Annotated in this window: 52 protein-coding genes (2 of these 52 running past the window's edge); 27 read left to right on the forward strand and 25 right to left on the reverse strand. The window is 62.6% G+C overall.

Annotation, left to right across the window (positions count from 1 at the left end; translation table 11 throughout):
* The 6 genes from J9885_RS08345 to J9885_RS08370 form a co-directional block, all read right to left on the reverse strand.
* Positions 1-150, reverse strand: the 5' portion of a protein-coding gene (locus tag J9885_RS08345) for a DUF2835 family protein (protein ID WP_210548776.1). Its footprint begins 72 nt before the window's first position; 150 of the gene's 222 nt are visible here — the first part of the coding sequence; the start codon lies at positions 148-150; its stop codon lies beyond the left edge, outside the window.
* 73 nt (positions 151-223) lie between these two features.
* The gene (pepN, locus tag J9885_RS08350) at positions 224-2,848 is read right to left on the reverse strand and encodes an aminopeptidase N (protein WP_210548777.1); all 2,625 of its coding nucleotides are present in this window, start codon (positions 2,846-2,848) and stop codon (positions 224-226) included.
* 136 nt (positions 2,849-2,984) lie between these two features.
* A complete protein-coding gene (gene prc, locus J9885_RS08355) occupies positions 2,985-5,000 on the reverse strand; it encodes a carboxy terminal-processing peptidase (RefSeq protein ID WP_210548779.1) in 2,016 nt (671 codons plus the stop codon).
* Between the two features lie 8 nt (positions 5,001-5,008).
* A complete protein-coding gene (gene proQ / locus J9885_RS08360) occupies positions 5,009-5,650 on the reverse strand; it encodes an RNA chaperone ProQ (RefSeq protein ID WP_134694391.1) in 642 nt (213 codons plus the stop codon).
* A 101-nt stretch (positions 5,651-5,751) separates the two neighbouring features.
* Entirely contained in the window at positions 5,752-6,210 is a 459-nt protein-coding gene (locus J9885_RS08365; RefSeq protein WP_043760439.1) for a GAF domain-containing protein, read from the reverse strand.
* A gap of 110 nt (positions 6,211-6,320) precedes the next feature.
* The gene (locus tag J9885_RS08370) at positions 6,321-6,782 is read right to left on the reverse strand and encodes a hypothetical protein (RefSeq protein WP_210548782.1); all 462 of its coding nucleotides are present in this window, start codon (positions 6,780-6,782) and stop codon (positions 6,321-6,323) included.
* A gap of 281 nt (positions 6,783-7,063) precedes the next feature.
* Between J9885_RS08370 and ccoN the strand changes: the two genes are divergently transcribed.
* The 11 genes from ccoN (at position 7,064) to ttcA (ending at position 17,252) form a co-directional block, all read left to right on the forward strand.
* Complete coding sequence (ccoN, locus tag J9885_RS08375) at positions 7,064-8,488, forward strand: cytochrome-c oxidase, cbb3-type subunit I (RefSeq protein ID WP_043760435.1); 1,425 nt, start codon at positions 7,064-7,066, stop codon at positions 8,486-8,488.
* An 18-nt stretch (positions 8,489-8,506) separates the two neighbouring features.
* The gene (ccoO, locus tag J9885_RS08380; protein WP_043760434.1) at positions 8,507-9,121 is read left to right on the forward strand and encodes a cytochrome-c oxidase, cbb3-type subunit II; all 615 of its coding nucleotides are present in this window, start codon (positions 8,507-8,509) and stop codon (positions 9,119-9,121) included.
* Between the two features lie 11 nt (positions 9,122-9,132).
* Complete coding sequence (locus tag J9885_RS08385; protein ID WP_043760432.1) at positions 9,133-9,312, forward strand: CcoQ/FixQ family Cbb3-type cytochrome c oxidase assembly chaperone; 180 nt, start codon at positions 9,133-9,135, stop codon at positions 9,310-9,312.
* Positions 9,312-10,289, forward strand: a complete 978-nt coding sequence (gene ccoP, locus J9885_RS08390; protein WP_043760429.1) for a cytochrome-c oxidase, cbb3-type subunit III — start codon at positions 9,312-9,314, stop codon at positions 10,287-10,289. The genes J9885_RS08385 and ccoP overlap by 1 nt, the downstream gene beginning before the upstream one ends.
* Before the next feature lie 125 nt (positions 10,290-10,414).
* A complete protein-coding gene (locus J9885_RS08395; protein ID WP_210548784.1) occupies positions 10,415-10,903 on the forward strand; it encodes a FixH family protein in 489 nt (162 codons plus the stop codon).
* A gap of 89 nt (positions 10,904-10,992) precedes the next feature.
* Entirely contained in the window at positions 10,993-13,401 is a 2,409-nt protein-coding gene (locus tag J9885_RS08400) for a heavy metal translocating P-type ATPase (protein WP_210548786.1), read from the forward strand.
* Between the two features lie 91 nt (positions 13,402-13,492).
* Positions 13,493-13,693 carry a cbb3-type cytochrome oxidase assembly protein CcoS gene (ccoS, locus tag J9885_RS08405; RefSeq protein ID WP_210548788.1) on the forward strand — a complete coding sequence of 67 codons (201 nt, stop codon included), beginning with the start codon at positions 13,493-13,495 and terminating at the stop codon, positions 13,691-13,693.
* Complete coding sequence (locus tag J9885_RS08410) at positions 13,677-14,363, forward strand: sulfite exporter TauE/SafE family protein (RefSeq protein WP_210548790.1); 687 nt, start codon at positions 13,677-13,679, stop codon at positions 14,361-14,363. The genes ccoS and J9885_RS08410 overlap by 17 nt, the downstream gene beginning before the upstream one ends.
* Positions 14,364-14,431: 68 nt before the next feature.
* Positions 14,432-15,187, forward strand: a complete 756-nt coding sequence (locus tag J9885_RS08415; RefSeq protein ID WP_043760407.1) for an FNR family transcription factor — start codon at positions 14,432-14,434, stop codon at positions 15,185-15,187.
* Between the two features lie 141 nt (positions 15,188-15,328).
* Positions 15,329-16,276, forward strand: coding sequence for a universal stress protein UspE (uspE, locus tag J9885_RS08420; RefSeq protein ID WP_043760404.1), 948 nt, complete (start codon positions 15,329-15,331; stop codon positions 16,274-16,276).
* A 67-nt stretch (positions 16,277-16,343) separates the two neighbouring features.
* Entirely contained in the window at positions 16,344-17,252 is a 909-nt protein-coding gene (gene ttcA / locus J9885_RS08425) for a tRNA 2-thiocytidine(32) synthetase TtcA (protein WP_043760401.1), read from the forward strand.
* Positions 17,253-17,330: 78 nt separating this feature from the next.
* Here ttcA and J9885_RS08430 read toward each other — a convergent pair whose 3' ends face one another.
* A complete protein-coding gene (locus J9885_RS08430) occupies positions 17,331-17,996 on the reverse strand; it encodes a DUF2987 domain-containing protein (protein WP_210548792.1) in 666 nt (221 codons plus the stop codon).
* Between the two features lie 66 nt (positions 17,997-18,062).
* On the reverse strand, positions 18,063-18,818 hold the full coding sequence (locus tag J9885_RS08435; protein WP_210548961.1) for a hypothetical protein: 756 nt from the start codon (positions 18,816-18,818) through the stop codon (positions 18,063-18,065).
* A 258-nt stretch (positions 18,819-19,076) separates the two neighbouring features.
* On the opposite strand from J9885_RS08435, the gene J9885_RS08440 reads away from it, so the two are divergent.
* The 7 genes from J9885_RS08440 (at position 19,077) to J9885_RS08470 (ending at position 25,817) form a co-directional block, all read left to right on the forward strand.
* Positions 19,077-19,694 carry a glutathione S-transferase family protein gene (locus J9885_RS08440; RefSeq protein WP_210548794.1) on the forward strand — a complete coding sequence of 206 codons (618 nt, stop codon included), beginning with the start codon at positions 19,077-19,079 and terminating at the stop codon, positions 19,692-19,694.
* Between the two features lie 244 nt (positions 19,695-19,938).
* Positions 19,939-20,358: a D-ribose pyranase gene (rbsD, locus tag J9885_RS08445; protein WP_043760392.1), complete on the forward strand. Its 420-nt coding sequence runs from the start codon at positions 19,939-19,941 to the stop codon at positions 20,356-20,358.
* A gap of 18 nt (positions 20,359-20,376) precedes the next feature.
* Complete coding sequence (gene rbsA / locus J9885_RS08450) at positions 20,377-21,900, forward strand: ribose ABC transporter ATP-binding protein RbsA (RefSeq protein WP_210548797.1); 1,524 nt, start codon at positions 20,377-20,379, stop codon at positions 21,898-21,900.
* Positions 21,897-22,865 (forward strand): ribose ABC transporter permease, encoded by a 969-nt coding sequence (gene rbsC, locus J9885_RS08455; protein WP_043760387.1) that lies wholly within the window; start codon positions 21,897-21,899, stop codon positions 22,863-22,865. Before rbsA ends, rbsC begins: the two co-directional genes overlap by 4 nt.
* Positions 22,866-22,895: 30 nt before the next feature.
* The gene (gene rbsB / locus J9885_RS08460; protein ID WP_043760385.1) at positions 22,896-23,771 is read left to right on the forward strand and encodes a ribose ABC transporter substrate-binding protein RbsB; all 876 of its coding nucleotides are present in this window, start codon (positions 22,896-22,898) and stop codon (positions 23,769-23,771) included.
* A 94-nt stretch (positions 23,772-23,865) separates the two neighbouring features.
* The gene (rbsK, locus tag J9885_RS08465; protein WP_210548799.1) at positions 23,866-24,798 is read left to right on the forward strand and encodes a ribokinase; all 933 of its coding nucleotides are present in this window, start codon (positions 23,866-23,868) and stop codon (positions 24,796-24,798) included.
* Positions 24,798-25,817 carry a substrate-binding domain-containing protein gene (locus J9885_RS08470; protein ID WP_210548801.1) on the forward strand — a complete coding sequence of 340 codons (1,020 nt, stop codon included), beginning with the start codon at positions 24,798-24,800 and terminating at the stop codon, positions 25,815-25,817. Before rbsK ends, J9885_RS08470 begins: the two co-directional genes overlap by 1 nt.
* A gap of 53 nt (positions 25,818-25,870) precedes the next feature.
* Here the strand turns inward: J9885_RS08470 and J9885_RS08475 are convergent, their stop codons facing one another.
* From J9885_RS08475 to pheS, 9 genes are all read right to left on the reverse strand, one after another.
* Positions 25,871-27,529: a diguanylate cyclase gene (locus tag J9885_RS08475; RefSeq protein WP_349237382.1), complete on the reverse strand. Its 1,659-nt coding sequence runs from the start codon at positions 27,527-27,529 to the stop codon at positions 25,871-25,873.
* Positions 27,526-28,005 (reverse strand): hypothetical protein, encoded by a 480-nt coding sequence (locus tag J9885_RS08480; RefSeq protein ID WP_210548967.1) that lies wholly within the window; start codon positions 28,003-28,005, stop codon positions 27,526-27,528. The genes J9885_RS08475 and J9885_RS08480 overlap by 4 nt, the downstream gene beginning before the upstream one ends.
* A 79-nt stretch (positions 28,006-28,084) precedes the next feature.
* The gene (cobB, locus tag J9885_RS08485; protein WP_043760379.1) at positions 28,085-28,858 is read right to left on the reverse strand and encodes a Sir2 family NAD+-dependent deacetylase; all 774 of its coding nucleotides are present in this window, start codon (positions 28,856-28,858) and stop codon (positions 28,085-28,087) included.
* A gap of 72 nt (positions 28,859-28,930) precedes the next feature.
* A complete protein-coding gene (locus tag J9885_RS08490; protein ID WP_134694424.1) occupies positions 28,931-29,545 on the reverse strand; it encodes a GNAT family N-acetyltransferase in 615 nt (204 codons plus the stop codon).
* 3 nt (positions 29,546-29,548) lie between these two features.
* Entirely contained in the window at positions 29,549-30,799 is a 1,251-nt protein-coding gene (locus J9885_RS08495; protein ID WP_210548803.1) for a response regulator, read from the reverse strand.
* 1 nt (position 30,800) lies between these two features.
* Positions 30,801-34,745: a transporter substrate-binding domain-containing protein gene (locus J9885_RS08500; RefSeq protein WP_246876822.1), complete on the reverse strand. Its 3,945-nt coding sequence runs from the start codon at positions 34,743-34,745 to the stop codon at positions 30,801-30,803.
* 36 nt (positions 34,746-34,781) lie between these two features.
* Positions 34,782-35,078, reverse strand: coding sequence for an integration host factor subunit alpha (gene ihfA, locus J9885_RS08505; protein WP_005300715.1), 297 nt, complete (start codon positions 35,076-35,078; stop codon positions 34,782-34,784).
* A 3-nt stretch (positions 35,079-35,081) separates the two neighbouring features.
* Entirely contained in the window at positions 35,082-37,481 is a 2,400-nt protein-coding gene (gene pheT, locus J9885_RS08510; RefSeq protein WP_210548805.1) for a phenylalanine--tRNA ligase subunit beta, read from the reverse strand.
* Positions 37,482-37,493: 12 nt separating this feature from the next.
* Complete coding sequence (pheS, locus tag J9885_RS08515; protein WP_134694432.1) at positions 37,494-38,477, reverse strand: phenylalanine--tRNA ligase subunit alpha; 984 nt, start codon at positions 38,475-38,477, stop codon at positions 37,494-37,496.
* 641 nt (positions 38,478-39,118) lie between these two features.
* Between pheS and J9885_RS08520 the strand changes: the two genes are divergently transcribed.
* Positions 39,119-39,604, forward strand: a complete 486-nt coding sequence (locus J9885_RS08520; RefSeq protein ID WP_210548807.1) for a hypothetical protein — start codon at positions 39,119-39,121, stop codon at positions 39,602-39,604.
* A gap of 135 nt (positions 39,605-39,739) precedes the next feature.
* On the opposite strand, the gene rplT is transcribed toward J9885_RS08520, so the two are convergent.
* The 4 genes from rplT to thrS all read right to left on the reverse strand — a co-directional run bounded on the left by rplT (position 39,740) and on the right by thrS (position 42,876).
* Positions 39,740-40,096 carry a 50S ribosomal protein L20 gene (rplT, locus tag J9885_RS08525; protein WP_010674800.1) on the reverse strand — a complete coding sequence of 119 codons (357 nt, stop codon included), beginning with the start codon at positions 40,094-40,096 and terminating at the stop codon, positions 39,740-39,742.
* 15 nt (positions 40,097-40,111) lie between these two features.
* Entirely contained in the window at positions 40,112-40,309 is a 198-nt protein-coding gene (gene rpmI / locus J9885_RS08530; RefSeq protein ID WP_005300673.1) for a 50S ribosomal protein L35, read from the reverse strand.
* Positions 40,310-40,395: 86 nt separating this feature from the next.
* Positions 40,396-40,926 (reverse strand): translation initiation factor IF-3, encoded by a 531-nt coding sequence (gene infC / locus J9885_RS08535; protein ID WP_185219337.1) that lies wholly within the window; start codon positions 40,924-40,926, stop codon positions 40,396-40,398.
* A 21-nt stretch (positions 40,927-40,947) separates the two neighbouring features.
* Positions 40,948-42,876, reverse strand: coding sequence for a threonine--tRNA ligase (thrS, locus tag J9885_RS08540; protein ID WP_210548810.1), 1,929 nt, complete (start codon positions 42,874-42,876; stop codon positions 40,948-40,950).
* A 342-nt stretch (positions 42,877-43,218) separates the two neighbouring features.
* Here thrS and J9885_RS08545 point away from each other — a divergent pair, with 342 nt between their 5' ends.
* On the forward strand, positions 43,219-43,431 hold the full coding sequence (locus tag J9885_RS08545; RefSeq protein WP_210548812.1) for a hypothetical protein: 213 nt from the start codon (positions 43,219-43,221) through the stop codon (positions 43,429-43,431).
* A gap of 4 nt (positions 43,432-43,435) precedes the next feature.
* On the opposite strand, the gene J9885_RS08550 is transcribed toward J9885_RS08545, so the two are convergent.
* Positions 43,436-44,026, reverse strand: a complete 591-nt coding sequence (locus J9885_RS08550) for a tetratricopeptide repeat protein (RefSeq protein ID WP_210548814.1) — start codon at positions 44,024-44,026, stop codon at positions 43,436-43,438.
* 169 nt (positions 44,027-44,195) lie between these two features.
* Here J9885_RS08550 and J9885_RS08555 point away from each other — a divergent pair, with 169 nt between their 5' ends.
* Entirely contained in the window at positions 44,196-45,251 is a 1,056-nt protein-coding gene (locus J9885_RS08555; protein ID WP_210548816.1) for a PA0069 family radical SAM protein, read from the forward strand.
* A 381-nt stretch (positions 45,252-45,632) separates the two neighbouring features.
* On the opposite strand, the gene gyrA is transcribed toward J9885_RS08555, so the two are convergent.
* Positions 45,633-48,380, reverse strand: coding sequence for a DNA topoisomerase (ATP-hydrolyzing) subunit A (gene gyrA, locus J9885_RS08560; RefSeq protein ID WP_210548818.1), 2,748 nt, complete (start codon positions 48,378-48,380; stop codon positions 45,633-45,635).
* A 199-nt stretch (positions 48,381-48,579) separates the two neighbouring features.
* On the opposite strand from gyrA, the gene ubiG reads away from it, so the two are divergent.
* The 5 genes from ubiG (at position 48,580) to yfaE (ending at position 54,422) form a co-directional block, all read left to right on the forward strand.
* Positions 48,580-49,296 (forward strand): bifunctional 2-polyprenyl-6-hydroxyphenol methylase/3-demethylubiquinol 3-O-methyltransferase UbiG, encoded by a 717-nt coding sequence (gene ubiG / locus J9885_RS08565; protein ID WP_210548820.1) that lies wholly within the window; start codon positions 48,580-48,582, stop codon positions 49,294-49,296.
* Positions 49,296-49,982, forward strand: coding sequence for an HAD-IA family hydrolase (locus tag J9885_RS08570; protein WP_210548822.1), 687 nt, complete (start codon positions 49,296-49,298; stop codon positions 49,980-49,982). The genes ubiG and J9885_RS08570 overlap by 1 nt, the downstream gene beginning before the upstream one ends.
* A gap of 582 nt (positions 49,983-50,564) precedes the next feature.
* Positions 50,565-52,832: a class 1a ribonucleoside-diphosphate reductase subunit alpha gene (gene nrdA, locus J9885_RS08575; protein ID WP_210548824.1), complete on the forward strand. Its 2,268-nt coding sequence runs from the start codon at positions 50,565-50,567 to the stop codon at positions 52,830-52,832.
* A gap of 79 nt (positions 52,833-52,911) precedes the next feature.
* Positions 52,912-54,045, forward strand: coding sequence for a class Ia ribonucleoside-diphosphate reductase subunit beta (gene nrdB, locus J9885_RS08580; protein ID WP_010674816.1), 1,134 nt, complete (start codon positions 52,912-52,914; stop codon positions 54,043-54,045).
* A gap of 77 nt (positions 54,046-54,122) precedes the next feature.
* Complete coding sequence (gene yfaE / locus J9885_RS08585) at positions 54,123-54,422, forward strand: class I ribonucleotide reductase maintenance protein YfaE (protein ID WP_269429547.1); 300 nt, start codon at positions 54,123-54,125, stop codon at positions 54,420-54,422.
* Between the two features lie 119 nt (positions 54,423-54,541).
* Here yfaE and mltA read toward each other — a convergent pair whose 3' ends face one another.
* Positions 54,542-55,693, reverse strand: coding sequence for a murein transglycosylase A (mltA, locus tag J9885_RS08590; RefSeq protein WP_043760318.1), 1,152 nt, complete (start codon positions 55,691-55,693; stop codon positions 54,542-54,544).
* A 150-nt stretch (positions 55,694-55,843) separates the two neighbouring features.
* Between mltA and J9885_RS08595 the strand changes: the two genes are divergently transcribed.
* Complete coding sequence (locus J9885_RS08595) at positions 55,844-56,095, forward strand: DUF1289 domain-containing protein (RefSeq protein WP_210548826.1); 252 nt, start codon at positions 55,844-55,846, stop codon at positions 56,093-56,095.
* A 73-nt stretch (positions 56,096-56,168) separates the two neighbouring features.
* On the opposite strand, the gene fruA is transcribed toward J9885_RS08595, so the two are convergent.
* Positions 56,169-57,671 carry the 3' portion of a PTS fructose transporter subunit IIBC gene (gene fruA, locus J9885_RS08600; RefSeq protein WP_210548828.1) on the reverse strand. It continues 222 nt past the right edge of the window, so 1,503 of the gene's 1,725 nt are visible here — the last part of the coding sequence; the start codon falls outside the window, past its right edge; it ends in the stop codon at positions 56,169-56,171.

The following is a 57,671-nucleotide window of genomic DNA, read 5'->3' on the forward strand; positions in this document are numbered from 1 at the left end:
GTCCTGTGACACGAAGCCACGGATCTTCTCCAGCCCCAGCTCCAGGGTCAGTCCCTGCTCGGTGCGCACCACCAGCCGCCTGACATGCCCCTGATACATCAGCATGATCTCGTCCCGGCCGAGGGCCAGCCGAAAAGTGTATTGCCTCATTGCTTCTCCCCTCTCTGTATTCCATGTAAAAACGGGCAGGAGAGCCTGACCCCCCTGCCCGCCATCAGGACGCTTACTGGGCCAGCGCCTTGCTCACCTTCTCGAACAGATCCCGTGCCAGCCCGTCCAGATTCGCCAGGCGGGTCAGCTCGGCGCGGACCAGCGCCTTGCGCCCCTCATCGAGCCGCTTGAACTGGATGAGCGGGGTGATTAGGCGGGACGCCACCTGGGGATTGACCTCGTTGAGCTCGATCAGGAGATCGGTCAGGAAGCGGTAGCCGCTGCCATCCACGGCGTGGAACTGCACCTGGTTGCTCATGGCGAAGCTGCCCACCAGCGCCCGCAGCCGGTTCGGGTTGCGGATGCTGAAGGTGGGGTGCGCCATCGCCTGCTTCACCTCAGCCAGCACGTCGGCGGCGGGTTTGCTGCCCACCAGACGCAGCCAGTTGTCCAGCACCAGACCATCGTGCGCCCACTTGCCCTCGAAGTCGGCAAGGAGCTCGGCACGGCACGCCAGCAGGTGGCCGTTGGCGACCTGCAAGGCGGCCAGGGTGTCGGTCATGTTGTCTGCGCTGCTGTACTGCTCCCGCACCAGGGCGTCGGCCTGCACCGGATCCAGGGCCGCCAGGTAGCCGAGCACCACGCCCTTGAGGGCGCGCTTGGCCATGTCCTCATGCACCACCCGGTATGCCGGCAGGCGCAGGCACTCGTAACAGGTCAGCAGCGCAGTACCGAAGCCTTGGGCCAGCGCACGCTGGATGTCGCCGCGCACCCGATGGATGGCGTCAATGTCGGCCACGTCGAACAGCTCGGCCAGGGTCGCCTCTCCCGGCAGCGCCAGGATCTCTGCCTTGAGGGCGGGATCCAGGGTTGCGTCAGCCAGGATGCCCTCAAAGGCCGCCAGCAAGGTTTGGGAGAGCGCGACCTCCTGCCCTTGCTGCACCCGGGCCACGCCGTCGATCACCGCCTTGTTGATCAGCATCTGGGCGGCATCCCAGCGGGCAAACTCGTTACGGGCATGGCGCATCAGGAATGCGAGCGCCTCGTCGCTGTAGTCAAAATGCAGCTTCACCGGCGCGGAGAAGTCCCGCAGCAGGGAGGGCACCGGCTTGACCGGCACTTGATCGAATTCGAACGTCTGCTGTGCTTCCAGCACGTTGAGGACGTTGCCGATGGCCTTGCCCTGGTACTGCAGGGCGATGACGGCACCTTGCTCATCATAGAGCTCGATGTCGAGGGGAATGTGCAGCGGCAGTTTTTGCGGCTGATCCTGGGTCGGCGGGGTGTGCTGGCTCACGTGCAGGCGATAGACGCCGCTTGCGGCGTCGTACTCGTCGGTCACGGTGAGCTCGGGGGTGCCGGACTGGCTGTACCAGCGGCGGAAGCGGCCGAGATCCACGCCGGAGGCATCCTCCATCGCCTGCACGAAGTCGTCACAGGTGGCTGCCGAGCCGTCATGGCGCTCGAAGTAGAGGCGCATGCCCGCCTGGAAGGCGTCTTCGCCCAGCAGGGTGTGCATCATGCGGATCACTTCAGAACCCTTTTCGTAGACGGTCAGGGTGTAGAAGTTGTTCATCTCGATCACCACATCCGGGCGGATGGGGTGCGCCATGGGGCCGGCGTCTTCGGCAAACTGCGGGCCGCGCACGGTGCGCACGTTGTTGATGCGGTTGACCCCGCGGGACCCCAGATCGGAGGAGAACTCCTGATCCCGGAACACCGTCAGCCCCTCTTTGAGGCTTAACTGGAACCAGTCACGGCAGGTGACGCGGTTGCCGGTCCAGTTGTGGAAGTATTCGTGACCGATCACCCGCTCGATGCCGTGGTAATCGCCGTCGGTGGCGGTGGCCGGGTTGGCCAGCACGAACTTGGAGTTGAAGATGTTGAGCCCCTTGTTCTCCATGGCGCCCATGTTGAAGAAGTCCACCGCCACGATCATGTAGATGTCGAGGTCGTACTCGAGGCCGAAGCGCTGCTCGTCCCAGCGCATGGAATTGATGAGGCTCTCCATGGCAAAGCCGGCTCTGTCCAGGTTGCCCTTGTCCACGAAGATCTCGAGGGCCACCTGGCGGCCGCTTTTGGTGACGAAGTGGTTGCGCTCCACGTCGAAATCCCCCGCCACCAGGGCGAAGAGATAGCTCGGCTTGGGGAAGGGATCCTGCCACTGCACGAAGTGGCGGCCACCGTCCAGATCACCGCTCGCCACCTTGTTGCCGTTGGAGAGCAGATAGGGGAACCTGGCCTTGTCGGCGCTGATGCGGGTGCTGTAACGGGCCAGGATATCCGGCCTGTCCATGTAATAGGTGATGCGACGAAAGCCCTCCGCCTCACACTGGGTGCAGTAGGCTTCGCCGGACTTGTAAAGCCCTTCCAGCGCAGTGTTGGCGGCAGGGTTGATGTCGGTGACTATGGTCAGCACGCACTCGGCGGGCAGGTTGAACAGGGTCAGGCTGCCCTCCCCCTGCTCGTACTGGCTGAAAGGAACGCCATCCAGGCTGATGCTGACGAGGTCAAGCCCCTCGCCGTCCAGCACCAGGGGCTCGTTGTGAGCGCCGTTGCGGCGCAGCCGCGAGATGGCGGTGACCCGGGTCAGGGGCTCCTGCAACTGGAAATCGAGGTCGATGCTGTCGCACCAGTAGAAGGGAGCCCGGTAGTCCTGGCGATACTTGGCCGTCATGGCCTGGGAGAGATCGGTCATTATTGTGTGCTTCCACGCTTTGTTATTGACGTGTCAGAGGCTGTCACAAGGCTCGGACAGGGTCAAATAGTTTGCATTCAGGCAAAAGAAAGGGCGACCTGAGTCGCCCTTGTCAATCAGCATGGCGTGGCCATGATCAGCTCTTCTTGCTGAGACTGGCCAGATCCGCCGTGATGTTGGCCGCTTCGACCTGATACTCGTCGGGCGCCTCGAAATCGGCGGGCAGTTCATCCAGGCTCTTCACCGCAGGCTTGCCAAGACGGGTCAGACGTTCGTTGGCTCGCGCCAGCGCCTTCTCGTCCTGCTTGGCCTGTTCGGCCAGCCGCTCGGCTTCGTTCAGGGAGACCGACTTCTTGTCCTTCTCCGCCTGATACTCCTTGATGTCCTGCAGCACGTAGGCGAATTCCGGATCCTTGGTGATCCGCGCCTCGTGTGCCGACTTCAACCTGGGCAGCATGCCGGAGAAATCACCCAGCTTGTCGTAGCTTGCCGAGGCGATCTTGTCCCAGGGCAGGGCGTTGAACTCGCGGCTCTCCCCCGTCTCGTCCGGCGCCACCGCCGTCGGGAAGGCGATGTCAGGCGCCACTCCCTTGTTCTGGGTGCTGCCGCCATCGATGCGGTAGAACTTGGCGATGGTGTACTGGACGTGGCCCAGCGGCTGCTCGTAGAAGTCGTATACCTTGGCCAGGCTGCGATGCTGCTGCACCGTGCCCTTGCCGAACGAGTTCTCGCCGAGGATCAGGGCGCGGCCGTAATCCTGCATGGCGGCAGCGAAGATCTCGGAGGCCGACGCGCTGTAGCGGTCGATCATCACCGACATGGGGCCGCCGTAATAGACGTTGCCGTCGTCGTCACCGTTGACGGTGATGCGACCCATGTGATCACGGATCTGCACGACCGGACCGCTCGCGAAGAACAGGCCGCTCAGGGCGGAGGCTTCCGTCAGGGCACCGCCGCCGTTGCCGCGCAGATCCACGATGAGACCGTCGATCTTCTGCTTGTTGAGGCTGGAGAGCTCCTTGATCACGTCGTCGTGCAGGTTGACGTAGAAGCTCGGGATCTCGAGCACGCCAATTTTCTTGCCTTCGGCGGTGATCACCTTGGACTTGGCGGCCCTGTCTTCCAGGCGCACCTTGTCACGGGTCAGCTCCACCAGCTCGGTCTTGGCGCTGGCGCCCTTGCCGCGCTGGATCTCCAGCTTCACCTTGCTGCCTTTCGGGCCCTTGATGAGCTCGACCACGTCGTCCAGACGCCAGCCGATCACGTCGACGATCTTGCCGTCGTCCTGCCCCACCCCGGTGATCTTGTCATCGGGCTTCAAGTGGTTGGACTTGGCGGCCGGACCGCCGGGCACCAGGGAGCGGATGACGGTGAAGTCATCCTCCGCCTGCAGCACGGCGCCAATCCCTTCCAGTGAGAGGTTCATCTCGGTGTTGAAGCGATCGGCACTGCGCGGCGAGAGATAGCTGGTGTGCGGCTCGATGGCACGGGCGAAGGAGTTCATGAAGAGCTGGAACACGTCCTCGCTCTCGGTCTGGGACATCCGCTTGATAGCGTTGTTATAACGCTTGCCAAGCAGCTCCTTGATCTCGGGCCACTCCTTGCCGCTGAGTTTGAGGCTCAGGGCATCGAACTTGACCCGCTGACGCCACAGCTCGTTGAGCTCGGCTTCATCCTTGGGCCAGGGAGCCCCTTCCCGATCGAAGACGTAATTGTCTTTCTGGGTAAAGTCGAAGGGGGTGTCGAGCAGCTTGAGGGCGTATTCGAACCGCTCGTAACGTCGCTGCTGACTCAGGTTGAACATCTCGTAGGCCGGAGCCAGCCGCCCTCGTTCGAGGTCGGTGTCAAAACCGGTACGGTACTTTTCAAAACGGCTGATGTCAGAGGCCAGAAACAGGTTGCGGCTGTAGTCCAGATTCTCCAGGTACTTGTCAAAGACCACGGAGGAAAAGGCATCGTCCAGCTTGAACTGTTTGTAGTGGGAGCGGGTAAACAGGTTGGCAATTCGCTTGCTGGCCGTAGCATGTTGGCTCTCCTGAGCCAACACAGGCAAATCACTCTCCTTGAGCACCGGCTCGATGGCCTGCGCGAGCCCGGCGAGCGCCAGGCCACAGGCTACGAGGGAAAAACGAATTACGCCATGCTTCAACATGCGTCTCCTTAGAGAACCAGATGCTCGAACTTGACCCGCAACATCATGCCGGTCTGCAATTGAACCTGTACGTCATCCTTGGTCACTTCCTTGATGGTCGCGGGCACCGGGGACTTGCCCAGCACGACGCGCACGCCCTGATCCACTTTCAGGGTAGCGGCATCCACCTTGACCAACGGGGCTTCATCAGCCACCGGGGCGGCCTTGGGCGCGGACTTCGGCTTGTCGGCGCGCGGAGCATCGGCCTTGCGCGGCGCGTTGCGACGCGGCTGCTTGGGCTTGTCTTCCTTCTCCTTGGTGTTGGTGCGACGGCTGGCGAAGACGCGCTCCTTGCTCTCCTTGAGCGCCTGCTTGGCATGTTCGATGTGCTCTTCGGTCAGCAGTTCACCCGGGTTGCCGTCCAGATCGACACGGGCCTGGCCAGCCTTGAGGCCATGCAGGTAACGCCAGCTGGAGGTGTATTGACGCAGAGCAGAGCGCAGCATGGTCTTGGAGACTCTCTCGTCGTCGGCAAGACGCGCAGCCAGATCCTGGAAGATGCCAATCTTGAGCGGCTTGGCCTCTCCTTCTGCGATGAAGCAGGCCGGGAATTTCTCGACCAGGTAGGCGACGATCTCTTTACTGTTCTTCAGCTTTTCAGTGTTTTCCATGTATAACCTTGGCTTTCATATAGACGCACGGGCATGCCCGAACACAACAAAGGCCCCATTATAGAGAGCTTGGGACCTTTTGCGAACCATCTAGCAATGACTTAGAGCATGCTTTCCAAAATTTGCACCGTTTCTTCAAGGCCGATCCGGTCTTGTTCATCAAAGCGGCTAAAAATCGGGCTATCGATATCCAGTACCCCGATGATCTGGCCGGCACGGCGCAGCGGGATCACGATTTCCGAGTTGCTGGCACCGTCACAGGCGATGTGCCCCGCGAACTGGTGCACGTCGTCCACCAACTGGGTCTTGCCCTCGGCGACCGCCGTGCCGCACACCCCGCGCCCGACCGGGATACGCACGCAGGCGGGTTTGCCCTGGAAGGGCCCCAGCACCAGGGTCTCTCCCTGCAACAGGTAAAAGCCGACCCAGTTGATGTCGGTCAGCTCCTGGTTAAGCAGCGCAGAGAGGTTCGCCAGGGTGGCGATCATGTCAGGCTCGCCCTCGAGCAATGCCTGGGCCTGCTGGTTGAGGGTGCGATAAAATGCTTGTTTTTCAATCATGATTAAATGAACTTCACTCCTTGATAATGGATGCAAGGTACCGTCCTGCCTGAAAAATTCAAATCAATTTTCACTTTCCCCCCCTTCCCGGGTCATGACCGGCCGCCCGTTCAGCGGGAAACGCTTAGCGCCAACTGCTGGCGCTGACCACTGTTCCACTCCAGATTGAGCAGCCAGGTCATGGTCGCCGAGGTGCAGGCGCCCACCTGTGCCCTGGCCTGCCAGCCGCCGCTGGCGGCCTCAAACTGCACGGGGATCCGGCCCATGAACATCTCCTTTCCCTCCAGCCAGGCCACCTTCGGCGCGATGGACTGCACGCGACTACCCTGAAGACGCAAGACAAAGTCATGTTCAGGGCGGATCGGCAGGCCGTCGATGCTGGCCGTCAGGGTCGCATCGCCCACTCGCAGCGGACAGGGGCTGTGGGACAGATCACAAATCTGATCATTTGTGCCCCCCGAATTCTCGCTTTGGGGGCCCGAAAACCAGGTCCGATAGGCCATCAGGGAGAGCAAAATGGCAAGCACCATGGTCAAGTGCGCGATTTTGCGTGAAGTGAGTCTCTCTTTCATGAAAAAACAACCCTGTAAGGTACTTTAAAAATGTGATTTTCGTGATCTGGCGCATGGCAAAAACTGGCAGGCACGAGACCCGCTGGAGCCAAATATATCACTGTTTGTACTGTTATTTTACCGACCAGTTCAGTATCATTCTCAATGAATTTTCATTTATCCACCTTTTGCTTTTCCTTTTATTAACAGATGTTAACGGGAGGATTTTGCAAAAACGGGGTGAAAATGGCCCTGAACATCTGGGCAAAAACAAACAACAGCATCGGAAGCGGAATACAACGATGAGCCATACAACAAACCACCCTGAGTACAACTACACCGTTGTGCGCCAGTTCACCGTCATGACGATTGTCTGGGGAATTGTCGGTATGTCGGTTGGTGTACTGATCGCAGCCCAGTTGATCTGGCCTGCCCTCAACTTCGATACCCCCTGGCTGACCTACAGCCGTCTGCGTCCCCTGCACACTAATGCGGTCATCTTCGCATTTGGTTGCAGCGCCCTGATGGCCACCTCCTTCTACGTGGTGCAACGCACCTGTCAGACCCGGCTGTTTGGTGGCCCCCTCGCCTCCTTCGTGTTCTGGGGCTGGCAGGCGATCATCCTCTCTGCCGCCATCTCGCTGCCCCTGGGATACACCACCTCCAAGGAGTATGCCGAGCTGGAGTGGCCGATTGACATCGCCATCGCCGTGGTCTGGGTCAGCTATGCCATCGTCTTCTTCGGCACCCTGGTCAAGCGCACCACCTCCCACATCTATGTGGCGAACTGGTTCTTCGGTGCCTTCATCATCACGGTCGCCGTGCTGCACATCGTCAACAACATGGAAGTACCGCTCTCCGGCATGAAGTCCTACTCCATGTACTCCGGTGCCATGGATGCCATGGTGCAGTGGTGGTATGGCCACAACGCGGTGGGCTTCCTGCTGACGGCGGGCTTCCTCGGCATGATGTACTACTTCGTGCCCAAGCAGGCCGGACGTCCGGTCTACTCCTACCGTCTCTCCATCGTGCACTTCTGGGCGCTGATCTCCCTCTATATTTGGGCCGGTCCGCACCACCTGCACTACACTGCCCTGCCTGACTGGGCACAGTCCCTCGGGATGGTGATGTCCCTCATCCTGTTCGTCCCCTCCTGGGGCGGCATGATCAACGGCATCATGACCCTGTCAGGCGCCTGGCACAAGCTGCGCTATGACCCCATCCTGCGCTTCCTGATCGTCTCCCTCTCCTTCTACGGCATGTCCACCTTCGAAGGCCCCATGATGGCGATCAAGACGGTCAACGCCCTCTCCCACTACACCGACTGGACAATCGGTCACGTCCACTCCGGTGCCCTGGGCTGGGTTGCCATGGTCTCCATCGGCGCCGTGTATCACCTGATCCCGAACCTGTTCGGCCAGGGGCGCATGTACAGCATCAAGCTCATCAACGTCCACTTCTGGCTGGCCACCGTGGGTACCGTGCTCTACATCGTCGCCATGTGGATTTCCGGTGTGATGCAGGGGCTGATGTGGCGTGCGGTCAACGACGACGGCACCCTGACCTACAGCTTCGTGGAGGCGCTGCAGGCGTCCTACCCCTTCTACTTCGTGCGCTTCCTGGGTGGCTGCTTCTTCGTCACCGGCATGCTGCTGATGGCCTACAACGCCTATCGCACCGTCACTGCGCCCAAGGGTTCCCTGGAACCCGTCGCACAGCCAGCCTGATTTGAAGGGGTCTAATGCATGAGCAACAACAACCGTCACGAAATTTTTGAAAAGAGCGTTCCCATGCTGGTGGTCGGCATCATCTTTGCCATCAGCCTCGGGGGCCTGGTCGAGATCACCCCGCTGTTCTTCCAGAAGCAGACCACGGAGCCGGTGGAGGGCCTCAAGCCCTACACCGCCCTGCAGATGGAAGGCCGCGACATCTTCATCCGCGAAGGGTGCAACGTCTGTCACAGCCAGATGATCCGCCCGTTCCGCGCCGAAACCGAGCGCTACGGCCACTACTCGGTCGCCGGCGAGAGCGTGTGGGAGCACCCCTTCCTGTGGGGCTCCAAGCGTACCGGTCCGGATCTGGCCCGCGTCGGCGGCCGCTACTCCGATGACTGGCACCGTGCCCACCTCATCAACCCGCGCGACGTGGTGCCCGAGTCCAACATGCCCGCCTTCCCCTGGCTCGAGACCAACGTGCTGAGCGGCGAGCTGACCGGCAAGAAGCTGGCCCTGTTCCGGGATCACTTCGGCGTGCCCTACACCGACGCCGACATTCAGGGAGCCGGCGAGGCAGTCAAGGGCAAGACGGAACTGGATGCCCTGGTGGCCTATCTGCAATCCCTGGGTCATGCCCTGAAATAAGGAGTCGGAATATGGATTACGGCACCTTCCGCGGTCTGTACACCCTGCTGCTGATGCTCATCATGATCGGCATCATCGTCTGGGCTTACAGCAAGCGCCGCAAGGCCTCCTTCGACGAGGCCGCCAACCTGGTTTTTGCCGATGACGAGCAACCCAGTGCTGATAACAAGAACGCAGGAGCGAAGCAATAATGAGCACTCTGTTTAGCATTTTTGTGACCGTCATAAGCCTTGGCACCATTCTCGGCTGCTTCCTGCTGCTGGCCTGGTGCATGAAGGACAAGATGGGCGCCGAAGAGGGCAAGCCCATGGGCCACACCTTCGACGGCATCGAGGAGATCAACAACCCGTTGCCGAAGTGGTGGTCCTACATGTTCCTCTTCTTCATCGTCACCGGGCTCATCTACCTGCTCGCCTTCCCGGGCCTTGGCAACTTCAAGGGCCTGCTGGGCTGGCAGAGCTCCAACCAGGACGTTCGCTCCCTGGCGGAATCCAAGGCCGCGGCAGCGTCTGCCAAGGCGGAAGGCCGCGCGGTCGAGTACGACCGTGAGCTCGCCAAGGCCGATGAGGTCTACGGCGCCAAGTTCCGCGAGCTGACCTATCAGGCGGACGGCAAGAGCTACAAGGAGATCACCGAGATCGCCAAGGATCCGGAAGCCCTGAAGGTGGGTCAGCGTCTGTTCCTGCAGAACTGCTCCCAGTGCCACGGCTCCGATGCCCGCGGTGGTCGCGGCTTCCCGAACCTGACCGACAGCGAATGGCAATGGGGTGGTCAACCCGACCAGATCAAGACCACCATCATGGGTGGGCGTCAGGGGGTCATGGCCGCCTGGGGCGAGATCCTGGGTCAGGACGGGGTGAAGGAGGTGGCCTCCTACGTGCTGAGCCTCTCCGGCCGCAAGGTTGACCTGGTTGAGGCCAAGAAGGGGGAAGCCCGCTTCGCGGTCTGCGCCGCCTGCCACGGCCCGGATGCCAAGGGCGGCATCGCCGTCGGTGCGCCGGATCTCACCAACAGCACCTGGCTGTATGGCGGTTCCCGTCAGGTGGTCGAGCAGACCATCACCCACGGACGTCACGGCGTGATGCCGGCCTGGAAGGATATCCTGGGAGAAGACAAGGTCCACCTGTTGGCATCCTATGTCTATAGCTTGTCCCACCAGGCGCAGTAAAATAAGCAGTAACATGTGATAAGCACGTGATTACTCAGCAAAAAGCCTCGACTCTTCGAGGCTTTTTGTTATCTTGTGTTGGCTGAATTACCGCCATTTCGTTAACCATTTGTTTCGGTAGCACCATGACTCAACCCTGGTATCGCCAATTCTGGCCCTGGTTCATCATCGCCCTCCCCTGCGCCGCCGTGATCGGCAGCATCGCCACCGCCATCATCGCCAGCCAGGACGGTGTCAACCTGGTGGCGGAAGACTATTACAAGCAAGGCAAGGAGATTAACCAGGATCTCAGCAAGTTCGATCGCGCCGAGGCCCTCGGCATCCGCATCGAGCTGATGGTCAACGACAAGGAGCTGACCCTCAGGCCCCTGTCGGGGGAGATCCCCCCCGGGCAGGCGCTGCGCCTCTCCCTGTTTCACCCGACCCTGGCGGGCCTGGACAGCGAACACCTGCTGACGGCGGATGGCAAGGGCATCTACCGCCTGCTGCTGGACAAACCCGTCACCGGCAAGTGGCATATCCGGGTCGATGCCTTCAATCACGAATGGCGCCTACAAGAGACGGCACAGCTGCCGACCCGGGCCCCCGTCGAACTCGATCCCAGGGGACGTTGAGCCATGGATGAGCGGCTCACGTCGCCCCGGCAGACACGCCTTTCCCCTTACCTTGCCCACGAGGGCAGCACCAGAGAGGGATGATGACCATGACCGGCTGTTTTCACTGTGGTGAACCGGTTCCCACTGGCAGTAGTTTTACTCTCGAGATCAAAGGCATAGTGCAGCCCATGTGCTGTCCTGGCTGCCAGGCCGTGGCACAGACCATTCTCGAATGCGGTCTCGCCAGTTACTACGAGCACCGCACCGCCCCGGGCAGCAAGGGGGAACTGGTTCCCGCCGAACTGGCCGCCCTCACCCACTACGATCTTGCCGAGGTGCAGCAGGAGTTCGTCACCGAGGCGGGGACCCTGCGGGAGATCCAGCTCACCGTGGAAGGGTTGACCTGCGCCGCCTGCGCCTGGCTCATCGAACGCCATCTGATGGGATTCCCCGGCCTGCACTATGTCAACGTCAACACCACCACCCACAGGGCGCGCATCAAGTGGGATCCGGACCGGCTCTCTCTCAGCGACATTCTCAAGGGGTTCGCCAAGATAGGCTATCGCGCCTACCCCTTCCAGACTCACCAGCAGGAGGCGCTCTACGCCCGCGAGGTGCGCAGCTACATGTTCCGCATGGCGCTGGCGGGGCTCGGATCCATGCAGGTGATGATGTGCGCCGTGGCGCTCTACATGGACCTCTTCATCAGCGTGGAAGAGGAGTTCATGATCTATTTCAAGTGGATAAGCCTGCTGCTCTCCACCCCCATCATGATCTACTCGGCCCAGCCCTTTTACGTGGGGGCCTGGCGAAGCCTGAAGCAGGGTCACCTCTCCATGGATGTCTCGGTGTCCCTTGCGCTGATAGGCGCCTTCGTCGCCTCCATCTGGGCCACCGTCTTCAACACCGGCGAGGTCTATTACGACTCCATCACCATGTTCGTCTTCTTCCTGTTGCTGGGGCGCCTGCTCGAGCTGCGGGCCAGGCGCAAGGCATCGGAGTCCAGCTCCAACCTGGCGCGCCTGGTGCCCATCATGGCCACCCGCATCGATGATGACGGCGAACACGAGGTGGCGGCCAAGACCCTGCGGACAGGAGACCGGGTCCGGGTGCTGGCCGGCGCCACCCTGCCCGCCGACGGCATCATCCTCCAGGGCCAGGCCAGCCTCAACGAAGCCATGCTCACCGGCGAGCAACTTCCCCTCTTCAAGCAGGCGGGGGATCCCGTCTTCGCCGGCACCATCAACACGGACGCGCCGCTGGAGATCCGCGTCAGTCACGCCATCGAGGAGTCCCGCCTCGCCCAGATCATGCGGCTGCAGGATCATGCGCTGGACGACAAGCCCGCCATCGCCCAGCTCGCAGACGTACTGTCGCGCCACTTCATTCTGGTGCTCTTGCTCATTGCCGCGGCGGTCTGGACCTTCTGGCACTTTCATGAGCCCGAGCGGGCGTTCTGGGTCACCCTGGCGGTGCTGGTAGCGACCTGCCCCTGCGCCCTCTCGCTGGCCACCCCGACCGCGCTCACCTCGGCCACCGCCCACCTCACCCGCAGCGGCATCCTGCTGCGCCGCGGCCACGTGCTGGACGTGCTCACCCGCGCCAACCGCATCGTGATGGACAAGACGGGCACCCTGACCACGGGCAACATCAGCCTGGTGAGCGTCCAGCCATTGGCCGAGTTCGATGACGCCCGCTGCCTTGCCATTGCCCAGGCCCTGGAAGCCTACTCCGAGCACCCCATCGCCCGCGCGTTTCGCAGCCAGCCGGTGACGGACGGAGTGCTGCTCGCCGCAAGCGACGTCACCCCCGTCATCGGCCACGGCATTCAGGGGCAGATCGAGGGCACTTCGTACCGGGTAGGCAGTGCCCGCTGGCTGGATCTGTCCGATCAAGAGCACGCCGACATGGCATGCCCGCGGGAGGTGCCCGGCGATCTCGTCGTCTATCTTGCCGACGACCACAGGCTGCTCGCCCGCTACACCCTGGCCGACACGGTGCGCGCCGATGCCGGTGCCCTGATCCAGGCTTTCAGGCAAGCCGGCCTGCAGACCACCATGCTGACCGGGGACGGCTCGGCCCAGGCGGACAAACTGGCTCGCGAGCTCGGGGTCGACGAGCTGGTCAAGGGGGTGACCCCGGACGGCAAGCTCGCCTACCTCAAGGCCCGGGAAGCGGCCGGGGATATCAGCATCATGGTGGGTGACGGCATCAACGACGCCCCGGTGCTTGCGGGGGCTCACGCCTCTTTCGCCATGGCGGGGGGCACGGATCTCGCCAAGAACAGTGCCGACGCCATCCTGCTGGCCGACGATCTCTCCCGCCTGCTGGCGGCCCGCGCCCTGGCGCTGCGTACTCGCAAGATCATCAAGGAGAACTTCGCCTGGTCCATCGGCTACAACCTGCTGGTGCTGCCGCTGGCGGCGAGCGGCTGGCTGCCACCCTACCTGGCGGCGGCGGGGATGTCGCTGAGCTCCCTTATCGTGGTCACCAACTCCATGCGACTCAACCGATGAACCGCTCAGACCGCGGTACCTCCCCTTTCTGGCCGCAGACATCCAGCCCCCGCAGGGTGGTCATGACCGTTTTCATCACAGGGCCCTTGCCATGAACATCATCTTCGTCCTCATCCCCATCGCCATCCTGTTCGTCATCATCGCGGGCGTTGTCTTCTTCTGGGCCATTCGCTCCGAGCAGTTCGAGGATCTCGACAGGCAGGGATCCAACATCCTGTTTGACGAGGAGCAGCCCGCCCAGCGGGAGAAGCAATCAGACGAGCACGGCAAAGATCATGACCAGCAACCTTGATCTCCTGGGGGCCCTGCTGGTGGGACTGGCAGGCTCCGGCCACTGCATCGCCATGTGCGGCGGCGTCTCGGCGGCCCTCTCCATGGCCATACCCGCCGACCGGCAGCATTTCTGGGGACGGCTTTGCTACCTGCTCAACTACAACCTCGGGCGGATCCTGAGCTATGTGCTGGCTGGCGCCCTGGTCGGCGGGCTGCTCGCCACCACCAGCGAGCTGGGGGCAGGCAAGCATGCCCTGGCGGGCCTGCGCGTCATTGCGGCCCTGCTGATGATAGCGCTTGGCCTCTATCTCGCAGGCTGGTGGCAGGGCGTACTGCTGCTGGAGCGTATCGGCGCAAAATTCTGGCCACTCATCAAGCCGCTGGCGGGCAGGTTCATCCCCTTCAACAGTGCCCTGCAGGCCCTGCCGTTTGGCATGGTATGGGGCTGGCTCCCCTGCGGCCTGGTCTACTCCATGCTGACCTGGAGCGCGGCCGCAGGCTCTGCCGGCGGCGGGGCGCTCATCATGCTCTTTTTCGGCCTCGGCACCCTGCCAACCCTGTTTGCTCTGGGGGGGCTTGCCGATCGGCTGCGCTACTGGCTGACCCTGCGCAGCCTGCGTCTTGGGGGCGCCCTGCTGCTCATGGCATACGGACTTCATACCCTCTGGATCGGGCTGGCATCCTTTTGAAGCCCTATCCAAAACGGATGAGTTGGTGGTAAACTTGTTTGATATAAATCAATTATTCATATGAGCCTATGATCCCGGACAAGAAACCTGGCAGACGTATTCAGAGCGGTGGCTGTGCAATTCATTGCCAGGATTGCAGCATCAGCCAGCTCTGCATCCCCTTCACCCTGAACGACACCGAGCTCGATCAGCTGGACAGTATCATCGAGCGCAAGAAGCCGATCCAGAAGGGCGAAGAGTTGTTCAAGGCCGGCGACGAGCTGAAGTCGCTCTACGCCATCCGTTCCGGGACCATCAAGTCATATACCATCACCGAACAGGGTGACGAGCAGATCACCGCCTTCCACCTCGCCGGGGATCTGGTCGGTTTCGATGCCATCCACAAGCAGGCACACCCCTCCTTCGCCCAGGCGCTGGAAACCGCCATGGTGTGCGAGATCCCGTTCGACGTGCTCGACGATCTCTCTGGCAAGATGCCCAAACTGCGCCAGCAGATCATGCGTCTGATGAGCAACGAGATCATGGGGGATCAGGAGATGATCCTGCTGCTCTCCAAGAAAAATGCCGAAGAGCGCCTCGCCGCCTTCCTGCACAACCTGTCGGTACGCTTCTCCGAGCGCGGTTTCTCCGCCAAGGAGTTCCGCCTCTCCATGACCCGGGGCGACATCGGCAACTACCTCGGCCTCACCGTCGAGACCATCAGTCGCCTGCTCGGCCGTTTCCAGAAATCCGGCCTCATCAGCGTCAAGGGCAAGTACATCACCGTATTGGACCACACGGCCCTCGGCATCATGGCCGGTGCCACTCGTCCCCCCTGCGGCTGACCTGCTCTCCGCCCACCTGATTCTCAGCCGGATCTGTTCGCCCTGAAATTTGATCCGGCACACCTTCCCGACGCCCCCCTTGGACTAAGCTGTAATGGCTAAAGAGTTGCCATCATTGGCCTTTTTGCCAAGGAGGAGAACATGGTCAAGTACCGAAACATTCTGGTGGTGATCAACCCGGAAGAGGAGCGCCAGATCGCCCTCGAGCGCGCGGTCAAGGTCGCCGAGCTGGAGCAGGGCGCCCAGCTGACCCTGCTCCTGACGATTTACGACTTCTCGTATGAAATGACTGCCATGCTGTCGGCTGACGAGCGGGAAGAGATGCGCCACGGTGTCATCGCCCAGCGGCGGGAGTGGCTCGACGAGATCCTCCAGCCTTACCGAGACAAAGGGGTGGAGTGCGAGGTGAAGGTGCTGTGGCACAATCGTCCCTTCGAGTGCGTCATTCAGGAGGTGCTGGAGCAGCGCCACGATCTGGTGGTCAAGGCGACCCACAAGCACTCCTTCCTGCAAACTTTCATCTTCACCCCGACCGACTGGCACCTGCTTCGCAAGTGCCCCTGCCCCGTCCTGCTGGTGAAGGAGGGTCACTGGCAACGGGGTGGCAGCCTCATCGCCGCCATCAACTGCTCGAGCGATGACAAGGAACAGAAGGTCTTGAACGATCGCATCACCCGCGAGGGGATCGCCATCGCCGAACTGCTCGGTGCCAACCTCTATCTGGTCAACACCTACCCGGGGACCCCGGTCAACGTGGCCATCGAGCTGCCCGAATTCGATCCCAACGCTTACAACGACGCCATTCGCAAGCACCATGAAGATCTGCTGCGGGAACACGCCGATCAGTTCGGCATCAACCACATGTGGACCAAGGTGGCGGAAGGCCTGCCCGAAGAGGTGCTGCCGGACATGGCGGACGAGCTCAAGGCCACCCTGATGATCATGGGTTGCGTCGGTCGTACCGGGCTCTCCGCCGCCCTGCTCGGCAACACGGCGGAACACGTGGTCGACAGGCTCAACTGCGACATCCTCATCCTCAAACCCGACGATTACAGCTGCCCGGTGGATGACAGGCGGCATACTGCATAAGCGTTTCTTGCCCTCCCCCGGGACATGGCTATAATAAGCCGCTTATTTTTGTCCCGGGTTTGAGGCCATGCTAGAAGAGCTTAACGCCAAAGAGAAATACAGTTTCAACAAGCTGCAGAAACGCCTGCGGCGCAACGTGGGCCAGGCCATCGCCGACTTCAACATGATTGAAGAGGGCGACAAGATCATGGTGTGCCTGTCTGGCGGCAAAGACAGCTTTGCCATGCTCGACATCCTGATGAGCCTGAAGGCCAGCGCCCCCATCCATTTCGATCTCGTGGCCGTCAACCTGGATCAGAAACAACCCGGTTTCCCCGAACACGTGCTGCCGGAATACCTGACCTCCCTCGGCATCGACTTCAAGATCGTGGAAGAAGACACCTACTCCATCGTCAAGGAGAAGGTGCCGGAGGGCAAGACCACCTGCGCCCTCTGCTCCCGCCTGCGTCGCGGCATTCTGTATCGTACCGCCCAGGAGCTGGGTTGCACCAAGATCGCCCTCGGCCACCACCGTGACGACATCCTCGAGACCCTGTTCCTCAACATGTTCTACGGTGGCAAGCTGAAATCCATGCCGCCCAAGCTGGTGAGCGACGATGGCAAGAACGTGGTGATCCGACCGCTCGCCTACTGCAAGGAGAAGGACCTGGTGCGCTATGCCGAGGTCAAGGCCTTCCCCATCATCCCCTGCAACCTGTGCGGCTCTCAGGAAAACCTGCAGCGCCAGGCCATCAAGCAGATGATGCAGGAGTGGGATCGCCGCTTCCCCGGTCGTCTCGAGACCATGTTCACCGCCATTCAGGACGTGATCCCGAGCCACCTGCTCGATCACCAGCTGTTTGACTTCAAGAGCATCAACCGCGACTCCGGCATCATCGACGGTGGCGACAAGGCATTCGATCCGCCCGAATTGCCCAAGGCCCCGCTGCTGGACATCGACGAGATGGACATGCTGGACGTGATCGAGGTGCGTTGAGCCCCGTCACCCACAAAAAAGGAGCGCCTGGCGCTCCTTTTTTATTTCGCTACATAAGCAATAAGCGGCTTGTCGCCCTTACCCCTTGTGCAGCCAGGGGGTCAGACGCAGGACTTCTCCCTGCAGTTGCAACTTGCCACCGGCAAACGCTGCCAGCTGGGCGTTGCTGAGAAGCAGCTGCCCTTCCTGCCAGGAGACGGCCTCCTGACGGGCGCCCTCGACCAGGTAGGCCGTCCCTGAAGGCGCCACCAGGGAGAGACGCACCCCCTCCATCTTCGGCAGGAAATACTTGCCGACCATGCCGGCCATCTTGTCGAGCAACTGCTGCATCTGCTGCTGACGCAGGGTGATCTCCGCCAGCGGCATCTCGGGGGTGGCGGGCGCATCGGCCATCACCTGCACCGACATGTCGCAGGCTACGTGCGGCTCGCTGAGCCCGACCACCACGGTCGCCTTGTCGAGGTTGAGATCGTCGTCATAGGGCAGCCGCAGTTCGCTGTCCACCGTGACCTCGGCGGGCACGTCCCTGTCCGGGGTCGAGACCCTGGCCGAGGTGAGCAGGCAACGCTGGCCGTTTTGCTGACTGGTCAGGTAAAAGCCCAGCCTGGCGTGACCGAACTCCCCCTTGGCGAACGTCTTCATCTGGCTGTAGAAGGTGCCGTACGCCAGCTCCAGCGACGGCGCCGCCTGCCCCAGCATGGGAGCCAGCAGCAGCGCGGCCGCCACCCCGTATCGATTCTGCATGTGCCATCCTTTTTCATCGCGCAGCATAGTGCGCCGACCTTGGCGACAACCTGACAACCCTGCCCGTCAGGCGTTGAAGTGATCCGGCCCCTGCCCGCCGGCGTTGTCCGCCACCTCGGTCACCTCCACGGCGACCCCGCACAGATCCCGGTAGAGGATCCCCTTGCAGTTGAAGTAGAGGGGGGCCACCCAGATAAGCCCCAGCCCCATGGGGATGAGCGCCAGGAAGAAGAGCGCCAGCATGACCCCGTGCAGCAGCACTATGCTGGGCCAGCCGCGGGCAAACAGCTTGAGGGAAACCAGAATGGCCTGGGCTGGCGACAGGCCGCGCTCCAGCACCAGGGGGACGGTGAACACCAGCCCCATGCCCACCAGGGCAGAGGGGATGAAGGCCAGCATCACCGGCAGGCCCACCAGTTCGAACAGGGGGCCGAACAGGCTGGTGATGAGGCTGCCGAGCAGGCTCAGGCTGCCCAGACGCAGGAAGTGGCGGAAGAAGTCGAACACCTGGCCGGGCCGGGCACGGACGCCGACCGACTGTTGCAGTCCCAGCATGTCGAGGGAGGAGGTCATGGGAGACATGATCACCGTGATGAGCAGGCTCAGGAGCAGGGCCATGTCCATGTCACCGCCCTCCTGGGCAACATAGGGGGCCAGCAGGGTGTTGCTCAGCAGGATCCAGATTGCCATGACCCCGACGATGGCCAGCGCCAGACCGAAACCGGTGCGCCGGGTCTGTTGCCACGCCTCTTTCAGCACCCATGGCAAGTCCAGACGGTATCCCTGGCTGAGGGACTTTTCGAGGGTACCACCGATCCGCATTCTATTACTCAATTGACTATCCAACATTCACTGACGACTGATCCAAGGTGGCACATTATAGCGGTTTGACCAGGCATGCGTAGCCGTTTTTCCTGTTATCTTCCGTTCAGAAAGCCATTGATACCAGCGGCAAAAACCCTTGATCCCCCCTGCTTGGCCCCCGGTGACGACGGGCGTAGGATGACGGCTGGACCCGGCAGACGCCGCGCCTCTCATCCACGGGATCTTTCCCCTCATCGCTCACACAAGGAGTACGCCATGTCCGAACTGACCCTCTATCTTGCGCCAGGTACCTGCGCCATGGCGGTGCGCATCGCCCTGGTGGAGGCCAACGCCCCGCACCGGGTCCAGCGTCTTGACCTCGCCGCCGGCGAGCAGCGATCCCCCGCCTATCTGGCCATCAACCCCAAGGGCCGGGTGCCGGCGCTGGTGACCGAGCGCGGCGTGCTGACCGAAACGCCGGCGCTGCTGCTCTATGTCGCCCAGCGCTTCCCAGAGGCGCAGCTGGCCCCCCTGGACGATCCCTTCCTGCTGGCCCGCATGCAGGAGGTGCACAGCTTCCTGGCCTCCACCGTCCACGTCGCCCATGCCCACGGGCGCCGGGCCAGCCGCTGGGCCGATGACGAGCAGGCCATCGCCGCCATGCAGGCCAAGATGCCCCGGAACATGCGCGACGGCTTCGCCGAGATAGAGCACCACTACCTGGCCGGCCCCTGGGTGCTGGGGGAGCGTTTCAGCCTGGCCGACATCTATCTGTTCGTGGTCGCAGGCTGGCTGGCGAGCGACGGGGTGGACATCGCCGAGTTTCCCAAGGTGGCAGCCCATCATGGGCGCATGCTGGCACGCCCCACCGTGCAGGAGGCGCTCGCCGTCTGACTCTCTCCTGCAGGCGCCGCGGTTCCTCCCCGGGGCAGCGGTGCCCATGACCAAACGGGTGCTCTTCTGGCACCCGTTTTACGTTTTTCCTGCGCCTCATTGAGATCGTTTTCACATTTTCTTCATCTGTGCCTAGACCCGTTAACGGTTAGCGCCTATCTTTCGCCCCAACGACGCAACCGGTTGCGTAACCGGTTGCCCCGCTCAATATCCGATATGCGGTCACAGACCGCCGAGGTGCTGTATGAAACGAGGCAAGCTGCTCAATGCCCCCCTAAGTGCGCTGGTCGCCCGGATGGGCCACACCGACGAGATCACCGTCTGCGACGCGGGCCTGCCCATCCCGGCCGGCCCCGAGCGCATCGATCTGGCGCTGATGGCGGGTACCCCCAGCCTCACCACTGTGTTGACCGCCCTGCTCACCGACCTGGTGGTGGAGAAGGTGATCATGGCGAGCGAGATCAGGGAGATCAGCCCGGACGCCCACCAGGCTCTGGTGGATCAGATAGAGGCCCACGCCCAGGCACAGGGCAAGCCGATTGCCATCGAATACTGCCTGCACGAGGCGTTCAAGGCCCGCTCCCACCAGAGCAAGGCCATCGTGCGCAGCGGCGAGGTCACCCCCTACGCCAACCTGATCCTCTGCGCCGGCGTGGCGTTCTAAGCCTTGAAGGAATCAGCCATGAGTACAACCCCCTCGCCCATTCTGTCGCTCAGCGGGATCGTCAAGACCTTCCCCGGCGTGCGGGCGCTCGATGAGGCAGGCCTCAAGGTCTACCCGGGCCAGGTGATGGCCCTGCTCGGCGAAAACGGCGCCGGCAAGTCCACCCTGATGAAGGTGCTGACCGGCATCTATCAGGCCGACAGCGGCACCATCAGCTATCGCGGCCAGCCGGTCCACTTCAAGGGACCGCGCGACTCCCAGGATCAGGGGATCAGCATCATCCACCAGGAGCTGAACCTGCTGCCGGAATTGTCAATTGCCGCCAACATCTTCCTCGGCCGCGAGCCGCGCACCCGCTTTGGCAGCATCGACCACAAGCAGCTGCGGGAACGGGCCAGTGGCCTCCTGGCACGCCTCGGGGTCAAGCACGGGCCGGACACCCGGCTCGGGGATCTCTCTATCGGCGAGCAGCAGATGGTGGAGATCGCCAAGGCGCTGTCGTTTGATGCCAGCGTCATCATCATGGACGAACCCACCGATGCCCTGACCGACACCGAGACCGAGCAGCTGTTCAAGGTCATCCGCGAGCTGCGCGAGCAGGGCTGCGGCATCGTCTACATCTCCCACCGCCTGAAGGAGATCTTCGAGATCTGCGATCGGGTCACCGTGCTGCGGGACGGCAAGTGGATTGGCGAGCAGGCGGTGAGCGATCTCGACGAAGACAGGATCATCGAGATGATGGTGGGCCGCCGGCTGGAGGAGCAGTACCCGCGCCTGGTGCGCGAGCTCGGACCGGTCAGCCTGCAGGTAAAAGACCTGGCCGGCCCCGGCGTGCGCGGGGTGAGCTTCTCCGTGCGCCAGGGGGAGATCCTCGGCTTCAGCGGCCTCATGGGCTCCGGGCGCACCGAGCTGATGAAGCTTATCTACGGTGCCAGCCCCGTCAGCAGCGGTGCCATTACCGTGGATGGCCATGCCCTGGCTCCCAGGGGACCGGCCGATGGCCTGGCCGCCGGCATCGCCTACATCTCCGAGGATCGCAAGGGCGACGGCCTGGTGCTGGAGCTCTCGGTGCGCGAAAACATGAGCCTGTGCGCCCTCGGCGAGTTCATCCGCGGCGGCAAGATTGACGGCCAGGCCGAACGCCAGGCGGTGGGCGACTACGTACGCCTGTTCAACATCAAGACCCCGAGCCAGGACCAGCTCATCAAGCTGCTCTCGGGCGGCAACCAGCAGAAGGTAGCCATCGCCAAGGGCCTGCTGACAAGGCCCAAGGTCCTCATCCTGGACGAGCCGACCCGCGGCGTGGACGTGGGGGCCAAGAAGGAGATCTACCAGCTCATCAACCAGTTCAAGATGGAGGGGATGAGCATCATCCTGGTCTCCTCCGAGATGCCGGAAGTGCTCGGCATGAGTGACCGCATCCTGGTGATGCACGAAGGGCGCATCAGCGCAGAGTTCAATACCCGGGACGCCAATCAGGAGAAACTGATGGCGGCCGCCGTCGGTAAACAGTGGCAAGCAGAGCAAGAGGCAGCACAATGACAACCCAAACCCTTCCCCGCCGCGGCATCATGAGCAAGGCCTGGTGGATCGAGAATAAATCGCTGGTGGCCCTGCTGGTGCTGATCGGCGTGGTCTCCTTCCTGAGTCCGAACTTCTTCACCGCCGACAACCTGCTCAACATCCTGCGCCAGACCTCGGTCAACGCCATCATGGCGGTCGGCATGACCCTGGTCATCCTCACCGCCGGCATCGATCTGTCGGTAGGCTCGGTGCTGGCCCTGTGCGGCGCCCTGGCCGCCAGCATGGTCGCCATGGAGCTGCCCATCATGCTGGTGATCCCCCTCACCCTGGGGGCCGGTGCCCTGCTCGGCGGCGTCAGCGGCCTCATCATCGCCAAGGGCAAGGTGCAGGCCTTCATCGCCACCCTGGTCACCATGACCGCCCTGCGCGGCATCACCATGGTCTACACCGAGGGGCGCCCCATCTCCACCGGCTTCAGTGACGGCGCCGATCACTTCGCCTGGATAGGGACTGGCTACCTGTTCGGCCTGCCTGTGCCCATCTGGCTGATGGCCATCGTCTTCCTGCTCGCCTGGTATCTGCTCAACCACACCCGTCTGGGCCGCTACATCTATGCCCTGGGCGGCAACGAGTCGGCCACCCGCCTCTCCGGCATCAATGTGGACCGGGTCAAGCTCGCGGTATATGGTCTGTGCGGTGCCCTCTCCGCCCTGGCCGGCCTCATCGTCACCTCCCGCCTCTCCTCGGCCCAGCCGACCGCGGGCATGGGGTACGAGCTGGATGCCATCGCCGCCGTCGTGCTGGGGGGCACCAGCCTGATGGGGGGCAAGGGCCGCATCATGGGGACGCTGATCGGTGCCCTCATCATCGGCTTCCTCAACAACGCCCTCAACCTGCTCGACGTCAGCTCCTATTACCAGATGATCGCCAAGGCCAGCGTGATCTTGCTCGCCGTGATGATCGATAACAAAAGCAACCGTTAACAAGCCACGCCACACACAAGGAATGAAATGATGAAAAAGCTCAATACCCTGCTCGCCGCCGCCATCATGTCCGTGCTGGGCACCGCCCAGGCCGCCGATCACACCCTGGCGATGGTGGTCTCCACCCTCAACAACCCCTTCTTCGTGACCATGAAGGAGGGGGCCGAAGCCAAGGCCAAGGAGCTGGGCTACGACCTGGTGGTCCTGGATTCCCAGAATGACCCGGCCAAGGAGCTCTCCAACGTGGAAGATCTCACCGTGCGCAAGGTAGGCGCCATCCTGATCAACCCGACCGACTCCGAAGCCGTGGGCAACGCCATCCGCCTGGCCAACAAGGCCAGCATCCCGGTGCTGACCCTGGACCGCGGCGCGGCGCAGGGTGAGGTCAAAGCTCACATTGCCTCCGACAACGTGGCCGGTGGCAAGCTGGCTGGCGACTTCATCGCCGAGAAGCTCGGCAGCGGCGCCAAGGTGATCCAGCTCGAAGGGATCGCCGGTACCTCCGCCGCCCGCGACCGCGGCGAAGGCTTCGCCCTGGCGGTCACCGCCAACAAGCTGCAGGTGCTGGCCTCCCAGCCCGCCGACTTTGACCGCACCAAGGGTCTGAACGTCATGGAGAACCTGCTGGCCGCCCATCCGACCGCGCAGGCCGTGTTCGCCCAGAACGACGAGATGGCGCTGGGTGCCATCCGCGCCGTGCAGGCTGCCGGCAAAGAGGTGATGATTGTCGGCTTCGACGGCACCGACGATGGCAAGGCTGCCGTGGCCAAGGGTAAACTGGCCGCCACCGTGGCCCAGCAACCGGCCCTGATCGGTGCCATCGGCGTGGAAACCGCCGACAAGGTGCTCAAGGGCCAGGCCGTAGATCAGTCCATCCCGGTCCCGCTGCAAATCGTCAGCAAGTAAGCGCGAGGGGGAGGTTCGCCTCCCCCCTTTCTCCATCAGAGCCTCCCGGCCTGGGCCCACTCAGGCCAGGATGTTCTCAACAAGGGTGATAGGAATGAATCGTCTCGTAGTTCTCGGCAGCGTCAATGCGGATCATGTGCTGCGCGTCCCCCACTTTCCCCGCCCCGGTGAAACCCTGACCGGCCACAGCTATCAGGTCGTGCCAGGCGGCAAGGGGGCCAATCAGGCGGTGGCCGCCGCCCGGTTAGGTGCAGAAGTCTCCTTTATCGCCCGCATCGGCGACGACGCCATCGGCCAGCAGATGAAGGCGGGCTTCGCCAAAGACGGCATCGATGTGAGCGCCGTCGAGCTCGACGAACGGCTGCCCACCGGCATCGCCATCATCTATGTGAGCGACGAAGGGGAGAACAGCATCGGCATCTCCGCCGAGGCCAATGGCGCCCTCTCCCCGGCCGTGGTCAAGGGCCACGAGACCATGATCGCCGACGCCCACACCCTGCTGCTGCAGCTGGAAGTCCCCCTCGAGAGCGTGCAGGAAGCGGCCCGCCTGGCCAGATCCCACGGCACCCGGGTGGTGCTGAACCCGGCGCCCGCCCGGCCCCTGTCGGCCGAGTTGCTGGGGCTGGTGGACCTCATCACGCCCAACCAGACCGAGGCCGAGCTGCTGACCGGCACCAAGGTCACGGACGAAGCCAGCGCCCGGGAAGCGGCCAAACGCTTCCACGAGATGGGGATTACGGACGTGATGATCACCCTGGGCTCCCAGGGCGTCTATTGCAGCAACGGGAAACAGCAACAGCTCATTCCAGGCTTTCGGGTCAAGGCGGTGGACACCACGGCCGCGGGGGATACCTTCAACGGCGCCCTGCTGGCAGCCGAGCTGGCCGGCGCCGACTTCCACTACGCGGTGCGCTTCGCCCACGGCGCGGCGGCGCTCTCGGTAACCCGTTTCGGTGCCCAGAGTTCCATCCCGGGCAAGCAGGAGGTCGATGCCTTCCTCCAGGACCAAGCGGCGCAGGGGCACTGATGGCCAATATCAAGGAGGTGGCGGCGCGGGCGGGGGTTTCCACCACCACCGTCTCCCACGTCATCAACGAGACCCGCTTCGTGGCCGAGGAGACCCGGGAGCGGGTCTTCGCCGCCATGCGTGACCTCAACTATGCCCCGAGTCTGGTGGCCCGCAGCCTCAAGGTGAAGGAGACCCACAGTATCGGCATGCTGGTCACCACTTCCAGCAACCCCTTCTTCGCCGAAGTGGTGCGCGGGGTGGAGCGCTACTGTTTCGAGCAGGGCTACAACCTGATGCTGGGCAACACGGAGGGACAGGCAGAAACCGCCCTCTCCTACCTCAGAATGATGCTCAGAAAACGGGTGGATGGCCTGCTCATCATGTGCAGCGAGGGGCAGCAGGAGATGTTCAACCAGCTCGCCTGGCTCAAGAGCCTGCCGGTGGTGGTGATGGACTGGGGCATGGAGAATGGCGAGGTGGATCTCATCGCCGACAACTCTCACCGCGGCGGCTACCTGGCGACCCGCCACCTGCTGGCGCTGGGTCACACCGCCATCGGCTGCATCACGGGCCCCCAGCGTCGGGCCCCCGCCAACCAGCGCCAGGCAGGCTTCGAGCAGGCGATACAGGAGGCGGGGCTCAGTGTCAATCCGGCCTGGGTCCAGGAGGGAGACTTCGACTGTGCCAGCGGCGCCGCCGCCATGGCGCGTCTGCTGGCACTCCCCGAGCGCCCCACCGCCCTCTTCGTCTGCAACGACATGATGGCCATGGGGGTCATCAGCGCCGCCCATCGCGCCGGTCTCGTCATCCCCCGGGATCTCTCCCTGGTCGGCTATGACAACGTGGCCCTGGCCCAGTACATGTCGCCCGCCCTGACCACGGTCAACCAGCCCAAGGAGGAGCTCGGCCGCCTCGCCGTCACCCGGCTGCTGGCCCGCATCAACGGCGAGCAGATAGACAATCGCCGGATCACCGTGGAGCCGGACCTGGTGATCAGAGACTCCTGCGCTCCCCTTCCTCCGGCCCCCGTAGCCTGATCCACGAACACGAAAAGGGCGGCTCAGGCCGCCCTTTTCGTCGTATCTGCCCGTCAACGGGGCTCTTGCTGCTTGCGCCTGTCGCCCAGCTCCGCCGCGCTCAGGCGGCTCAGGCGTCGCAGCCCCAGCTGTCTGGCCAGGGGCTGCAGCAGGGCGTCGTGATCCGAGGGGTCCGGCAACCAGTAACGAACCGGCCAGCCCGCCCGCAACAGGGTGGGTACACGGCTGCCGAGCTCGCACAGCGCCAGCACGCAGTCATGGCGGCGCACCGTCTCGAGCAGGGCGGCATCCTCCACCAGGGTGGGCAGGGCCAGGATCAGCGCTCCGGGGGGCAAGGGTGGCAGGGAGGCCAGCACGTGCACCAGTTGCGACGGCTGGTTCAGTTCCAGCAACAGTGGCTGCCGATGAGCCTCTTCCAGCAGCAGCCTGGCCATCACGGGACCCAGGACGCCGCGCTCCTGCATCCAGCCCACGTCGCACGCCTGCTGTCCTACCTTCCAACGCGCGCTGATGGCCGTCACCATCTCCCCCCGCTCGTCTTTCAGGGGCTCGCACACCGTCTCCAGGGGCGAGGGCGCGGCGCCCCCCAGCCACTCCCGCAACTGGTGCAACTGCCGCTGGTTCATGCTGAGGGCAGCCTTCATCGACGCCTGGTACCAGACCAGGGTCTCATTGTCCCGTTTGGCGTGGTTCAGGGCCAGGATGGCATGCTCCAACAGCTGCTCTGCATCCCCCTCTTCCTCGGCCCTGGCGACCCCGAAACGGCAGGCGAGATCGAAGCGACTCTCCCGGGTCACGAACTCGAACTGCAACAGCGCCACCATGGCCGCCATGCGGGCGTCGAGATCACCGGGTTCGGTGGCCAGCACCACGGCGAACTCGTCCCCTCCCAGCCGGTAAGCGTGACCGGGATAGGCTTGCCGCAACCGGGCAGCAACCGCCTGCAGCAGGCGATCACCGACCTGGTAACCGAGCAGATCATTGACCTGCTTGAACCGCTTCAGATCGAGCACTGCCAGAGCCTGAACCTTGCCGCGCAGCAGGGAAGGTTTGAGCTGCCCCTGCAGGGCCCGGCGGTTGCCGAGCCGGGTCATGGGGTCCAGCAGGGAGAGGCGGCGATTATGCAGGTTGGTGCGGATCAGGGCAAAGACCAGTATCCCCCCCATGATCAACAGGATGAGCTGCCAGATCTGGATCCAGAACAGGCTCTGGCGCAGCTGGTTGAGCGACGCCTCCCGCTCCTGGCCGGAGAGGATCTGATCCCCTATCAGCTCCACCTGGCGGGTGAGACCGGCAATCCTGGCCAGCGACTGGTCGAGGGCCTTCCCCTCTTGCAGCGCGCCGGCCTGGATCTGGGGGTCCAGCGCCTTGACCTCGGCAAACAGCCTGGTCAGCACCTCGCCCAAGCCGTGGCGGGAGCGGGCATCCGCCGTCTCCGAGCTGACCAGAAACACATCCAGCCGGTTCCAGAGCAGATCGTAATGCAGGCTCAGGGTCTCCATATCGAGTCCCCCGGCCCGATAGAGGCGCAGATCGTAGAGGAGGCGCTGGGACTCCTGCATCACCTGGCTGATGTTCCAGTGGATATTGCGATAGAACTTGTCGACGAGCTGTTCGTGGCGGCTCTGCAGCAGCAGGCCCCAGACGGATGAGAACAGAAACAGCAGGGAGATGGCTGCAAGCAGCAGGTTGTGGCGCTGTCGACGGCTCACTTGACGACCTCGATGCGGATCGTCTGCCAGACCATGTTGTTGTGGATGGTAGAGACATCCATCTCGGGATGGGCCGAGAGGGGGATGAGCAGCCAGAGGGGGCCCTTGTTGCGGCGGGTGAGCGGCTTGTCATCCTGATAACGCACCAGGGTGAGCGGCACCTTGGCAAACAGGGAGAGATCGACCCGCTGCCGATAGCCGTTGAGCGCCACCACGTCGAGCAGGCTGGCATCGGCGACATGATGCGCCGCCAGCACACTGGCCAGGGTCGGGCCGCGATAGCGGTGAACGCCGACGGTCCAGGGGGTGGCCGTCTCGAACTCGGCCTGGGGCAAGGCGGCCAGCGCCGCCTCATCGAGGAAGATTTCCTGCTTGTCAGGCAGGATCAATTGCAACAGGGGAGAAGCGGCCTCGGTGCCGAACGAAATCAGCGCCAGGAGAAGAGAGAGGAACCCGTATTGTCGAATCTTCATGATGGTCTTGCCAGTTGCACCCGAGTCTAGGGCCAGTTTGGCGACTTCACCGGGTCAATGCAACCGTGCTCACTTTCAATCGTTATGAACCACGCATTTCCATCCAGTTGTGACCATCGATCGGTTTGGGCTGGTGCACACCACAGCTTTGCAGCAACTCGTCCACGAAGGCCGGTACCAGCAGGGAGGCCGGGCCATAACGCTTCTCGTCGAACTGGCTGCCCACTTCACTGGGTTCCAGATTGAGCTCCACTGTATGGGCACCGTTCAGCCCCGCCTCATGCACGAACCCGGCGGCAGGATAGACGGCGCCAGAGGTACCGATGGAGATGAAGAGATCGCACTGGGCCAGGGCCGAGTAGATGCGATCCAGCCCCAGCGGCATCTCGCCGAACCAGACCACGTGGGGGCGCAGCGGCTGGGGGAGCTGGCAGCAGGAGCAGAGCTCGTCCTGATGCAGATCCCCGCGCCATTCGATCACCTGGCCCGACCCCGGGCAGCGGGCCTTGAGCAGCTCCCCGTGCATGTGGATGAGATTCTTGCTGCCGGCGCTCTCGTGCAGGTTGTCGATGTTCTGGGTGATCAGGGTCACGCGTCCCGGCAACAGGCGCTCGAGGCGGGCCAGGGCATAGTGGGCAGGGTTGGGATGGACCTCGTCCCGCTGCAACTGATGGCGTCTCGCGTTGTAGAAGCGCTGCACCAATTCGGGATCCCGTGCATAGCCCTCCGGGGTGGCTACATCTTCCACCCTGTGCTCCTCCCACAGGCCGTCGCAGGCCCGGAACGTCTTGATACCGGACTCGGCAGAGATGCCGGCACCGGTGAGGATCACGATATGTTTGGCTGACTGCACCATGGCTGTTCTCCTCCAACGGGTAACAGGCTGACCTTAGCACAGGAGCAAGGGACGGCACATTCGCCCTTGGTCTTAGGGCTGGGGGGGAAACCATCCTCGCAGGACGCCCAGATCCAGTCTGGCGAAGACCATCTCCCGCCCCGTCACCAGGGTCAGCGGCAGCCCCAGCCCCTTCAGGAGCGACAGCATGGGGCGGTTCTGGCCGAGCACTTCGGCCGTCCACTCCCGTATCCCCTCCCCGTAAGCCAGCAGGGCCAGCGCCATCAGGATGCGCCGCCCGGCGCCGCGATGCTGGAAATGATCCGCCACTATGCAGGAAAACTCGGCCCTGTCCGGGTGCAAACGTCGACGCACGGACTGGGCCATGGCAAGCGGTGCCCCTTGCTCGTCGGTCAGCAGCAACCCTATCTGGGGTTCTCTGGGGTAGTCGAGAAAGAAGGCGAGCTGCTCGGCCGTCGCAGGCTGCTTGGCCCGCATGAAGCGCAGATAGACGCTCTGCTCGCTGAGCGCATCATAGGCTGCCCGGATGGACTCGGGGTCGCTCCCCGCCAGCTCCCGCAGCCGGCAGGGCACGCCGCCCACCTCCATCGCCATGGGCAGGGCGGCGCGCGAGGCGGGGGGCGTCCAGCCCGTCAGCCCCCGTACCAGACGCCCCTCGTCGAGGGGCCAGCAGAGGTAGCGCGGCACGGCTTACCAGCGCCCCGCTATGCCGCGATCCTGCCACTGGGTAGGGTCGAGCAGGTTGAAGGGATCGTCGAGATAGAGGGCGATGCCGAGATCCCTGGCGCGCTGGATGAAACGGGCCAGCAGGGAGTCTCCGGCCATGGCCTCGATCTCGGACTGCATATGCTGTCCCAGCAGCAGGGATTGCAGCGGCAACCGCTCCAGCAGATCGAACGGCAGGTGCTGGGCGTTGTCCTGCAGCAGGGCGAGCCTCGCCCCGGCCAGGCTCGCCTGGAGCACCAGGGCGAAGCGATCCGCATGGTTCAGCAGGTTGTCCCGCCGATGGATCACCAGGGTCAGTTCGCTCGCCGGGCGCCCATGCTGTTCCAGCCAGGCCTTGAGCGGTTCCCAGTGGGGAGCCAGGCCGCTTAAGCTCAGCCAGACGGGGAGCGTGAACGAGCCCGCCTCCGCCAGCAGACCGAGCTCTCCCCTCGCCTCCCCCTGCCAGCTGCGGATGGTGCGCCTCAGGCCACCCAGTCTGCGCCGGCGTTGTGGCCCCAGATAGAGCGCCTTGAGCAGGCGCAGCAGATCATCGCTCAGCAAGGGTTTGGCCAGTGCGGCCAGCACGTTGAAGCCCGCATCGTGCAACAGGCGCCTGGCACCGTCGATCAGGGTCTGATCATGGGCGGAGAGCAGCACGATGGGCAGGCCGCTGTGGCGATACTGGGGGTGGCTCATCAACAGACTGATGGCATCCTGCTCCGCCAGGCTGAGATCGCAGATAAGCAATCCCACCCCATCCTCTTCCAGCGCCTTGAGGCACCCTTCACCCTCCTGCACCCATGTGCAGGGCAGCCCCAGCGCCTCTATCTCCTGCTGGATGCAGGCTCCCTGAAAGGGGTGATCCTCGAGCAGCAAGACCTGCAACCGGGAGAGCCAGGTCCGCCACTCCTGCTCCCGCGCCTGGAGCCCTTCCAGCCAAGGGGCAGAGAGGCGATAGATACCCGCCCCCGGGGTCAGCAACTGCGGCAGGTAGTCGGCACCGGCATGAGAGGCGGGATCGAACAGGGCGATGGCTCCGGTGGCAAACAGCCCCTCCCATTGCCAGCCGGCATCGGGACGGGTGCGGTGCAGACTGGCATAGGCCGGCAAGCCGGCGGCCTTGACCGCCTGATAGGAGGCGGCGTCCAGGGCATAGACGCTGACGGGGTGAAACACCGGCTCCTGACTGTCATCAGACTCCAGCAAGGCCAGCAACTCTTCCTCTGTGATGATCATCTCATGCTCTCTCGCCCAGTTGTCGGCAGACCTCTTCCACGGTCAGCCGCAACTCTGCTGCTAGGGGGTGTCCGGGGGCCTCCTGCCAACGGTCGATCACCTGGACCAGCGGGCTGGCCCCCACCATTTTGGCGGCCCCCTTCATCTTGTGTAAAGCCGAATCGAGGGCGGCCTGGTCCCCTTGTGTCACGCACTGCTCGATGTCCGCCAGCTCCTGGCGAAGCGAGGTCAGGTAAAGCGCAATAAGGGGCGGGGTCAACAGGGGCGACAGGGTCATGACCGCGGTCGGCAACGCCTGCACCTGGCCATCACTGTGTCGACCACCGAGGGTACGCAGCAAGGTGGCCAGCTCCTTCAGAAGCACGGGCTTGTCCAACCGCCCCTGACAACCGCACTCCGCCAGCCGCTGCGCCGCCTGCTCGCTGAGATCGGCGGTGATCACATAGACCGGCAGATGTTGCCAGCGCACATCGGCGCGCAGTTGCCTGCACAGCTCGGCGCCGTCCATCACCGGCATCTGCAGATCGGTCAGCACCAGATCCACCGTTTCCGAGCGCAGGATGTCGAGGGCCAGGCGACCGTTGGCAGCGCTCAGCACCCGAGCCCCCAGCTGACTGAGCTGCATGCTGATCAACACCCGGTTCACCTCGTGATCTTCCACCAGAAGCACCCGCATGCTGGCGCCCGGCAGATCCGCTATCTCCTCCCCCTCCTGGGCAAGGCGGGGCTGCAGCAGACTGATCACCGAGCCCGGGATCCAGGGCTCTCCCTGCCATGACCAGGCCCGCAATCCCTGCTCGTCCTCAAACGCGCCAAGGACCGGGGCCGCTTCATCCTCTGTGATGCCAAACGCGGCAAGCCAGGCCCGGATATAGGCCCGCTCTTGCGCTGGCAGTTGCAAGGAGAGCTGCTTGACCCTGGGTTGCCAGGGCGCCTTCTCCTGGGCGGGTCGAAGAGGCAAGGCGCAGACGAAGCGACTGCCGCCAGTGGCCACGGGTTCGACCCGAATATGACCCCCCATCTGCTCCATCAGCTGGCGACAGATGGCGAGCCCGAGCCCCGTCCCCTGGGCCCTTAACTGGCCGGGCTCCTCACCCTGCTCGAAGGGCTGGAACAGGCGGGGCAGCAGCTCGGCGCTGATGCCGGGCCCCTGATCGTCCACACCGCACCAGATCCACTCCCCCTGCCGGCGTGCCCAGAGCACCACCTCTCCCCGCTCGCTGAACTTGATGGCGTTGGAGAGCAGGTTGTGCAGCACCTGCTGCACGCGGTGGGGATCGAGCTCCATCAGGGCAGGCAGTGCCGGGTCCAGCTCGAGGCGCAGCTGCAGATGCCGGGAGCGTGCCTTGGACCAGTGCACCGCCGCCACGTGCTCGCACAACTCCACCAGATCGGTGGGCTGCACGGAGAGCCTGAGCCCGCTCGTTTCATTGCGGCTGAAGTCGAGCACGTCGTTGAGCAGGCTCAGCAATTCGTTGCCCGCCTGCCTGACGTGCGCCAGCACCGAGGCCTGCTCGGCATTGAGCGCGGTCTGATCCAGCCACTCCAGCAGCCCCAGCATGGCGTTCATGGGGGTGCGGATCTCGTGGCTCACGGCAGCGAGGAAGCGCCCCTTCGCCAGCACCGCCTGCTGGGCCTGCTCGTGGGAGAGCTGCAGCTTGTGCTCCTGCTCCACCCTGCCGGTCGCATCCTGCAGCACCCCGAAGACTCGCCACCCGGCCCCCTGACGCCGTCCCCTCCCGGAGAACTGCAGCCAGCGCGAGCCCTTGACGGGATGCTGGTAGCGCAAGAGATGGGAGAAAGGACGCCCCGCCTGCAGCATGGTCAGCATAGGGGCGCGCATCTCGCGCCTGTCCTGGCGTGAGATGCGGGTGAGGGCCTCGTTGGGATTGACGCGGATCTGCTGGCTGGCCAGCCCCAGCAGCTCGTGGCTGCCACGGCTCACAAACTCCACCCGGCTGATGGCGCCACTCTGCAGGGTGAATTGCAGCACCACGCCGGGCACCGTATTGGTCAGGGCCCGCAGGCGCCGCTCCGCCTGGCGCAACAGCCGGGTGCGCTCGCGCAGGGCGCTGATGTCCGAGAGGGCGATGAGATCCCCAGCCGGAGAGTGCGGGCCCAGGCGCAGCGGGATCTGGGCATAGGAGTAGACCTGATCACCCAGCGCCAGCTCCCCTTCCGCCCCCTGCAACTGGGGCGCAGGCAGCACGAGATCGGCGGCGTAACGGGCCTCCATCCGCTTGGCCCGTTTGTTGCGTTTGATCACCTCCCCCTTGTCGTTGCGCAGGAACACGGGGACCGGCAGCGCCTGGAAGAGGGACTCCCTGAACTGGCTCTCCAGCGCCAGGGCCTGCTCCGCCTTCTGGCGTTCTCGCGCCTCCTGCGCCAGTTGCTGACGGGAGCGCCAGATCAGCCAGATCACCGCCATGCTGATCATCAGCGCCAGCAGAACGGAACCGAGCCAGAAGCCGTAGCTGACCCCCTCCTGCTGGTGCAGGACCAGGCGGCGCCAGCGTTGCACCAGATCGTCCACCTGGCGATCCGTGATGGCCATCAGGCTCTGCTCCAGTACGCCGGCCAGCCTGGGTTGATCGGGGCGCAGGGCAAATCCCAGGCCGAAGCGCTCCGGCAATTCGGTGACGGTCAGCTCCCCCAGCTGGTTGTTGCGAAGCGGATACTGCAGCTGGTAAAGCTCGGCCAGCATGACTTTCGCATCACCCCGCTGCACCGCCGCCAGCCCTTCCAGCAGGCTGTCGGCCACTTCCCACTCGTGGTGGCCGAAGCGGGCGAGCAGCCCGGTGTCATAGAGCATCCGGGGAACCATCACCTTGCCGCTGACCTCGGCCAGGGACTGTGGCGCCCCCAGCTTGCGGCTGACCAGGGCATAGCGACTGGTCGCCACCACCCGGGTGAAGTCAAACTCCGCCCCCAGCGCTGGCGACTCCAGCAGACCCGCCATCATGGCCGCCTCCCCGCTGCGCAGCTTGGCCAGGGCCTCCTCCCTGCTCGCGGCGGGCAGCAGTTCGAAATGCAGCCCCGTCTGCCGGCTCACTTCCCGCAAGACATCCGCGCTCCAGCCAATGAACCCCCCCTGCTCGTTGATGCCGCTGTAGGGCATGAAACCGGGATCCGCCACCACCTTGATGGTGTGGGCATTGCCCACGAGCCAGGCCTGCTCCCTGTCGGTGAAGTGCAGCGGGTTTACATCCTGCTCGCTCTGGGGCAGATAGCGCCCCAGATCCCGATAGAGGCTACCCGGCGGCAGGAAGCGGATCGCCTTGTCCACCAACTCGCGCAGCTCCGGCCTGTCCCGCATCATCAACCGATAGCTGAGCACCAGATCGTCGCTGCGCAAACGGCGCAGGCGCAGTCCCTCGTCCGGGTACTCCCGCATCAGGTAACGCAACTGCAGATAGTCCCCGAGATAGGCGCTGCCCCGCCCCGCGACGAGGGCACCGTACCAGTTTTCCGCCTCGGTCAGGGGCAGCTGGGAGGCGCGAGGATAAAGCCGTGCCAGGATCTCCTGTGCCCGCCAGATGGGCGAGACCAGGAAGCGGGCCTCGTCGAGTTCGCCGCGATAGAGAATGGCTGACTCCGCCTCCAGCATGGCCCGACTCAGCGCCATGCCGGACGGCGTCTGCAGGGAGGGGCTCACATGGGGGATGAGATCGCAGCGGCCATCCTGCAGGCCCTGCAAGGTGGCCGCCCAGTTGGGCAAGGTCTCGAAGCGCAGCGGCACCGGCAGCTGCTGGGCCAGGCGCGTCACCTGGTCGATGAGCAGCCCCCCCTGCTCTTCCAGATAGGGAGGGCGCTGCAGGGCGGGGTAACAGAAGGTCAGACCGGAGAGTGCATCAACATACGCCTGGGTACCGGGTGACAGGGGGAGTATGGCGGCACGCAGTGGCAGGGCCAGCAACGCACCGGACAGCAGCAGAATTCTTATCATAGAAACGGAAAAGCCAGGCGATTGCCTGGCTTTTTATCACTCGTTGGGTTCAACATTTTCTACCCTGGCCTTGAGCTTCTGGCCGGGCCGGAAGGTCACCACACGGCGGGCGCTGATGGGAATATCCTCGCCCGTCTTGGGGTTGCGTCCGGGGCGCTGGTTCTTCTCGCGAAGATCGAAGTTACCGAAGCCTGAAATCTTGACCTGTTCGCCACGTTCGAGCGCTTGTCGGATTTCCTCAAAGAAGGCTTCCACCATATCTTTGGCTTCACGCTTGCTCATCCCGAGCTGGGTGAACAGGTGCTCTGCAATGTCGGCTTTGGTAAGCGCCATAGATCAATCCCTCAAGGATGCATTCAACTCTTCACCAAGGGCCCGCACGACATTGTCCACGGTCTCGGCGATCTCTTTCTCCTCCAGGGTGCGCTGGGTGTCTTGCAACACCAGGCTGATGGCCAGACTCTTCTTGTCCTCTGCCATACCAGCACCCTGGTATACGTCGAACAAGTTTATTCCAACTAACTGATTTCCGCCAACTTTTTTAATTACTGCCAGAACGTCGCCAGCCAGGATCTGTCTGTCAACCACCACGGCGATATCGCGACGGTTGGCCGGGAAGCGGGAGACTTCGGCCGCAAGCGGCACCTTGGCCGGCGTCAGCTTGTCCAGCTCCAGCTCGAACATGACGGCGCGAGTCTTGAGTCCCAGCTTCTTCTCGAGGCTCGGGTGGATCACGCCGATGTGGCCGATGACCACGCCGTTACGCAGAATGGCCGCGCTCTGGCCCGGGTGCAGGGCGCTGTGCTCGGTACGCTCGAAGGTGAAGGTCGCCCCTTCGGCGGTCAGGTCCAGCACGGCTTCCAGATCGCCTTTCAGATCGAAGAAGTCGACGGCGCGGCTCTTGACGTCCCAGTGCTCGTCACCCTGGTTGCCGGTGATGATGCCGGCCAGCATGGGCTCCTGACGGATGCCGTTCTCGGCGCTCGCGTCCTTGATGAAACGCAGTCCCTGCTCGAACAGGCGCACACGCGGCTGCTGGCGGTTCTGGTTGTAGACCACGGCCTGCACCAGACCCGGGAACAAGGAGACACGCATGGCAGACATCTCGACCGAGATCGGGTTCGGCAGCACGATGGCATCGCTCTGCGGGAACAGGGTCTGCTGGACCTTGGGATCGACGAAGCTGTAGGTGATCGCTTCCTGGAAGCCTCTGTCGACCAGCAGGTCACGCACCCGCTTCAGGGTCACCTGCCCTTCAGCCTGCTCCACCATCGCGAGCGATGCGGCAGGTTTGAGGTTCGGGATGTTGTTGTAGCCGTAGATGCGGGCCACTTCCTCGATGAGATCTTCCTCGATGGCGATGTCGAAACGCCAGGAGGGGGCCAGCGCGGTCCAGCCGTCGGCGTCCACGGTCACCTGCATGCCGAGGCGAGTCAGGATCTCGACCACCTGAGCGTCCGCCACGCTGATGCCGATCACCTTGTCGAGCTTGGCGCGACGCAGCTTGATGGGGGCAGCCTTGGGCAGATGGGCATCGGATTTGACCTCGATGACCGGACCCGCTTCACCGCCGCACTCTCCGCCACAAATGTCCAGCAGCAGACGGGTGGCACGATCCATCACCTTGGCTTGCAGCTCGGGATCCACCCCGCGTTCGAAGCGGTGGGAGGCGTCGGTGTGCAGACCGTAGGCACGGGCACGGCCGGTGATGGAGAGCGGCGCGAAGAAGGCGCACTCCAGCAGGATGTCGGTGGTGGTCTCGGACACACCGGTGCGATCGCCGCCGAAGATACCGGCCATGCAGGCAGGGCCTTTGGCATCGGCAATCACCAGGGTGGTCTCTTTGAGCTTCACTTCGTTGCCATCGAGCAGGGTCATGGGCTCGTCGGCCTTGGCGCGACGCACCACCAGTTCCCCTTCCAGCTTGGCCAAGTCGAAGGCGTGCATCGGCTGACCGTATTCCAGCAGCAGATAGTTAGTGATGTCGACAATGGCGTCGATGGAGCGGATGCCGCCGCGGCGCAGTTTCTCCTGCATCCAGAGCGGGCTCTGGGCCTTGAGGTTCAGCCCCTTGATGACGCGCCCCAGATAACGGGGGCAGTCTGCCGGCGCTTCGACCCGGATCGGGAAGGTAGCGTCGATGGTGGCAGCAGCAGGGGTCCAGGTCGGCTCGACCACGTCCACGCTGTTGAGCACGCCGATTTCACGGGCCAGACCCGCGATGCCGAGGCAGTCGGCACGGTTCGGGGTCAGATCCACGTCGATGCTGACGTCGTTGAGCGCGAGGTAGTCGCGGATATCGGTGCCAATGGGGGCATCGCTCGGCAGCTCGATGATGCCATCGGCCTCGACGTCGATACCCAGCTCGCTGAAGGAGCAGAGCATGCCGTGGGACGGCTGGCCGCGCAGCTTGGCTTTCTTGATGGTGAAATCACCCGGCAGGGTCGCCCCGACCTTGGCCACGCAGACTTTGAGGCCCTGGCGGCAGTTCGGCGCGCCGCAGACGATGTCAAGCAGCTCGGCCTCGCCCACGTTGACCTTGGTCACCCGCAGCTTGTCGGCGTCCGGATGCTGGGCGCACTCGACCACTTCACCCACCACCACATTGTTGAACTGGCCGGCCACCGCTTCCACGGCGTCCACTTCCAGGCCGGCCATGGTGATCTGCTCGGCCAGTGCGTTGTCACTCAACTCGGTGCGGACCCATTCCATCACCCAGGATTTACTGAATTTCATGTTCTCTCGCCCTTACTTGAACTGCTTGAGGAAGCGCAGGTCGTTTTCGAAGAAGGCACGCAGGTCGTTGACCCCGTAGCGCAGCATGGTCAGGCGCTCAACGCCCATGCCGAAGGCAAAGCCGGAGTATTTTTCCGGATCGATGCCGACCGAACGCAGCACGTTCGGGTGCACCATGCCGCAACCCAGCACTTCCAGCCACTTGCCGTTCTTGCCCATCACGTCCACTTCGGCGCTCGGCTCGGTGAACGGGAAGTAGGAAGGACGGAAGCGAATGGTCAAGTCTTCCTCGAAGTAGTTGCGCAGGAAGTCGTGCAGGATCCCTTTCAGCTCGGTGAAGCTGGCATGCTCATCGACCAGCAGGCCTTCGACCTGGTGGAACATCGGGGTGTGGGTCATGTCGTAGTCGTTACGATAGACACGGCCCGGCGCGATGATGCGGATCGGCGGCTGCTGATGTTCCATGGTGCGGATCTGCACGCCCGAGGTGTGGGTGCGCAGCATCAGATCGGGATTGAAGTAGAAGGTATCGTGATCGGTACGCGCCGGGTGGTGAGCCGGGATGTTCAGCGCATCGAAGTTGTGGAAGCCGTCTTCAATCTCGGGACCACGGGCAACCTTGAAGCCCATCTCGCCAAACAGGCGCTCGATGCGCTCGATGGTGCGGGTCACCGGGTGCAGACCGCCATTCTCGATACGGCGGCCCGGCAGGCTGACGTCGATGGTCTCGGCGGCCAGCTTCTGATTCAGCACGGCGACTTCGAGGGCCTCACGACGATCGTTCAGGGCATCCTGAACCTGCTGTTTGGCCTGGTTGATCACGGCGCCGGCGGCCGGACGTTCTTCAGCGGACAGGGCGCCCAGGCCCTTCATCTGCTCGGTAAAAAAGCCCTTTTTACCCAGATATTTGACCCGGATCTCGTCGAGGGCGGCGATGTCGCTTACGCCCTCAATCTCGGCCTTGGCCTGGCCGACTACTTCTTCAAGCTGTTGCATGTCTTCCTCGTCACCACTCCCGGTACAGGAGCCTTTAGGCTAAATAAGGTCAAGAGGGGAATAATACAAAAAAAGCCCCTTCACTGACCATAGTTAAGGTGCCCTTTTCTCCCTGCAAATCATTTTGTTATATCAAGCGAGCCCCAAGTGCTTCCCCACTCGTCTGAAATAATGGAGATTTAATCTAGTTTGTTGGCATATGGAGCTGATAGCGGGACCTGTGAAGCCTGCTCCCCCGCCACACCATCCACTACGGGCAACAAAAAGGAGGATGTATTCGACCTCATATATCCATCAAATCAACAAGATGCATATCAACGAGTGATGAGCCAATCGAGAGCGAGCCGGGGCTAGCGACGATGCTTGGGGAGCAATTATCGGGCACTTTCTCTCATGCAGCAGGCGACGAATATGCCTATGAACCCGGGCAAATCTCATCGTTGAGGCGGTTCTTGTGCTTAGTCCCCCTGCTTTCAAGAGCTGGCCATGGCGGCGCCACCAGAGTTCGATGGTCCAAGAGAGCAGCCGGTTAGTCGCCTGACAATCCCCCCACTCCCCCTGCCTTGCGGGAATAGGCGGCATCCCCCTTACTTTAAGGTCTGGAGCGGCATGATGCCGCGCAGCCATCGACAGGGATCAGTATGAAAAATGCCACCACAGGAATGATCGGGATCACCCTGATCACCGCATTGTTCACCGGCCCACTGAGTGCCAACAGCGAAGACCCCATGCATGATCGCGGCCGTTATCTGCTCAAGATATCGGGATGCAACGATTGCCATACCCCCGGCTATGCACAGAGCGGAGGGGCCGTGCCCGAGAAGGAGTGGCTGACAGGCGACAGCCTTGGCTGGCGAGGCCCCTGGGGCACCACCTACCCGAGCAATCTGCGCCGCTACATGCAGGCGATCAGCGAAGAGCAATGGCTGGCCCAGGCAAAGACCCGGCAATACCGGCCGCCCATGCCGTGGTTCGCGCTCAGGGATATGGCGGAGGACGACCTTCGCGCCATCTACCGCTTCACCAAGCATCTGGGGGCTGCAGGCGCTCCGGCCCCCGCCTACCTGACGCCGGAGCAAATGCCAGAGGGGCCCTTCGTGCAATTCCCTGCCCCGCCCACACCCTGAGCACCGCTTAACATGCAATGAGCATGGCCATAAAAACACGGACACGAAAAAGAGAAAGCGAGTTCAAGCCGTAAATTACAGATACAAAAAAGGAGGCCGATGGCCTCCTTTTATCATCTATAAAACAGAACCGGATTAAACCAGAGCTGCTTTGGCCTTTTCAACCAGGGCGGTGAAAGCCAGCTTGTCGTGAACGGCGATATCGGACAGGATCTTGCGATCGATCTCGATGGAAGCCTTCTTCAGACCGTCGATCAGACGGCTGTAGGACAGACCGTTCTGACGGGCTGCAGCGTTGATACGCGCAATCCACAGTTGACGGAACTGACGCTTCTTCTGGCGACGGTCACGGTAGGCATACTGACCAGCTTTGGTTACCGCTTGTACCGCTACGCGGTAGACACGGGAACGGGCGCCGTAGTAACCCTTGGCGGCTTTCATTACTTTCTTGTGACGAGCGCGAGCGGTCACACCACGTTTAACTCTTGGCATTTTTCACATCCCCCCTTATGCGTACGGCAGACAAGCGACAACACGTTTGTGGTCGGCAGCGGAAACAAAGAACTTCGGTCCCAGCTGACGCTTACGCTTACTGCTCTTCTTGGTCAGGATGTGACGCAGGTGGTTGTGCTTGCACTTGAAGCGACCTGAGCCAGTCTTCTTGAAGCGCTTTGCGGCGCCCCGGTTGGTTTTCATCTTCGGCATTTCATACTCCGCATTGTGAGTGACAACAAAATCGCAAGGCGAACCGACTCATGGAGCAAGCCCCATGAGTCAATTTCTTGTGGGCCTTAAGATTTCTTCTTGGGTGCGAGGACCATCACAGCTTGACGGCCTTCGACTTTCGGGAACGATTCGACTACGGCCAGCTCTTCCAGATCGTTCTTGACGCGCTCGAGAACCTTGATACCAAGATCCTGGTGGGCCATTTCACGACCACGGAAGCGCAGGGTGACCTTCGCCTTGTCCCCGTCTTCCAGAAAGCGAACCAGGTTGCGTAGTTTTACCTGATAGTCGCCTTCGTCGGTGCCAGGACGGAATTTGATTTCCTTGACCTGGACGACTTTCTGCTTCTTCTTCTGTTCTTTGGTGGTCTTGCTCTTTTCGTAGAGGAATTTGCCGTAATCCATGATCCGGCAAACGGGCGGCTCAGCGTTCGGACTGATCTCGACCAGATCCACTCCGGCCTCAAGGGCCAAGTTCAGAGCATCCTGGATGGAGGTGATGCCAATGGCTTCACCATCCAGGCCAGTCAGACGAACTTCTTTCAGACGGATCTCTTCATTGATCCGGTGAGCGCGGGCTTGCGGTTGCTTGCCCAGTTTTTTTCCGCCTTTTATAGCTTATTCCTCCACTTTCTTTTGTCCGCGGGTCTGAACTTCCTGGGTCAACAGAGCAATCAGCTCTTCAACAGGATAAGAGCCCAGGTCAGCCCCTTTACGAGTACGCACTGCAATCTTGCCGGCTTCTACTTCTTTATCGCCGCAGACCAGCATGAAGGGTACCCGCTTCAAAGTATGCTCGCGGATTTTAAAGCCAATCTTCTCATTTCTCAAGTCCGCTTTTGCGCGAAGGCCCGCATCATTCAATGCTTTGGCAACTTTCACCGCATAATCGGCCTGGTTATCCGTGATATTCATCACCACGGCCTGGGTCGGAGCCAGCCAGGTCGGGAAGAAACCGGCGTACTCTTCAGTCAGGATCCCGATGAAGCGCTCCAGCGAGCCCAGAATGGCGCGGTGGATCATCACGGGCACGTGGCGCTCGTTGTCTTCGCCCACGTAAGTGGCGCCAAGGCGGCCCGGCAGGGCAAAGTCGAGCTGCACGGTACCACACTGCCAGGCACGATCAAGGCAATCGTGCAGGGTGAACTCGATCTTCGGACCGTAGAAGGCCCCCTCGCCCGGCTGCAGGTCGAACTTCAGACCGTTCAGCTCCAGCGCCTCGGCCAGTGCGGCCTCGGCACGATCCCATGCCTCGTCGGAGCCGATACGCTGCTCCGGACGGGTGGAGAGCTTGACCACGATGTTCTCGAAGCCGAAGGTGCCGTAGACGTCGTAGACCATGCGGATGCACGCAGACACCTCTTCCATGATCTGCTCTTCGGTACAGAAGATGTGGGCATCATCCTGGGTGAAGCCCCGTACCCGCATCAGGCCGTGCAGGGAACCGGACGGCTCGTTGCGGTGGCAGGAGCCGAACTCGGCCATGCGCAGCGGCAGATCGCGGTAGGATTTCAGGCCCTGGTTGAAGATCTGCACGTGGCCCGGGCAGTTCATCGGCTTGATGGCGTACTCGCGGTTCTCGGACTGGGTGGTGAACATGGCCTGGGCGTATTTCTCCCAGTGACCTGAACGCTCCCACAGCACGCGGTCCATCATGAAGGGACCCTTCACTTCCTGATAGTCGTACTCTTTGAGCTTGCCGCGGATGAAGGTTTCCAGCTCACGGAAGATGGTCCAGCCATCGTTGTGCCAGAACACCATGCCCGGCGCTTCTTCCTGCATGTGGTACAGGTCGAGCTGCTTGCCGATCTTGCGGTGGTCGCGCTTGGCGGCCTCTTCCAGACGCTGCAGATAGGCCTTGAGCTGCTTCTTGTCGGCCCAGGCGGTGCCGTAGATGCGCTGCAGCATCTTGTTGTTGGAGTCGCCGCGCCAGTAGGCGCCGGACATCTTCTGCAGCTTGAAGTGGTGACAGTGACGCATGTTGGGCACGTGCGGCCCGCGGCACATGTCGATGTACTCTTCGTGATGATAGAGACCGGGCTGATCATCACGGGCGATGTTCTGATCCAGGATCTCGACCTTGTAGGTCTCGCCACGGGCTTCGAACACGTCGCGTGCTTCCTGCCAGGAGACCTTCTTCTTGACGACGTCGTAATCCTTGGCGGCCAGCGCCAGCATGCGCTCTTCCAGGGCGGCCAGATCGTCCTCGGTCAGGGTGCGGTCGAGATCGACGTCGTAATAGAAACCGTTGTCGATGACGGGACCGATGGCCATCTTGGTCTGGGGCCAGAGCTGCTTGATGGCATGACCCAACAGGTGGGCACAGGAGTGGCGCAGGATGTCCAGACCGTCTTCGTCTTTGGCGGTGATGATGGCCAGGGAGGCATCTGCTTCGATCAGCTCGCAAGCATCTACCAGTTCACCGTTCACCCGGCCGGCAATGCACGCCTTGGCGAGGCCGGGACCGATGTCTGCGGCGACGTCCATGACGGAAACGGCGTGGGGGAATTGACGTTGGCTGCCGTCTGGCAGAGTAATGATTGGCATTCGGTGTTTCCTTAGACAGTGGTGCCCCCTACCAAAGGGCACATGTGAATGAAAAATGTCCTTGAATCTCAAGCTGTTCACGTGAATGTTTCACCGCTCACAATGCGGTTGCTACACACCGTGGTACACACTCTGATGGCTGTGCATGGCTTGCAATTGACAGGTACAGCGAAGGATTGTATCAGACGCGACAACTCAGACAAGTTGTCTTGGCGATTTTGCATACCATGGAAACAGGCCGGACCGAATCACCGGAAGGCGCCGGGGCTGGCACGCCGACCCGCGATGCAGCCCGCTGTGCTAGGTTTCCAGTGAGGCGACAGCCCAAGCAAGGAGAGCATGATGTACACCTATGACATTTCGTTTCCGGAGCATGCGGAGAAGATCATCCACCCGGACCACCTGCTGACGACACACTGTCCCGTGCATATCGGAGAGCTGGTGATCCTGAGCGATGGCAGCAAGCGCGAGGTATGCAGCATAGTGCACAGCGCCGAACGCAGTACCCTCTATGTCACCGACGTGAGCCCGGGCAAGGTCACCGCCAGCCGCTGATTCGCTAGCCGGTGCTCAACAGAGAGCTGCCGTTGAAATCGAAGGCGCTGCGCCCCTCCTCGGCCAGCGCCAGCTCCTGCAACACCTGCAGTGCCATCTTGTTGCCCTTTTGCGAGGCCTGATAGAGCCACTGTTTCGCCTCGGCCATGTCGACACGGCCATTGACCCCCATCAGGTGCAGCACCCCTACCTTCAGCATGGCGGGCACATCGCCGTTCCTGGCAGCCAGCTCCATCCAGCGAAAGGCCTCGCGCAGATCCCGCGTCACCCCGACGCCCCGCAGATAGACCTCCGCCAGCCGATATTGACCGAAGGCATCCCCCGCCTCGGCGGACTGGCGATAGAGCGCGATGGCGCGGCCCATGTCCTGCTCGCTCCCCTGCCCCACTTCATGGCTCCAGCCCATCAACGCCTGGGCCCTTGGCTGGCCCTCATCCGCCAGGGGCGACCAAATCCGGGTCGCTTCATCAAAGTGCCCTGTCCGCCAGGCACGGTTGGCCGCCGCCATCTCCTGTTCGGTGGAGAGCGGGATCAGACGCCAGATGACCAGGGCGAGGATGGCGATGAAGAGCCAGCGGGAGGTAGTGGGTTTCATAGGGATTTCCGTGATCCAGTTCGCATTTCGTCTATGTAAACGAAATGTAGCAACAGATCAAGCAGGAGATGTCCTGGCGTTACTTCTTTGCCCTGGCCTGGCGGACTTGCAGTTTGACTTTCCTCTCTGCAAAATAACTGTATGAATATACAGCAACCTGGGGAATGAGATGGCAGGACGAGGCAGCAGCCACAATATCGAGCACCGCTTCAGCGGCCCGCAGATCGACGCCGTCGATGATGGCTGGTCATCTACCGAGTGGGAGGCAGCGTTTGAAGCGGGTGTTCCCCGCACCGAGGTGAAAGAAATCACCGCCCGCAGCATCATCAGCTACAACAGCTCGCCGGACGTCCCTTTCGGCCACTCCATCAATCCCTATCAAGGGTGCGAACACGGCTGCATTTACTGCTATGCCAGACCCAGCCACGCCTACCTCGAGCTATCTCCGGGTCTCGACTTCGAGACCCGGCTGTTTGCCAAGCTCAACGCCGCCGAGCTGCTGCGCCGGGAGTTTGCCAAGCCGAGCTACCAACCCCAGATCATATTCCTCGGGGCCAATACCGACCCCTATCAGCCCATCGAACACCACTATCGCCTCACCCGCCAGCTACTGGAGGTGATGCTGGCCCATCGCCACCCGGTGGGGATCATCACCAAGAGCGCCATGATCCTGCGCGACCTCGATCTGCTGACGGAGCTGGCCCAAGAGGGGCTCTGCCAGGTGATGGTGTCGGTCACCACCCTCAACGAAACGCTGAGGCGGCAGCTGGAGCCCAGGGCCAGCACAGGGGCGGGCCGGCTCAAGGTGATCGAGAAGCTGGCGCTGGCGGGCGTGCCGGTGGGGGTGCTGGCCGCCCCCATGATCCCGCGGCTCAACGAACCCGAGCTCGAGCAGATCATCAAGGCCGCCGTGGCCGCCGGGGCAGGTTGCGCAGATTACATCCTGCTGCGTCTGCCCCACGAGCTGACCACCCTCTTCAGCGACTGGCTGGATGAGTACTATCCGGGCCAGAAGGAGGCCATATTGAACCAGCTGCGGGCAAGCCGGGGCGGTCTCCTCAACAGTCCCGCCTTCGGCACCCGCATGCGAGGAGAAGGGCAGTTTGCCGACCTGCTGGCCCAGCGCTTTCGCCTCATCAGCAGGCGGCTGCAACTGGGCAAGCGCCACATCCAGCTGAACCTGGATCGTTTCATCCGCCCGGGCGAGCAACTGCGGCTGTTTTGAGCCTTGCCCTCAACCTCGCGCTCTCGATGGATAAGAACGCACCGGTTTGCCCTGCACGATCAGCTCCGCCGGCAGGCGTGAAGGTTCATACGCAACCTCCTCTTCCCCGGCGGGTACATTCTTCCCAGTCTCCTGTCCCCACATCCGGCTCCACCAGATTTCCCACATTACCCAGCTCGTCATAAGATGCTCCTTCGCGGCGGAGGCCGCCGTTGTGATCGCCGACACAGGCAAGATGCCCTGCCCCCATGACAAGGGCATGACGCCCCGATGGCATCTCGGTTGCTACTATGGTGGCTACTGGGCGGGAATGACCGAACGGCGGACATAAAAAAAGAGCGACCTGAAGGTCGCTCTTTTTATCGGTTAAAGGGGGAACGATTACTCGTCGCCCGCCTCCCCTTCATCGACGGCACCGGTGTCTGCGGCGGTGTCGGTGCCTTCAGACACCTCCCCCTCGACGGCCAGGGCCTCGGTCTCCTCTTCGTCGCTCTCGGCAACGCGCTGCAAGCCGACCACGGTTTCGTCTTCACCGGTACGGATCAGACGTACACCGCCGGTGTTACGACCGATGACGCTCACCTCGGCAACACGGGTACGCACCAGGGTACCGCCATTGGTGATCAGCATGATCTGGTCGGTATCCTCGACCTGGATCGCATCGATCACCTTGCCGTTGCGTTCATCCACCTTGATGGAGATAACGCCCTGGGTACCACGGCTCTTGGTCGGGTATTCGTCCAGCGCAGTGCGCTTGCCGTAGCCGTTCTCGGTGGCGGTGAGGATAGCCCCTTCGCCGCGCGGCACGATAAGGGAGACTACCTTGTCACCGGCGCCCAGCTTGATGCCGCGCACACCGGCAGCGGTACGGCCCATGGGTCGCACGCCCTTGAAGGTGCCCTTGCTCTCGCTGCCTTCGCCGTTGTCGCTGCCATCATCGTCGTTGCCGGCGTCGTCGTCGGTTTCGACCTCGTCAGTGGCATCGGCATCAGCGCGACCGCTGCCTTCCGCGAAGCGAACAACCTTGCCCGCGTCGGAGAAGAGCATGATCTCGTTGCTGCCATCGGTGATGTCCACCCCGATCAGCTCATCACCCTCTTTGAGGTTGATGGCGCGAATACCGGAGGAGAGCGGACGGCTGAAGTCGGACAGGCTGGTCTTCTTCACAGTGCCGTTGGCGGTGGCGAAGAAGACGTACTTGTCGGCGTCATACTCTTTCACCGGCAGGATGGCGGTGATGCGTTCACCCTCTTCCAGCGGCAACAGGTTGATGATCGGACGACCGCGGGCGCCACGGGACGCCTCCGGCAGCTGATACACCTTGAGCCAGTAGACCTTGCCACGGGTGGAGAAGCACAGAATGGTGTCGTGGGTGTTGGCCACCAGCAGACGCTCCACAAAGTCCTCTTCCTTGATCCGGGTGGCCGACTTGCCACGACCACCGCGGCGCTGGGCCTCGTAGTCTGAGAGCGGCTGATACTTCACATAGCCCTGGTGAGACAGGGTCACGACCACGTCTTCCGGGGTGATCAGATCTTCGATGTTGATCTCGGCACTGGACATGCTGATCTCGGTGCGACGCTCGTCGCCGTACTGCTCGCGCACGGCCAGCAGTTCATCGCGGATCACTTCCATCAGGCGTTCCGGGCTTGCCAGGATGTGCAGCAGCTCGGTGATGAGATCCAGCAGAGATTGATACTCTTCCAGGATCTTCTCGTGCTCGAGGCCGGTCAGCTTGTGCAGACGCAGGTCGAGGATGGCCTGGGCCTGGATCTCGGTCAGGAAGTACTGGCCGTCGCGAATGCCGAACTCCGGCTCCAGCCACTCGGGGCGAGCCGCGTCGTCGCCGGCTTTCTCCAGCATGGCGGCCACGTTGCCGAGTTCCCAGCCCTTGGCCACCAGGGCGGCTTTCGCATCCGCCGGGGTCGCGCTGTGGCGAATGAGCTCGATGATGGGGTCGATGTTGGCCAATGCCACCGCCAACCCTTCCAGGATGTGCGCCCGATCCCGCGCCTTGCGCAGCTCGAACACGGTCCGGCGGGTCACCACCTCACGGCGGTGCAGCAGGAAGGCATCCAGGATCTCTTTAAGGTTCATCACCTTGGGCTGGTTGTTGTCCAGCGCAACCATGTTGATGCCGAAGGTGGTCTGCATCTGGGTGTGCTTGTAGAGATTGTTCAGCACAATCTCGCCGGACTCGCCGCGCTTGATCTCGATGACGATGCGCATGCCGTCCTTGTCGGACTCATCGCGCAGGGCGCTGATGCCCTCGATCTTCTTCTCTTTGACCAGCTCGGCGATCTTCTCGATCAGGCGAGCCTTGTTCACCTGATAGGGGATCTCGTGGACGATGATGGTCTCGCGACCGCTCTTCTCGTCCACTTCCACCTCGGCCTTGGCGCGCACATAGATGGAGCCACGACCAGTACGGTACGCCTGCACGATGCCGGAACGGCCGTTGATGATGCCACCGGTGGGGAAATCCGGGCCGGTGACATGGGTCATCAGCTCGTCAATGGTGAGGTCGCCGTTTTCGATCAGCGCCAGACAGCCGTTGACAATCTCGGTGAGATTATGAGGCGGGATGTTGGTCGCCATGCCCACCGCGATACCGGAGGAGCCGTTGACCAGCAGGGTGGGGACCTTGGTGGGCATGACAGCCGGGATCATCTCGGTGCCGTCGTAGTTCGGCACCCAGTCCACGGTCTCTTTGTCCAGATCGGCCAGCAGCTCGTGGGAGATGCGCGCCATCCGCACTTCGGTGTAACGCATGGCCGCGGCGTTGTCGCCGTCCACAGAACCGAAGTTGCCCTGACCGTCGACCAGCATGTAGCGCATGGAGAAATCCTGCGCCATACGGACGATGGTGTCATACACGGCGCTGTCGCCATGCGGGTGATATTTACCGATTACGTCACCGACCACACGGGCCGATTTTTTATAGGGCTTGTTCCAGTCGTTCCCCAGCTCGTTCATTGCATACAGAACGCGGCGGTGAACCGGTTTCAAGCCATCACGCACATCCGGCAGAGCTCGTCCTACGATCACGCTCATGGCGTAATCCAGATAGGAACTCTTGAGCTCTTCTTCGATGTTGACCGGCGTGATCTCTCTGGCCAGATCGCTCATAGAAAGCCTTAATCCCTAATTAGTTGTTCTTTGGCTTAAACAGCGCGACATGGTAACACACTGAGCCAAATACATTAAGCCACAAATCCGATGAGCACATCGGGCTGGTGCGACGAGGTCGGTCCGTTATAATGCGCGCCAGGACAATAGATTGCGCGCGCCCAGCCCGCTGCGCGCCTTGCCACAGGATCATCAAAACATGAATAGTGATGCCAATGTCGATCTGACAGAAATCGCCAAATTTGAAGCCATCGCCTCCCGCTGGTGGGACATGGAGGGCGAATTCAAGCCGCTGCATCAAATCAACCCGGTGCGCCTTGACTGGATCACCGACAAGAGCGGCGGCCTGTTTGGCAAGCGCGTGCTCGACATCGGCTGCGGTGGCGGCATCCTCTCCGAGAGCATGGCCCGCCGGGGGGCCCGGGTCACCGGCATCGACATGGGCAAGGAGCCCCTCGGCGTCGCCCGCCTCCACGCGCTGGAACAAGGTGTGGAGCTCGAGTACCGCCAGATCACCGCCGAAGCCCACGCAGATGAAGCGCCCGGCCAGTATGACGTGGTCACCTGCATGGAGATGCTGGAGCACGTGCCGGACCCGGCCTCGGTGCTGCGCGCCATTTCCACCCTGGTGCGCCCGGGGGGCAAGGTGTTCGTCTCCACCATCAACCGCAACCCCAAAGCCTATCTGATGATGATCCTCGGGGCCGAGTACCTGATGAAGATGGTCCCCAAGGGCACCCACGACCACAAGAAGTTCATCACCCCGGCCGAACTCTGTCGCATGGGCGAGGCGGCGGGCCTGCTGGTGCGGGACATGAGTGGCGTGCACTATGCGCCGCTCTCCAACAGCTTCAAACTCGGTCGCAATGTCGACGTCAACTACATGGTCGCCTTCGAGCGCCCGGAGCAAGGCTGATGAGCGTCCCCCACCCTATGCCCCTTCGCTGCGTCCTGTTTGATCTCGACGGTACTCTGCTCGACACCGCGCCGGATCTCGGCGCCGCCGTCAACCACGTGCTGGTAAGCGAAGGCTTTGCCCCGCTGCCCGACGACATCATCCGCCAGACCACCTCCCACGGAGCCCTCGGGCTGCTCAGGGCCGGCCTTGGGGAGGAGCTGCTCGAGGAGCTGGGGGCCACACGCCTTCGCACCGCCCTGCTGGACTACTATGCGGCCAACCTCTGCGTCGGCACCCGCCCCTATGAGGGCATGGTGGATCTCATCGAGTGGCTCGACGAGCGGCAACTGCCCTGGGGCATCGTCACCAACAAGCCGGGCTTTCTCACCGAGCCGCTCCTGGCCGCCCTGCCCGAGCTCGCCAGCTGCGGCGTGGCGGTCAGCGCCGACACCCTGCCGGTGCGCAAGCCCGACCCCGCCCCCATGTACTTTGCCTGCGAGCGGCTCGGAGTGGACGCGGCGCACTGCCTCTATGTGGGGGATCACGTACGCGACATCGAGGCGGGTCGCAATGCGGGGATGCGCACCGCCGTCGCAGGCTGGGGTTATCTGAATGACAATGAGGATCCCGCCGACTGGGGTGCGGATCTGCAGTTCGATACCGTGCAGGCCCTGCACCACTGGCTGCGCTACGAGCTGACCTGAGCCCATTGTCCGGTCCACAAGGCCTCAATAGTAGAGATGGATCTGCGGGGCAACTTTGACAGTCCGCCCATGGCTGGATGCGCATCCGCCATGGCGCGGGAGTCGCCCCGCAGCGCGCCAGAGGGATGTCGGACGTCCCCTCTTTTTGCGGGCTTGGCAACCCCCCGAACGGCATAACAGGACACCTTTTGACCCTGTCTGCACAAGGGATGAGCAGGCCGGATTTGCTAGTAAAAACACCCTGCTTTCGCAAGCAAAAAAAGTTATTTTAATTTTCCATCTTCGATCGCCGGACTTGCATTTACCGGATCGGACGCATGAAAACCCGTTCGCTGTGAGCGTCCACTAACTCGGCTCCCGACACCCACAATTTATCCACAGCTAATGCGTTATCCACAGATTGCAATGCCGTGACGACCTCACTATCTTGTAGTTCGCATTCAAAATAACACTATATCTTGTGATTCATCGCGCTATACGCCCCCACCCCGTCGCCTGGATTGGCCCGTCGGGAGCGTCGCGCGATGGTTTTTCGGGAATCCACCGATACCGCCAGGTATCAATGAAAGGGGTCATCAGCCAATGAACTTGTTTGTGACGAAGCGTAACGGACACAAAGAACCCATCGATCTGGACAAGATCCACCGCGTGCTCGACTGGGCCGCCGAGAAGCTCGACAACGTGTCGGTCTCCCAGGTGGAGCTCAAGTCCCACATCCAGTTCTATGACGGCATCCGTACCGCCGACATCCACGAGACCATCATCAAGGCTGCTGCTGACCTCATCTCCGAACAGAGCCCGGACTACCAGTACATGGCCGCCCGTCTGGCCATCTTCCACCTGCGCAAGAAGGCCTACGGCCAGTTCGAGCCGCCTCACCTGTACCAGCACGTAGCCAAACTGGTGGACATGGGCAAATACGACAAGCACCTGCTGGAAGACTACACCCAGGCCGAGTTCGAGGAGCTGAACGGTTACCTCGATCACTGGCGCGACATGGACTTCTCCTACGCCGCCGTCAAGCAGCTGGAAGGCAAGTACCTGGTCCAGAACCGCGTCACTGGCGAAATTTACGAGAGCCCGCAGTTCCTCTACATCCTGGTAGCGGCCTGCCTCTTCTCCAAGTATCCGAAAGATACCCGTCTGGACTACATCAAGCGCTTCTATGATGCGGTCTCGACCTTCAAGATCTCCCTGCCGACCCCCATCATGAGCGGCGTGCGCACCCCGACCCGCCAGTTCAGCTCCTGCGTGCTGATCGAGTGCGACGACAGCCTGGACTCCATCAACGCGACCGCCAGCGCCATCGTACGTTACGTCTCCCAGCGCGCCGGCATCGGCATCAACGCCGGTCGCATCCGTGGCCTGGGCAGCCCCATCCGTGGCGGCGAAGCCTTCCACACCGGCTGCATCCCCTTCTACAAGTACTTCCAGACTGCCGTGAAGTGCTGCTCCCAGGGCGGCGTGCGCGGCGGTGCGGCCACCCTCTTCTACCCCCTGTGGCACACCGAAGTGGAAAGCCTGCTGGTGCTGAAGAACAACCGCGGCGTGGAAGAGAACCGGGTCCGTCACATGGACTACGGCGTGCAGATCAACAAGCTGATGTACCAGCGCCTCATCAAGGGCGGCGACATCACCCTGTTCTCCCCGTCCGACGCACCTGGCCTCTATGACGCCTTCTTCGCGGATCAGGACAAGTTCGAAGCGCTCTACGTCAAGTACGAGCAGGATCCGGCCATCCGCAAGAAGACCCTGAAGGCGGTGGATCTCTTCTCCCTGATGATGCAGGAGCGTGCCGGTACCGGTCGCATCTACATCCAGAACGTGGACCACTGCAACACCCACAGCCCGTTCGATCCGAGCGTGGCGCCGGTACGCCAGTCCAACCTCTGCCTCGAGATCGCGCTGCCCACCAAGCCGCTGAACAACGTGGACGACGAAGAGGGCGAGATCGCGCTCTGTACGCTTTCTGCCTTCAACCTGGGCGCCATCGAGAAGCTGGAAGACCTGGAAGAGATGGCTGATCTGGCGGTACGCGCCCTGGACGCCCTGCTCGACTATCAGGACTACCCGCTCAAGGCCGCCATGAAGGGCAGCATGAACCGCCGCACCCTGGGGATCGGCGTCATCAACTACGCCTACTACCTGGCCAAAAACGGTGCCCGCTACTCCGACGGTTCTGGTCTGGCGCTGACCCACCGCACCTTCGAGGCGATCCAGTACTATCTGCTGAAGGCCTCCGTGCAGCTGGCCCGCGAATTCGGCCCCTGCCCGGCGTTCAACGAGACCACCTACGCCCAGGGTATCCTGCCCATCGATACCTATAAGAAGGATCTGGACGGCCTGTGCAACGAGCCGCTGCACCTGGACTGGGAAAGCCTGCGCGAGGAGATCCGCACCGTGGGTCTGCGCAACTCCACCCTGACCGCCCTGATGCCGAGCGAGACCTCCAGCCAGATCTCCAACGCCACCAACGGCATCGAGCCGCCCCGCGGCCTGGTCTCCGTCAAGGCGTCCAAGGACGGCATCCTCAAGCAGGTGGTGCCCGAGTACCATCGCCTGAAGGATCAGTACGAGCTGCTGTGGAAACAGCCGAGCGTCGACGGTTACCTGCAGCTGGTCGGCATCATGCAGAAGTTCGTGGATCAGGCGATCTCCGCCAACACCAACTACGATCCGGCCCGCTTCGAAGGCAACAAGGTACCGATGAAGCAGCTGCTCAAGGACTTGCTGACCGCCTACAAGTACGGCCTCAAGACCCTCTACTACCACAACACCCGTGACGGTGCAGACGACACCCAGACCGATCTGCAGGATGACGGGTGTGCCGGCGGGGCTTGCAAGATCTAACCGCCGAGCCATCTGATGAACCGGGCGGGAGCATGAAGCTCCCGCCTTCCTGTTTCCCCCATTTCACGACAGTCGAACCATGGCCTATTCAACTTTCTGCCAGACCCAAAACGATCAGCTCAAGGAGCCGATGTTCTTCGGCCAATCGGTCAACGTGGCCCGTTATGATCAGCAAAAGCACGACATCTTCGAGCGGCTGATCGAGAAACAGCTCTCCTTCTTCTGGCGCCCGGAAGAGGTGGACGTCTCCCACGACCGCATCGATTTCCAGGCCCTGCCCCCCCACGAGCAGCACATCTTCATCTCCAACCTGAAGTACCAGACCCTGCTGGACTCCATCCAGGGACGCAGCCCGAACGTGGCGCTGCTGCCCCTGGTCTCCATCCCTGAGCTGGAGACCTGGATCGAGACCTGGGCCTTCTCCGAGACCATCCACTCTCGCTCCTACACCCACATCATCCGCAACATCGTCAACAACCCGGGCCAGGTGTTCGACGATATCGTGACCAACGAGCAGATCCTGAAGCGCGCCGGCTCCATCAGCCACTTCTATGACGATCTGATCGAGGCCACCTCCGTCTATCACCTGCACGGTGAGGGGACCCACCGGATCGGGGATCGCGAGGTGACCATCAGCCTGCGCGAGCTCAAGAAGAAGCTTTATCTCTGCCTGATGAGCGTCAACGCCCTGGAGGCGATCCGCTTCTACGTCAGCTTCGCCTGCTCCTTCGCCTTCGCCGAGCGCGAGCTGATGGAGGGCAATGCCAAGATCATCAAGATGATCGCCCGCGACGAAGCCCTTCATCTCACTGGGACGCAGCATATGCTGAACCTGATGCGCAGCGGCAACGACGATCCCGACATGGCGGAGATCGCCGTCGAGTGCGAGCAGGCCTGCTTCGAGCTGTTCAAGGAAGCGGCCCTGCAGGAGAAGGAGTGGGCCGAGTACCTGTTCCAGGACGGCTCCATGATCGGCCTGAACAAGGACATCCTCTGCCAGTACGTGGAGTACATCACCAACCTGCGCATGGCGGCGGTGGGCCTGCAGCCGGCCTTTGCCGGCACCAAGCAGAACCCCATCCCCTGGATCAACACCTGGCTCTCCTCCGACAACGTGCAGGTAGCGCCTCAGGAAGTGGAAGTGAGTTCCTACCTGGTCGGTCAGATCGACAGTGAAGTGCACGCCGACGATCTCGGTGACTTCGAGCTGTGATTGCACGCGCCCGGACTGACGGCAACCTTCATGCCGTTTCTTGGTGAGGTCTTGCCGTGAGTGAGGCCATCGGCACCCTGCCCCCCGCCCCGTCTCTGAGAGACGCCGAGCACGAGGCCGCAACGCCACGGGTCCATACCCGGGACGGGGTGCTGCACGCCCATCCCGGCGAGAGCGTGCTGGAAACCCTGGAGCGCCACGGCCACAGGGTCGAGTTCCAGTGCCGCAGCGGCTACTGCGGCGCCTGCCGCACGCCGCTGCTGGCAGGCAAGGTGCACTATGCCGCCGTCCCGCTCGCCTTTGTCTCCCAGGGGGAGTGCCTGCCCTGCTGCTGCCAGCCGGTAGGCGCCATCAAGCTGGATATCCGGAAGGGCTGACAGCCCCGGCCCCCGGGTTCTGCACAGCAAACAAAAAGCCGCCGGAGCAATCCGGCGGCTTTTTGTCTCTATCTCTTCGTTGAGGGCGCCCTCTTGCAGACGCCCTCACCCTCAGCGGATTACAACCAGGGAGCGGCTGTCGGCCCGTGGTGCAGGCCCAGCTTCCAGACACGGCCGAAGTGCTTGTAGTGCCCCGCTTCCACACCGGCCCTCTCCCCCATGCCGTGGTAGAGGTCCAGGTGTCCCTTCTTCACCGCGCCGCCCACATCGAGCGCGATCAGCAGGCGCAGCTGGTGCCTGCCGGTCCAGTTGCCGGCCTTGTCGAGCAGAGGCACTTCCGCGAGGATGGGGGTGCCCATGGGCAGCAGGGTCTTGTCGGCCGCCACCGCCGCCATGGGCAGCAGCGGAATGCCGGCGGCCCCGACCACGTCGTTGGTGGGACGGCGTTCGAAGAAGACATAGGAGGGGTTCTGCTCCACCAGCTCCTTCACGCTCTCCTCCGGCTGGCGGCTCGCCCACTCCTTGATGGCCTTCATGGACATCTGCTCCTTGGGTACCTCGCCGCGGTCGATGAGCACCCGGCCGATGCTCACGTAGCCGTGACCGTTCTTGCCGCTGTAGCCGAGGTATTGCAGCCGGTCGTCATCGCCGTAGTGGACGAAGCCCGAGCCCTGCACGTCCATCAGGAAGTTATCGATGAGGGAGCGGCTGTAGCCCAGCTCCAGCCCGCGGTTGGCCAGCGCACCTCTGTGGATCTGGGCCCGGCTCGGGCAGCGCCCGCCACAGTTGGGCATGGCGTAGATGGGGTACTTGTACTCGGCATCCGGGCGGTGACGCACCTCCAGCACCGGCGAGTAGTAGCCGGTGAAGAGCACGTTGCCCATGCGATCGGCGCCGCCGAGCTGGGCCAGGCTGACGCCGTAGCGGGTGATCTGGGCGGGATCGCCGCCATTGGCCACCCAGCGGGAGAGCTGACGATAGAGCTCCCCATAGCGGCTCGCCATGCGGCCGGATCGCTCCAGCACCAGCCGGCTCTGGGGGCCGAACTTGCTGTAATCTGCGCGCGCGCGGCTGTTGACCCGCTCCACCCGCACCAGATCCCCTGGCAGGGCACCATCCAGATACTGCTTGCCCAGGTTTTCCGGGACCTCACAGTTCAGAAAGCATCTGGAATCCGCCTTTTTCTGGGGCGCCTTGACCGGTTCAGGGCTGCCCGCACAACCGGCCAACCCCACCACGGCGGCGGCCAACCAGTACGCATGTCTATTCATATGTCCTCATATAACACCTTGTGTCTTGCACGGCGGGGAAGATGCCAAAATTGCCATGGGAAAGCAAACGCCTTCCACCCTCACACGACGGATTTTTCCTGCAGGGATCTTCTGGGTTATAACAAGGTGACAAGGTGTGAGAGGTCATGGATGGAACAGCTCGAATTCTTCCCGCTCGAGAGCCCCTGTGTCGGGGTCTGCGAGCTGAACAACAAGGGGTATTGCAAGGGGTGCCTGCGCAGCCGGGAAGAGCGTTTCTACTGGCAGAAGATGACCCCTGTCCAGCAGCAGGAGGTGCTGCGCCTGTGCCGCAATCGCAAGGCCAGGGTCGAGGCGGCGCGGCGCAAGGCCAGGGAAGGTGAACCGCCCGAGGCCCCGCCGCAGCCCGATCTGGATTTCTGACGCTTTCCCCCCTTTTTGCCAACCATAAGAAAGGCGGCCCGCAGGCCGCCTTTTTCATTTACCCACATCCGGCTCAGGCCATCGCCAGCCTGGTCTGTTCCTCGCCGCGCTTGAGCATGGCATAGGAGACCCCGGTCAGAAGCGACCCCGCCGCAATCGCCACGATATACATCAGTACGTTGCTGATGGCGTTAGGGATGAAGAGCACGAACAGGCCGCCGTGGGGCGCCACCAGCTCGCAGCCGAACAGCATGGAGAGGGCACCGGTCAGGGCACCACCCACCATGCAGGCCGGGATGACCCGCATGGGATCCTTGGCGGCAAACGGGATGGCCCCCTCGGAGATGAAGCACAGACCCAGTACGAAGGAGGCCTTGCCCGCTTCCTGCTCCGCCTTGATGAACTTCTTGCTGGCCAGGAAGGTCGCGATGCCCATCCCCAGTGCCGGTACCATGCCGGCGGCCATCACGGCAGCCATGGGGGCATAGGTCTTGGAGGCGAGCAGGCCGACCCCGAAGGCGTAGGCCGCCTTGTTGACCGGGCCGCCCATGTCGAAGCACATCATGGCGCCGATGATGACACCCAGCAGCACGGCGTTGGCGGAGCCCATGTTGTTGAGGAACTCGGTCATGGCGTTCATGATGCCGGCCACCGGGCCGCCCACCACGTAGATCATCACCAGGCCGGTAAACAGACTGGCAAAGAGCGGGATGATGAGGATGGGCTTGAGCGCTTCCAGGGTCACCGGCAGGCGCACCTTGTCGCTCAGGTACTTGGCACTGTAACCGGCAAGGAAGCCACCGACGATGCCACCGAGGAAACCGGCGCCCAGGGAGCTTGCCAGCATACCGGCGATCATGCCGGGAGCGAGACCCGGACGGTCGGCGATGGAGTAGGCGATGTAGCCCGCCAGCACCGGGATCATCAGGGCGAAGGCGGAGCCGCCGCCGATCTTCATCAGCGCCGCCGCGAGGGTCCCCTCCTCCTTGAACGCCTCAATCCCAAACACGAATGACAGGGCGATGATAAGGCCGCCCGCCACCACCATGGGCAGCATGAAGGAGACGCCGGTCAGCAGGTGCTTGTAGGGGCCCGCCTTCTCCTCTTTCTTGGGGGAGGCAGCGCCGCTGTGGCGATAGGTCTTGGCCTCGGTCCAGGCCTTGTCGAGCTCGGCGCGGGTCTTCTTGAGGGCAGCCCCTGTGCTGGTGCGATAGACAGGCTTGCCGTCGAAGCGCGCCATGTCCACCTCGATGTCGGTGGCGAGGAACACCAGATCGGCGGATGCAATCTCGTCCGCCGTCAGGGCGTTCTGGGCACCGACCGAGCCCTGGGTCTCGACGCGGATCTGATGGCCCAGCTGCTTGGCCATGGTCTCCAGCGCTTCCGCGGACATGAAGGTGTGGGCCACCCCGGTCGGACAGGCGGTCACCGCGACGATGCGCTTGGCACCGGCGGCAGCCTTGGCCACGGCAGGCGCGGCCTGATGGCGATAGACGCTGGCACCGCTGCGCGCGGCCTCCAGCAGGGAGGCCGGATCTTGCAGCGCCAGGTCCATGTCACCCCGATAGAGCGACTT

The organism is Aeromonas sp. SrichE-2G (assembly GCF_017939565.1).
Lineage (GTDB): Bacteria > Pseudomonadota > Gammaproteobacteria > Enterobacterales > Aeromonadaceae > Aeromonas > Aeromonas taiwanensis.

Bases quoted from the DNA above. Each gene is read 5' to 3' on its own strand.
- J9885_RS08440 (WP_210548794.1), top strand. From the start codon at position 19,077: ATGTCCGAACTGACCCTCTATCTTGCGCCAGGTACCTGCGCCATGGCG.
- J9885_RS08595 (WP_210548826.1), top strand. From the start codon at position 55,844: ATGGAACAGCTCGAATTCTTCCCGCTCGAGAGCCCCTGTGTCGGGGTC.
- J9885_RS08385 (WP_043760432.1), top strand. From the start codon at position 9,133: ATGGATTACGGCACCTTCCGCGGTCTGTACACCCTGCTGCTGATGCTC.
- rpmI (WP_005300673.1), bottom strand. From the start codon at position 40,309: ATGCCGAAGATGAAAACCAACCGGGGCGCCGCAAAGCGCTTCAAGAAG.
- pheT (WP_210548805.1), bottom strand. From the start codon at position 37,481: ATGAAATTCAGTAAATCCTGGGTGATGGAATGGGTCCGCACCGAGTTG.
- J9885_RS08545 (WP_210548812.1), top strand. From the start codon at position 43,219: ATGTACACCTATGACATTTCGTTTCCGGAGCATGCGGAGAAGATCATC.
- J9885_RS08520 (WP_210548807.1), top strand. From the start codon at position 39,119: ATGAAAAATGCCACCACAGGAATGATCGGGATCACCCTGATCACCGCA.
- gyrA (WP_210548818.1), bottom strand. From the start codon at position 48,380: ATGAGCGATCTGGCCAGAGAGATCACGCCGGTCAACATCGAAGAAGAG.
- rbsA (WP_210548797.1), top strand. From the start codon at position 20,377: ATGAGTACAACCCCCTCGCCCATTCTGTCGCTCAGCGGGATCGTCAAG.
- J9885_RS08370 (WP_210548782.1), bottom strand. From the start codon at position 6,782: ATGAAAGAGAGACTCACTTCACGCAAAATCGCGCACTTGACCATGGTG.
- prc (WP_210548779.1), bottom strand. From the start codon at position 5,000: ATGTTGAAGCATGGCGTAATTCGTTTTTCCCTCGTAGCCTGTGGCCTG.
- ihfA (WP_005300715.1), bottom strand. From the start codon at position 35,078: ATGGCGCTTACCAAAGCCGACATTGCAGAGCACCTGTTCACCCAGCTC.
- ccoP (WP_043760429.1), top strand. From the start codon at position 9,312: ATGAGCACTCTGTTTAGCATTTTTGTGACCGTCATAAGCCTTGGCACC.
- J9885_RS08430 (WP_210548792.1), bottom strand. From the start codon at position 17,996: ATGCAGAATCGATACGGGGTGGCGGCCGCGCTGCTGCTGGCTCCCATG.
- J9885_RS08500 (WP_246876822.1), bottom strand. From the start codon at position 34,745: ATGATAAGAATTCTGCTGCTGTCCGGTGCGTTGCTGGCCCTGCCACTG.
- J9885_RS08410 (WP_210548790.1), top strand. From the start codon at position 13,677: ATGACCAGCAACCTTGATCTCCTGGGGGCCCTGCTGGTGGGACTGGCA.
- proQ (WP_134694391.1), bottom strand. From the start codon at position 5,650: ATGGAAAACACTGAAAAGCTGAAGAACAGTAAAGAGATCGTCGCCTAC.
- nrdB (WP_010674816.1), top strand. From the start codon at position 52,912: ATGGCCTATTCAACTTTCTGCCAGACCCAAAACGATCAGCTCAAGGAG.
- ccoS (WP_210548788.1), top strand. From the start codon at position 13,493: ATGAACATCATCTTCGTCCTCATCCCCATCGCCATCCTGTTCGTCATC.
- J9885_RS08435 (WP_210548961.1), bottom strand. From the start codon at position 18,818: ATGCGGATCGGTGGTACCCTCGAAAAGTCCCTCAGCCAGGGATACCGT.
- rbsK (WP_210548799.1), top strand. From the start codon at position 23,866: ATGAATCGTCTCGTAGTTCTCGGCAGCGTCAATGCGGATCATGTGCTG.
- ccoO (WP_043760434.1), top strand. From the start codon at position 8,507: ATGAGCAACAACAACCGTCACGAAATTTTTGAAAAGAGCGTTCCCATG.
- mltA (WP_043760318.1), bottom strand. From the start codon at position 55,693: ATGAATAGACATGCGTACTGGTTGGCCGCCGCCGTGGTGGGGTTGGCC.
- rplT (WP_010674800.1), bottom strand. From the start codon at position 40,096: ATGCCAAGAGTTAAACGTGGTGTGACCGCTCGCGCTCGTCACAAGAAA.
- J9885_RS08550 (WP_210548814.1), bottom strand. From the start codon at position 44,026: ATGAAACCCACTACCTCCCGCTGGCTCTTCATCGCCATCCTCGCCCTG.
- pepN (WP_210548777.1), bottom strand. From the start codon at position 2,848: ATGACCGATCTCTCCCAGGCCATGACGGCCAAGTATCGCCAGGACTAC.
- J9885_RS08495 (WP_210548803.1), bottom strand. From the start codon at position 30,799: ATGATCATCACAGAGGAAGAGTTGCTGGCCTTGCTGGAGTCTGATGAC.
- cobB (WP_043760379.1), bottom strand. From the start codon at position 28,858: ATGGTGCAGTCAGCCAAACATATCGTGATCCTCACCGGTGCCGGCATC.
- ccoN (WP_043760435.1), top strand. From the start codon at position 7,064: ATGAGCCATACAACAAACCACCCTGAGTACAACTACACCGTTGTGCGC.
- J9885_RS08470 (WP_210548801.1), top strand. From the start codon at position 24,798: ATGGCCAATATCAAGGAGGTGGCGGCGCGGGCGGGGGTTTCCACCACC.
- rbsD (WP_043760392.1), top strand. From the start codon at position 19,939: ATGAAACGAGGCAAGCTGCTCAATGCCCCCCTAAGTGCGCTGGTCGCC.
- rbsB (WP_043760385.1), top strand. From the start codon at position 22,896: ATGAAAAAGCTCAATACCCTGCTCGCCGCCGCCATCATGTCCGTGCTG.
- nrdA (WP_210548824.1), top strand. From the start codon at position 50,565: ATGAACTTGTTTGTGACGAAGCGTAACGGACACAAAGAACCCATCGAT.
- J9885_RS08570 (WP_210548822.1), top strand. From the start codon at position 49,296: ATGAGCGTCCCCCACCCTATGCCCCTTCGCTGCGTCCTGTTTGATCTC.
- J9885_RS08415 (WP_043760407.1), top strand. From the start codon at position 14,432: ATGATCCCGGACAAGAAACCTGGCAGACGTATTCAGAGCGGTGGCTGT.
- thrS (WP_210548810.1), bottom strand. From the start codon at position 42,876: ATGCCAATCATTACTCTGCCAGACGGCAGCCAACGTCAATTCCCCCAC.
- J9885_RS08365 (WP_043760439.1), bottom strand. From the start codon at position 6,210: ATGATTGAAAAACAAGCATTTTATCGCACCCTCAACCAGCAGGCCCAG.
- ttcA (WP_043760401.1), top strand. From the start codon at position 16,344: ATGCTAGAAGAGCTTAACGCCAAAGAGAAATACAGTTTCAACAAGCTG.
- ubiG (WP_210548820.1), top strand. From the start codon at position 48,580: ATGAATAGTGATGCCAATGTCGATCTGACAGAAATCGCCAAATTTGAA.
- rbsC (WP_043760387.1), top strand. From the start codon at position 21,897: ATGACAACCCAAACCCTTCCCCGCCGCGGCATCATGAGCAAGGCCTGG.
- J9885_RS08555 (WP_210548816.1), top strand. From the start codon at position 44,196: ATGGCAGGACGAGGCAGCAGCCACAATATCGAGCACCGCTTCAGCGGC.
- pheS (WP_134694432.1), bottom strand. From the start codon at position 38,477: ATGCAACAGCTTGAAGAAGTAGTCGGCCAGGCCAAGGCCGAGATTGAG.
- J9885_RS08400 (WP_210548786.1), top strand. From the start codon at position 10,993: ATGACCGGCTGTTTTCACTGTGGTGAACCGGTTCCCACTGGCAGTAGT.
- J9885_RS08395 (WP_210548784.1), top strand. From the start codon at position 10,415: ATGACTCAACCCTGGTATCGCCAATTCTGGCCCTGGTTCATCATCGCC.
- uspE (WP_043760404.1), top strand. From the start codon at position 15,329: ATGGTCAAGTACCGAAACATTCTGGTGGTGATCAACCCGGAAGAGGAG.